The organism is Streptosporangium sp. NPDC051023, from assembly GCF_040689595.1.
In the GTDB taxonomy this organism is placed as follows: Bacteria; Actinomycetota; Actinomycetes; order Streptosporangiales; family Streptosporangiaceae; genus Streptosporangium.
The window spans coordinates 1-57,671 of record NZ_JBFBCE010000034.1; the positions used below are offsets into that span (position 1 = coordinate 1).

Consider the following 57,671-nt stretch of genomic DNA (forward strand, 5'->3'; position numbering starts at 1 on the left):
CGCCCTTCCGCCACTGCCCCTACCGCGGCCGCCCCCCGCGCTTAAACGCCTCCACCCCCCCATCCGAAACGGGGCGCGCCTCCCCCGCGCCGCGCCCCTTTCGGCCGCCCGGATCACGGCGGCCCCCTTCCCTCCGCCCGGGACACCCCTCCCGGGCTTTTCGGCCGTCGGACTCCTCGCACACCCTCGCCATATGGGAGCGCTCCCAGACAGACATATGCGTCTTTAGTCACCTATATGTCCATATATCCACCTACCGGCAGCCGGATGTAACGGTTGGGTTTCGGCATATTGACGTTCAGGTTGCCGATCGTCCACGCTTCGTGGGAGCGCTCCCAGAACATTGAGGAACCGCCCCATCACAGGATCGCGTCTGTCGGGGACCGATCCACGATGTCACCTCCCACCGATTCGGGCGACCAACCTGAGAGGGGTCCGGAATGTTGAACGACAAGCGGCGTGGCAGGCTCGCCGCGGTCACGGCGGTGGCGGCCGCGGCGCTGACCGTAGCCTCGTGCGGTTCGAGCGAACCCGCGAAGCCCGCGGCGAGTGGCAGCCCGGCGGCGGCCGAGCCGGTGACCGTCACCGTGCACACCTTCGGCGGCGGCGAGAACTTCGGCTACGACAAGGCCGTCGAAACGTGGAACGCCGCGCACCCGGGCATCCAGATCAAGTACCAGAACCTGACCGACCGCTTCGAGGACGTCTACCTGCCCCAGCTGCTCCAGCGGCTGCAGGCGGGCAGCGGCGCCGCCGACGTCATCGCCCTGGACGAGGGCGCGATGGGCCTGATGAAGGCCCGCCCGCAGTTCTTCACCGACCTCGGCCAGTACGGCCTGGACAGCCGCAAGGCCGACTTCCCCGCCGCCAAGTGGGACAACGGCATCAACGCCGACAGCAAGCTGTTCGCCCTCGGCACCGACATCGGCGGCATGACCATGTGTTACCGCACCGACCTGTTCAAGAAGGCCGGCCTGCCCACCGACCGCGAGGAGGTCGGCAAGCTCTGGCCCGACTGGAACGCCTTCATGGAGGTCGGCAAGAAGTTCCAGGCCGCCAACCCCGGCAAGGACGACCCGAAGTTCCTCGACGGCCCGAACACGCTCTACAACGTGATCCTGTCCCAGGAGGCGCCGAAGAACGGCAACATCTCCTACTTCGACAAGGACAACAAGCTCGTCATCGAAACCAACCCCGCCATCAAGACCGCCTTCGACACGGTCAAGAGCTTCAGCGAGGCGGGCCTGACCGCCAAGCTGGCCTCCTTCACCCCGCCGTGGAACGCCGCCATCAAGAAGGGCGGGTTCGCCACGATGGGCTGCCCGGCCTGGATGCTGGGCGTGGTCTCCGGCGCGGCGGGCGACTCGGGCAAGGGCAAGTGGGACGTCGCGGCGGTGCCGGGCGGCGCGGGCAACTGGGGCGGCTCCTACCTCGCGGTGCCCAAGCAGAGCAAGCACCCCAAGGAGGCCGCAGAGGTGGTGAACTACCTCACCGGCAAGGAGGGCCACGTCATGGCCTTCCAGGAGGCCGCGGCCTTCCCCAGCTCCATCCCGGCCCAGCAGGACCCGGCGGTCAGCGAGCTGAAGAACCCGTTCTTCAACGACGCGCCCACCGGCAAGATCTTCGGCGCCTCGGTCAAGGATCTGCTGCCCACCTTCCTCGGTGAGAAGCACGCCCAGGTCAAGACCTCCGTTGAGAAGATCCTCGAGGGCATGGACCAGGGCTCGGTGCCCTACGACCAGGCCTGGACAAGGTTCCTCGAGGCCGGAGTCAAGGCGGCGGGCTGATCCCCGGCCCCCACGCGCGCCGGCCCCGCGGCCATCCCGCCGCGGGGCCGGTCGCCCGCCTCTCGCTGAAAGGCTGACCGATGACCCTGCACGTCGAAACCCCCGCTCCGGCCAGGCCCGGCAAGCGCCCGTCCACGAGCGGGCGGGGACGGGGCGGCGCCCGGTTCGCCAGGTTCGATCTCCTGGTGACCCCCTACTTCCTCGTCTCGCCGTACTTCGTCCTCTTCGCCGTCTTCGGCGTCTTCCCGCTCGCCTACACCCTCTGGGTCTCGCTACACGACTGGGAGCTGGCCGGGGACAGGACCTTCGTCGGAATCGACAACTACGTCTCCCTGATCACCGACGAGGCCTTCTGGAACGCGGTGGTCAACACACTCGGGATGTTCGTCATCTCGACGATTCCGCAGCTCGTCCTCGCCCTGCTCCTGGCGAACGCCCTCAACAAGCGCATCCGGGGCAGGCTGGCGTTCCGCCTCGGCGTGCTGCTGCCGCTGATCACCTCCGTCGTCGCGGTCGCCGTCGTCTTCACCCAGCTCTACGGGCGCGACTACGGCATGGTGAACTGGTTCCTGAGCCTCTTCGGGGTCGACGCGATCAACTGGCAGAACGAGAAGTGGTCGGCCTGGATCGCGATCTCCACGATGATCGACTGGCGCTGGACCGGCTACAACGCGATCATCCTGCTCGCCGCCATGCAGACCATCCCCAAGGACCTGTACGAGGCCGCCGCCATAGACGGCGCGAGCGCCAGGCGGCAGTTCTGGCGGATCACCGTCCCGATGCTGCGCCCGACGATCGTCTTCACGGTGTTCGTCTCGACCATCGGCGGCCTGACGCTGTTCACCGAGCCGGTCATGTTCGACGGCAACCCGACGATGAGCGGCGGCGCGACCGGCCAGTACCAGACGGTGGCGATGTTCGTCGTCAAGGAGGCGTTCCGCGACTTCGACTTCGGCTACGCCGCGGCCGCCGCCTGGCTGCTGTTCGTGCTGATTCTCCTCGGCACGTTCGTCAACCACTCCCTCACCCGCCGCATCGGGGGCACGAAATGACCGTGGTCAACCCCGGAGGCCGGGCGGTCGCCGAGACCCGCAACCGCGTCTGGGACGCGGGCCCGCTGACGAAGGCCGTTCTCGCCCTCGCCCTCGTGATCTCCGCCTTCCCGATCTACTACATGTTCGTCATGGCCACCCGGACGAACGAGGAGGCGATCGACGTCCCTCCGCCGCTGCTGCCCGGCGGGCACCTGGGGGAGAACGTCGCGCGGCTGCTCGCGACCGAGGACGCCTACTTTCTCACCGGCCTGGTCAACTCGGCCATCGTCTCGGTCACCGTGACCCTGTCGGTCGTGCTCATCTCCACGCTGGCCGGCTTTGCCTTCGCCAAGCTGCGTTTCAGGGGCGGCAAGGCGCTGCTCGGCCTGATCCTGGTGACGATGATGGTCCCGCTCCAGCAAATGGGCGTGGTCCCGCTGTACGAGCTCATGGTCGCCCTTGGCTGGACCGGCCAGCTCAAAGCGGTGATCCTGCCCTTCCTGGTCAACGGGTTCGGGGTCTTCATGATGACCCAGTACGCCGGCCAGGCGGTGCCGGACGAGCTGGTCGAGGCCGCCCGCGTCGACGGCGCGTCGACCATGCGCGTCTACGCCAGTGTGATCCTGCCCGCGCTCAGGCCGGGCATGGCGGTGCTGGCCCTGCTCGTGTTCATGCAGACCTGGAACGAGTTCATGTGGCCGCTGATCGTGCTGAACCCGGACAACCCCGTGGTGCAGACCTCGATCGCCGCGCTCAACCAGGCCCACGGCACCGACTACGTCATGCTCTTCACCGGCACGGCGGCCTCGGTCCTGCCCCTCTTCGTGGTTTTCGTCGTGTTCGGCCGCCAGATCGTCGGCGGTCTCATGGAAGGTGCGGTCAAAGCATGACCACGCAGCAGACGCAGGTTCAGGCACCGGATCTGGTGTTCCCCACGGACTTCGTCTGGGGGGCGGCCACCTCCGCCTACCAGATCGAGGGCGCCGTCTCCGAGGACGGGCGAGGCAGGTCCATCTGGGACACCTTCACCCGGCAGCCGGGACGGGTGGTGAACGGCGAGAACGCCGACGTCGCCATCGACCACTACCACCGCTATCGCGACGACGTCCGGCTGATGGGCCGCCTCGGCCTGAGCGCCTACCGGTTCTCCGTCTCCTGGCCCCGCGTCCAGCCCGACGGCGCGGGGGCGATCAACGCACGGGGGCTCGACTTCTACCGCAGGCTGGTCGACGAGCTGCTCGAGCAGGGTGTCGACCCGTGGGTGACGCTCTACCACTGGGACCTGCCCCAGGCGCTGGAGGACGCGGGCGGCTGGCCCGCGCGCGACACCGCCCAGCGGTTCGCCGACTACACGGCGGCCGTACACGATGCGCTCGGCGACCGGGTGCGCGCCTGGAGCACGGTCAACGAGCCCTGGTGCGCGGCGTTCCTCGGCTACGCGTCCGGGGAGCACGCCCCGGGGCGGCGCGAGCCCGCGCGGGCGGTGCACGCCGCACACCACCTGCTCCTGGCCCACGGGCTGGCCACGGCGGCCATGCGTGCCCAGCGGGCGGACAGCAGGATCGGCGGTTGCGTCAACCTCTACGCCGTCTCCCCGCAGACCTCCTCGGCTGCCGACCTGGACGCCGCCCGCCGCATCGACGGCCTGCAGAACCGGTTCTTCCTGGACGCGCTGCTGAAGGGCGAGTATCCGGCGGACGTGCTGGAGGACCTGGGCGAGGTGACGGGGTTCGCCAGGGAGGGGGACCTCGAGATCATCTCGGCCCCGCTGGACATGTTGATGATCAACTACTACAGCCGTTTCACCGTCTCCGGCGTGCCGGGCGGCGCCGCGTCCGCGGCAGCCGCGCCGACGGACACCGGGTCGCCCTGGGTCGGCAGCGAGCACGTCTCGTTCGCGGAGGGCGGGCGTCCCGTCACCGCCATGGGCTGGGAGATCGACCACGCGGGCCTGCGGGAGGTCCTGCTGCGGGTGGCACGGGAGTATCCGCGGGTCCCGCTGGTCATCTCGGAGAACGGCGCCGCCTTCGACGACGTCCCGGACGCGGACGGCGTCGTGCGCGACCCGGAGCGCAGGGACTACATCGAGGCCCACCTGCGTGCCTGCCACGCCGCGATCCAGGAGGGGGTGCCCCTCGCGGGCTACTTCGCCTGGTCGCTGATGGACAACTTCGAGTGGGCCTGGGGCTACGGCAAGCGGTTTGGGCTGGTCCGCGTCGACTACCCGACACAGCGCAGGGTTCCGAAGGAAAGCGCTCTTTGGTACGCCGAGACAATCAGGCGTGGAGGCCTGACCGGTCCGGCAGAATAAGGCCAGGGAATCTTCCATGGGGGCGAGGAACATGAACGGCGACCGTCGTCCGACCCTTGAGGCGGTCGCGGCTCTGGCCGGGGTCGGGCGCGGCACGGTCTCACGGGTCATCAACGGCTCGCCGAAGGTGAGCGAGAAGGCCCGCGACGCCGTACAGCAGGCGATCAGGGAGCTGGGCTACGTCCCAAACAGGGCCGCACGCGCGCTGGTCACCCGGCGCACGGACACCGTCGCGCTGGTGGTCTCCGAGTCGGAGCTGCGGGTTTTCGACGAACCCTACTTCGCCGGGACCATCCGCGGCATCGGCTCCGCGCTGTCGGAGACAGGCCTGCAGCTGATCCTGGCGATGGCCCAGTCCCAGCAGGACCACGAGCGCCTCGAACACTACCTGACCGGCCAGCACGTCGACGGGGTGCTGTTGATCTCGCTGCACGGCGCTGACCCGCTTCCCGGCAGGCTCGAGGAGATGGGCGTGCCGACCGTCATCGGCGGCAGGCCCATCGGGTTCGCCCCCTACAGCTACGTCGACGTGGACAACAGGGCGGGGGCCAGGCAGGCGGTGAAGTACCTCCTGGGCAGGGGCCGCAGGCGGATCGCCACCATCGCGGGCCCGCAGGACATGGGGGTCGGCGTCGACCGGCTCGCGGGCTACCGTGACGCGCTGATCGCGACGGGCGTGCCGGAGCTCGTGGCCTACGGCGACTTCAGCGAGGGGAGCGGCGTTACGGCCATGCGCGGGCTCCTGGCGGACGATCCCGGCCTGGACGCGGTCTTCACCGCCTCCGACCCGATGGCGCTCGGCGCGATGCGGGTGCTGAGGGAGGAGGGCAGGGCCGTCCCCGGCGACGTCGCGGTGATCGGGTTCGATGACTCGCCCGCCGGGGCCCACTCCTCTCCCGCCCTGACCACCGTGCACCAGCCGACCGAGGCGATGGGCCGCCAGATGGCCCATCTCCTGGTCGCCCGCATCAACGGGGAGCACCTGGAGCAGCCCGTGGTGATACTGGACACGCATCTGGTCGAGCGGGCCTCCGCCTGAGCGGGCGCGTCCCGGCCAGCCGTACGCCTCCTCCCCTGTCATCCCCTGCGAAAGGACGACCGTGTCCCAACAGTTCACCCTCCGCGGCGGCGGCATGCGTGCCGAGATCAGCGAAAGGGCCGCGGCCGTGCGGGTGCTCAGGCACGGCGAGCGCGACCTGGTGGCCGACTGGCCGCAGGAGGGGCCGATCCCCTTCTACAGCGGCACCCTGCTGGCCCCGTGGCCCAACCGGGTTGGCGGCGGTCGCTACACCTTCGGCGGCGTGACCCACCGGCTTCCGGTGAACGAGGAGGCCAGGGGCAACGCCCTGCACGGGCTGGTCGCCGAGGTCGACTGGCAGGCGGTCGAGTGGCTGGCCGTCGAGGACGAGCACTCCTTCGTACGGCTGGCGCACACCGTCACCCCGACGCCCGGCTACCCGTTCACCCTGGCCCTGCAGGTGCGCCACAGCCTGACCTCCGACGGGCTGACCACCACGCTGACAGCGGAGAACACGGGTGACGAGGTCGCCCCCTACGGCTGCGGGCCACACCCGTGGCTGCTGGCGGGCGACAACGTCGAGGAGTACGAGCTGCTGGTGCCCGCGGAGAAGGTGCTGCTGCCCGACGACCGGATGCTGCCCGGCTCCCTCGAGGACGTCTCCGGCACCCCGTACGACTTCGGAAGCCCGAGGACGATCGGTGGCACGGCCGTTGACCACACCTTCACCGAGCTGGTGCCCGACGCCGATGGGCTGGTCAGGGTGCGGGTGCGCGGTCCCGAGGGCGGGGTCGAGGTGCGCTGGGACGCCTCCGTGCTGCCGTGGGTGCAGGTGTGCAGCGGCACCGGGTTCGGCTACCGGGGACTGGCCGTCGAACCGATGACATGCCCGCCGGACGCCTTCAACTCAGGCACCGACCTGATCGTGCTCCAGCCGGGCGGCAAGGTCGAGACTTCCTGGACGATCTCTCCTGTCTGACCTGCCGTCCGAGATGACCCGATAGACGGCAGGACCAAGCGCTCCCTGGCCTTTCCCGAACTCGACGCGCTGGTGCCGCCGGCCGGGGCGGAGCACTGGACGTGCTGGGCTCCGCGCGGTAGGCCAACGGGCGGGTGTCAGGCGGCCGGGAGGTCGGCGACCATGATGGGAGTGGTCGTCGGCTGGTCGGACCCGCCCGCGGGTTCAACGGTCAGGCCGAGCCTCAGGTCATCGCTGCGCGGGCTGGTCAGCAGGGGCGTGGTGACGCCGTCCTCCGCCCGTTCGAGCAGCCCGGCGGGACGGGCGCCGTCCGCGCTCATCAGCCACACCTCGTAGACCCGTGAGTCGGGCAGCGGCGGAAGCCCCCTGGCGGTGACCACCATCCGCCCCTGAGAGGGCGACATCACCATGATGCAGGTGCCGCCGGAGGAGACGGGGTACTTGACGGTCCTGGCGTCCGCGGCGGCGATCACGGTCACGGCCTGCTGGAGCCTGTCACGCTCCCGCACGGCGTCGACGGCGACGGCGCCGAGGCTCACGGCTGCGGCGCTCACGGCGGCCACCAGGCCGATCGCGGCGCGCCTGCGCCACGGGGAGCGGGACCTGAGCGGCACCACCTCCCCCGGCGTCCGTCCCTCGCGGTCGCCCTCCGCGCGGGAATCCCCTGCGTGGGAACCCTCGACACGGGAATCCCCTGCGCGGGAGCCCTCCGCGCGGGACGCCCCGGGGGCGCGGTCGCCCGCACGCCTGTCGAGGAGGGGCGGCTCCTGGCGGACCTCGGTGATCCGGGCCATGACGCGGGCGCGCAGTGCGGCGGGCGGCTGCTCGGCGGCGGCCATGGCCAGCCGGGCGGCCGTCTCCGACAGTCCCCTGACCTCGACGGCGCAGGCCTCGCATCTGGCCATGTGCTCTTCGAAGAGGAGCACATCCTGCTCTGGCAGCGCGTGCAGCGCGTAGGCGCCGGACAGGGTGTGGAGGTCCTCGTTCATCGTTCCACCCCCATGCAGTCGCGGAGCCTGACAAGCCCGTCGCGCATCCTGGTCTTGACGGTGCCCAGCGGCACCTTGAGCAGCCCGGCCACCTCCGGGTAGCTGTAGCCACCGTAGTAGGCGAGCGTCACGGCCTGCCGCTGCAGATCGGTCAGGCCGCCCAGGCAACGGCGCACCCGCTCGCCCTCGAGGCGGGTGGTCACCGTCTCCGAGACCTCGTCGTAGGGAACCTCGCCCGACATGCGGGAGACGCGTTCCTCCCTGGCGGTCGAGGCCTGGGCGGACCTGACCCGGTCGACGGAGCGGCGGTGGGCCATGGTCATCACCCAGGACAGGGCACTGCCGCGTGTCCTGTCGTATCTGGAGGCGGTGCGCCACACCTCCACCAGGACCTCCTGCGCCACCTCCTCGGCCTGCGCCCGGTCCCGCACGACCCGCCTCGCGAGTCCGAAGACCGGGCCGGCCAGCAGGTCGTAGACCCGGTTGAAGGCCTGCTCGTGTCCCAGCGCCACCTGTGACAGGAGCTCTTCGAGGCCGGGGCCCTCCCCGGGGACCGGCTCCCCCGCGGGCTCGCGTTCTGTCCTCACACCCGCCTATTCGACACCGGATGGCGCGCGGATTGCCGAGAACGTTGTTTTCTTCATGGCCAACCTGTGTCAAAATTTCATTAGGTGATGAATTATGAATCAGAACACATGTGTGATCGCCGGGGGCGGCCCCGCGGGGGCCGTGCTCGCGCTACTGCTGGCCAGAGCGGGCGTCCAGGTGACGCTGCTGGAGAAACACGCCGACTTCCTGCGCGACTTCAGGGGTGACACGATCCACCCCTCGACGCTGCAGGTCCTCAAGGAGATCGGCCTGGCCGAGGAGTTCCTACGGATTCCGCACCACAAGGCCCGCCGCATGACGATGCATACCGACGAGGGCGCGGTGCCGATCGCCGACCTGTCCAAGCTGGGCGGCGAGTACCCCTACATCGCCTTCGTGCCGCAGTGGGACTTCCTCAACCTGGTGACCACCGCCGCCGCGCGGTACCCCACCTTCCGTCTCGTCATGAACGCCGAGGTGCACGACGTGATCCGGGAGGGCGACGCGGTGCGCGGAGTCCGCTACCGGGACCCCGACGGCGAGCACGAGCTGCGGGCGACGCTCACCGTGGCCGCCGACGGCCGCCGCTCGGACGTACGGCGGGCCGCTGGGCTCGTCCCGGTCGAGCACGCCGCGCCGATGGACGTGGCCTGGTTCCGGCTGCCGCGCGAGCCTGCGGACCCGGACGAGACGTTCCTGCGCCTGTCCATGGGCAGGATCATGGTGGTGATCAACCGGGGGACCTACTGGCAGCTCGCCTACGTGATCCCCAAGGGCGGTTTCGACGCCCTGCGAGCCGGCGGCATCGAGGCGCTGCGCGAGCCGGTGGCCAGACTGCTGCCGTTCCTGAAGGATCGCGCCGGCCTGCTGAAGGACTTCGACGAGGTGAGCGTGCTCTCGGTCGCGCTCAACCGGCTGCGCCGCTGGCACAGGCCGGGCCTGCTGGTCATCGGGGACGCCGCGCACGCCATGTCGCCGATCTTCGGCGTCGGCATCAACCTGGCGGTGCAGGACGCGGTGGCCGCGGCCAACCTGCTGGCCGAGCCGCTGGCCTCCGGCGCCGAGATCCCCGAGTCCCTGCTCGCCGGGGTCCAGCGCCGCCGTACGCCGCCGACCGTGGTGACCCAGTTCGCCCAGCGCGTGGTGCAGGCCCGGCTGATCCGCCCCGCCCTGGCCGGGCGGGTGAAGCCGGTACGGCTGCCGCGTAACCTCTCCCACCTGCCGGTGATCGGCGCCCTGACCCGCCGTTTCATCGGCTTCGGCGTCCTTCCCGAACATGTCAGGAGCCCGTCGTGAACCTGTGATGTGGCCCACCTTCGAACCCGCGACGAGCCCGTCATTCGCGCGTGCCACCCGCATTGGCATAAAGACGTTCTCAATCCGTGGACATTGAGGTCGGTTCGCCCACCCTGTTGCAATAGCCTGGTATGTCGTGAGCAACAACCTCGATTCCTGGCGGGAGCTGCCCGCGGCGCAGCAGCCCGAGTGGCCCGACCGTGGCGAGCTGGACAAGGTCGTCGCCGAGCTTGCCGGACTGCCTCCCCTCGTGTTCGCGGGGGAATGTGACAACCTCAAGGCCGAGCTTGCGGCGGTGACACGGGGCGAGGCCTTCGTGTTGCAGGGCGGTGACTGCGCGGAGACCTTCTCCGGGGCCACCGCCGACGGCGTCCGCAACAAGCTGAAGACGCTGCTGCAGATGGCGATCGTGCTCACCTACGCGGCGAAGGTGCCGGTGGTGAAGATCGGCCGGATAGCCGGGCAGTTCGCCAAGCCCCGCTCCAAGAACACCGAGGACCGGGAGGGCGTCGAGCTGCCCGCCTACCGGGGCGACATGGTCAACGGCTTCGACTTCACCCCCGAGTCCCGCATACCCGATCCCGGGCGGCTGCTGCGCGCCTACCACTCCTCTGCGGTGACGCTGAACCTGGTCCGCGCCTTCACCAAGGGCGGCTACGCCGACCTGCGTCAGGTGCACGCCTGGAACCAGGACTTCGTGAGCGAGTCCCCCGCGGGCAAGCGCTACGAGCGGCTCGCCAGGGAGATCGACCAGGCGCTGGCGTTCATGCACGCGTGTGGAGCCGACCCTGAGGAGTTCCACAGCGTGGAGTTCTACTCCTCGCACGAGGCGCTCATCCTCGACTACGACAGGGCACTCACCAGGATCGACTCCAGGACCGGCGAGCCGTACGACGTGTCGGCGCACATGGTCTGGATCGGCGAGCGCACCCGCCAGCTCGACAGCGCGCACGTGGAGTTCTTCTCCCGCATCCGCAACCCGATCGGCGTCAAGCTCGGCCCGACGACCACGGCGGAGGAGGCCCTCGCGCTGGTTGAGAAGCTGAACCCGAACGACGAGCCCGGCCGTCTGACGTTCATCACCAGGATGGGCGCCTCCAAGATCCGCGAGCACCTGCCCTCGCTGGTGGAGAAGGTCACCGCGAACGGCGCCCGGGTCGCCTGGATCTGCGACCCGATGCACGGCAACACCTTCGAGGCTCCCAGCGGCCACAAGACCCGGCGCCTCGACGACGTGCTGAACGAGGTGGCGGGCTTCTTCGAGGTGCACCGCGCACTGGGCACCCACCCCGGCGGCATCCACATCGAGTTCACCGGTGACGACGTCACCGAGTGCGTCGGCGGCGGCACCGAGATCGTCGAGGACGACCTGGCACTGCGTTACGAGACGGCCTGCGACCCGCGGCTGAACCGGAGCCAGTCGCTGGACATGGCCTTCCGGGTCGCGGAGCTGTACCGCTCCGCCTGATCCCTCCCGTCCACGACGGGAAGACGCATACGAAAGCCCCGCGCCTGCACAAGGTCGCGGGGCTCTTCGATGCGGTTTTCAGTTGTTCTGGACGCCGATCTCGCTCGCCAGCTCCGTGCGGATCGCGTCCATGTCGAGCGCGCGGACCTGGCCGATGAGGTCTTCGAGGGCGGGCTCGGGCAGAGCTCCCGGCTGGGCGAAGACGACGATGCCGTCACGGATGGCCATGATCGTCGGGATCGATGTGATCTCGAAGCCCTGGGCCAGACCCTGCTCCGCCTCAGTGTCGATCTTGCCGAACTTGATGTCGCCATGCTTCTCCGACGACTTCTCGAAAATCGGCCCGAACATACGGCACGGCCCGCACCAGGCCGCCCAGAAGTCCAGCAGAACGATCCCCTCGTCGGCGATTTCGTTGAAGTTCTTCTCCGTTACCTCAATGGTCGCCACCGGTTGGCTCCTCTTGTCGTCATGTCTGTACGGCTGGCATAACCATTTCCCTCCCGCGAGCATTCCATCCCGCCGCCCGCGCGGGAACAGGCGAACGGTACCGCCAAGCGCCCGTGTTCCGGAAGGGCGGGCGCCTCTGCCCGCCCTTCCTTCCCCGTACGGCTACCGCCCGCCGGGCAGGGTGAGCCCGACGACCAGGGGGTCGTGGTCGGAGGAGCGGAACGCGTCGGGCCGGTAGAGCTCCGGCGGGTTGTACTCGGTGTTGTAGTCGAGGATCCGGCTCTCGTCCGAGTTGATGTGCCAGATGGTCGTGCTGGTCACCCGCCTGAGCAGGTCCCTGGCCGCGAGGGCGTGGTCCAGCTCGCCGCTGCGGCCGTCGAAGAGGTAGCTGTAGCGCAGCGGCGCGGGGATGAACCTCTTGGTCAGGCTGGTCAGCCCGCCCGCCTGCAGCGTGTCGATCGGGTCCTCCTCGCCGTAGGCGTTGAGGTCGCCCAGCACCAGCGCGTTCGGCAGCCTCAGGCTCTCGACGAGGGCGAGCGTCGCCTTGGCCTGGCGGACGCGCTCACCGTTGTAGCAGCTCTGGCCGTCGCCCTGGTCGGCGTCCGGCCCGGTGGCGGCGGCGTCGCAGCCCTTCGACTTGAAGTGGTTGACGACCATCGTGAACGGCTCGCCGCCCTGGACCCTGCGGAAGGTCTGGATCAGCGGAGGGCGCCGGAAGACGGGGTCGGTCGAGGAGCGGGCCTGGCCGACCGGCTGGAGCTTCGCGGGCTTGTAGATGATCGCCACGTGGATCAGGTCCGTGCCGGGGTAGGGGTGGCTCAGCGCCGCGTACGTGCCTGCGCCGACCTCGGCGTTGAGCGCGTCGACCAGCGCCTGGACCGCGGTCTGGCCGTTGTTCTGCACCTCCATGAGGCCGACCGCGTCGGCGTTCATGCCCTTGAGCGCGGCGACCAGCTTGGCGAGCTGCCGCCGCTGCTCCTCCGCGGTGCTCGCGCCGCGCGAGCCCAGGGTGGTGAACCAGTTGAGGGTGTTGAAGCTGGCCACCCTGACGTTGCCGACCACCGGGAACGGCACGGGCAGGCGCGGGTTGGTCCGCAGGAAGCCGATCGGCGTGGTCGGCTGGAGCCGGTACTCGCCGAAGCCGTACCCCAGCACGCCGGTGACGCCGAGCGCGGTGTCGCCGAGGCGGACGGCGCGCGGGTCGGTGTAGGGGATCTTCGCGGGGTTCTCCCTGGTCGAGCCGTCGTCGACGAGCAGGCTACGGCGCTCGTTCGCGGCCTCGCTCACGCCGGGCCTGTCGGTCGCCTGGAACAGGCGTCCCTCGGAGGAGAGGGTGACCTCGCCGTAGCGGCCCAGGTTGTAGTGGTCGGTGACGGTCAGCGGCTCGGGGAAGGTGACGAGCATGCTCTCGACCGGCTCGAAGGTCGAGCCCTCCGCGCGAGGCAGGCGCTGCCTGGCCGGGGCGACGGTGCCCGTGCCGCAGACGTCGACGGCGGTGACCGGCGACAGCTCGGTCCAGCCGTTGTACTCGACGACCTTGCCGGTGACCAGCACCCGGTCGCCCGGCTTGACGTCCTTGAACGAGGCGCGGGCGTAGGCGAACAGGCCCTCCGAGGTCGCCGGGTCGGCGTCGGGGGTCGCATCCTGCAGGAAGAACCCGCTGAGCTGGTCCGTCTCCTGGAAGTCACCGGTCACGACACCCTCGACGCGAACCGTCTGGCCCACCAGCGGGCTGGTGTCACCGCTGCCCTGCACCTGGGCGATCTGGTGGGTGGCCGGGGTGTCGCACGGCTGCTCTGTCGGGGTCGGAGTCGGGGTCGGAGTCGGCGTCGGCGTCGCGGTGGGTTCCCCGGTCGGGGTCGGGGTCGGGGTGACGGTCGGCGTCGGGGACGGCGTCGGCGTCGGCTCGCCGGTGGGCGTCGGGGACGGCGTCGGCTCGGCGCCACACGGTGCCGGGGCCGTGGCCCCGTTACGTGGTGCGGGAGCCGCGCTCTGCAGGTCGGTGCCGTTGACGTCGGTGTCGGCGCAACCGTGGTCCGCGCGCAGCGCGGCGGTGCTCGCGGAGAGGGCGGGGGCGGCGGTGCCCTCGAAGTAGTTCGCCGTGCCGTACCCGACGAGGTCGGCGATCAGTGCCGTCTGCTCCGGCGTGCAGGGGGTCGAGCCGCCGTTGCAGGCCAGGCCCTGCGCCGAGCGGACCAGGACGACCTTGCCCGCGGTCGCGCTCATGTTGGTCGCGCCGGTGCTGTCGGGAGCGGGCAGCGGGGCACCGTTGGCTCCCCCGCCGAGCTGGACGAGGTGGTACTGGCCCGGGGCCAGCGTGCCGGACAGCGGCACGACCGGGTTGGCGCCGAAGGTGCCGGTGCCGGTCGCGCTGCCGTACTGGACGGACCAGCCGTCCAGCGCGACCGGTGCGGCGCTGCGGTTGAACAGTTCGACGAAGTCGTTGGTGAGCGGTGCGCCGGTGTTGCCGCCTCCGCCGTAGACCTGGCTGATGACGACGGTGCCCGGCTCCGCCAGGGCGGGGGCAGAAGTGAGGGCCGTGACTCCGGCGGCGGCGACGCCGAGGGCCGCGAGGGCGGCGAACGCCCGGGATAAAGCACGCATGACCGGGAGCGTAGAGCTCGCTTGATCAGTCGACACTTACTTGAAAATGGATAGAGGATGAAATCAGGGAATCTTGACACTTTGTGTTGACTAAAGGCATCAGTTATAGCTTGCCTTGACGTAGATCTCGCTTAACGCTTCGTCTGGGGTATCACTGATTTATGAGAACTCTGGACGTGGGTTGGGTGACCTGCGCCGCCTCCCCTGAGTGCGCGGGATCGGCCCGGCAGCCCTACGGACGCTGCCTGGCCCATCTGGAGCATCACGAGCTTGACGAGGTCGTCCGCGGCCTGTCACCAGGCTCCGCGGTCGATCTGCGGGGCACCGTCGTCGGCAAGGACCTGCTTGAGCTGGTCCTGGCCGCAACCCATGGCCATCTTGGCAGGGCCAGGTTCGATCTGGCGGCCTTCCCCGAGGACGTCAGGTTCTGCGACGTCGTGTTCGGCGCGGACGCCTCCTTCGACCAGGCCCGTTTCGATCGTCTTGCCTCGTTCGTCGGTGCGCGCTTCGCGGGGAACGCCTCCTTCAGGGAGGTCAGGTTCGCCAGGGAGGTGTCACTGCACGGCATCGCCGTCACCGGGCACGCCGCCTTCGACCGGGTTTCCGTCGGCAGGGACGCGCTCTTCAGCGCGGCGAGCTTCGCGCGGACCGCGTCCTTCGAGAGCGCCGAGTTCCACGATTTCGCCACCTTCGACGGCACCCGGTTCCGCGGTGACGCGACCTTCCGCGGCTGCCGGTTCGGCAGGGCGGTCTCGTTCAGGAAGGCGGAGTTCGGCGGCCTGGCCGGGTTCGAGGCGACGCGCTTTTGGGCCGGCGGCTACCTGACCCCCGTGACGGTCGGCCGCCGCCTCAGCCTGGCGGGGGCGTGGGCGGGCAACGGTCTCGACCTGGCCACCCGCGACTGCGCGGTCGACCTGCGGCGGATTTCGGTGACCGGGCGCCTGGTCGTCCGCCTGGACGGCGCGGTCGCCGACCTGGAGGGCGCGACGCTGCGTGGCCAGGCGACGGTCAGCGGGCAGGGCGCGGCCGCGGTGACCTCCCTGCGCGGGGTCGAGGCCGAGGCGCTCGAGCTGAGCTCCGTCGACCTGAGCACCTGCCGCTTCACCGGGATCCGCACTCCGGAGCGGCTCAGGCTGACCGGCTGCGCGTTCGCGAACACCCCGCGCGGTGTGCGGTTCGCGCCGCGCTGGCCGCCGCTGCGCTGGTGGACCCCGCGGCGCACCCTGGCCGACGAGCACGCCTGGCGCGGGTGGTCCGGCGCTGAGGCGGAGGCGCCCACCCCGCACCGGCTCGCCGTCCTCTACTCCCGGCTGCGCGCCGGGGTCGACGACAAGGCGACCGCGGCCGACTTCGCCTTCGGCGCCATGGAGATGCGCCGTGCCACCAGTCGATCCTCAGGGCGCTGGCTGCTGTCGCTCCACTGGATCCTCAGCGGGTACGGCCTGCGGATGGGACGCGTCCTCGGATGGTTCGCCCTGCTCGCGGCGATCATGGCGGGCAGCATCCTGATGAGCTCGGCCTCCCACGCGGCACGCCGCGCGACCGCCCCCAGAGCGCCGCTGCCCTCGATCCAGCTCTCGCCGTAGCGGGCGACCCGATTCCCGGGAACCGGTCGGCTTCCCGAGAGGCGATTCCTGGAAAAAGGCGCTCGCGGGGGCGCGAGGCGGCGGGTTCCGGGGCTTCTCAGGGTTGTTCCCGATGCGCCGGACCCACCTCGACCACGACGATGTACGGTAAAGGCCGTACAAGGCCACGCGGGTGGAGGTGGGTATGGCCGAAGCCGGAGTCATCGACGACTACGTGACCGGGCTCAGCCGTACGCTCAAGGGACCGAGAAGACCGAAACTCGACCTGGTCACCGAGGCGCGCGACAGCCTGCTCGACGCCGCGGAGGCGCTCGAGCACGACGGGCTGGGCAGGGCCGAGGCCGAGCTGGCCGCCGTCGAAGAGTTCGGCTCGCTCGAGGAGATCGCACCCGGCTACCAGGAGGCGCTGTCGATCTCCGCCGGGCGGAGGCTGGCCGCCGTGGTGTTCGTCAGCGTGCCGCTGACCACCCTCGCCTGGAGCGTGGTCTGGCGTTTCTACCCCGAGGCCCCGGCGGCGTACGCCCAGTGGCCCGGCTGGTACCGTCCGGTCTCCTGCGGCCTGGACGTCCTCCAGCTGTTCGTCGGCCTGCTCGGCGGGGCCGCGCTGTTCGCGCTCGGCCGGGGGCTGCGCAGGATCCGGCGGCCCCGGCTCGTCACCCGGGCGCTGGCGGTGCTGGTCTGGACCATGCTGCCGATCACGATCGGGCTCGGCCTGATGCTGATGTACGGCTATCACCATCCGGCGGGCCTGTCCGCCTATCCGCTGAGCCTTGGCGCCGAAGCGCTGAGCTTCGTCTTCACGTTCACGCAGCTGTACTGCGCGACCCGCTGCCTGACGGGCACCCGCAGGCGCCCCGTCCCGGCACAGGCGTAGCCCGGAGGGCTCAGGCGCGCTGTCCCGGTGCGGGCCGGGGCTCGAGCACGCTGCCGATCACCCCGCTGAACTCCCGCCACGCCGCGCGCTCACCGGCCAGGGCCTTGTGGCCCGACGAGGTCAGCCGGTAGGTGCGCCGCTTGCGCCCGCCGACCGTCGCCCACTCGCTGGCCAGGTATCCCGCCTGTTCCAGGCGGCGCAGCGCTGGGTAGACGGTGCCGGTCGGCACGCTCAGCGTGCCGCCGCTACGGGCCTGCAACGCCTCGATGATCGCGTAGCCGTGCAGAGGCTCGTGCTCAAGCACGGATAGCAGCAGGGCGTCCATGTGCCCGCGGAGCGCGTCGGTGTTCACACCGCACCCCCCGCCCGCCGCGGGACGGCGGAACCCGCGCGATCGCTGTGGTTGTCGGCTCGGTCGCTCACGCCCTCACCTTACCTCTCTATAGACAGCCTACATGTAGGCGTTCTACATGTAGAGTGCCTATAGGTAGACAGACACAACAACGGAGGTGAACCCGTGGACGTGCTCGACCTGGCCCGGACACAGTTCGCGGTGACGGGAAGCCTTCACTTCCTGTTCGTCGTGCTGACCCTGGGCCTGGCCCCCCTTGTCGCGATAATGCACACCCGCCACACCGTGACCGGCAGGCAGGACCACGAGCGGGCGACCCGCTTCTGGGGCCAGATCTACGTGATCAACTACGCGCTCGGCATCTTCACCGGCCTGGTGATGGAGTTCCAGTTCGGCCTGAGCTGGAGCGGCCTGTCGGAGTACGCCGGGGACGTCTTCGGCGCCCCCCTCGCGATCGAGACGCTCGGCGCGTTCTTCCTGGAGTCCACGTTCCTGGGACTGTGGATCTTCGGCTGGCGCAGGCTGCCCGCCTGGCTCCACCTGGCGTGCATCTGGCTGGTGACCCTGACCGCGTACGCCTCCGCCTTCTGGATCATGGTCGCCAACTCGTTCCTGCAGAATCCGGCGGGAGCCGTCGAGCGAGGCGGCCACCTGGTCCTGACCGACTTCGGCGCGCTGCTCACCAACCCGACGCTGACCATGGCGCTCCCCCACGTGATCGGCGCGGGCCTGTGGGCCGGCGGTTTCACGGTGATGGGGGCCAGCGCGTACCAGCTGTTCAGGCGGACCTCCGAGCGGGAGTTCTTCACCTCCTCGCTCCGCACCGGCGTGCTCGTCGCGTTCGTGGGCTCGCTGATCACGGTCGGCGTCGGCTACGCGCAGTTCGGCGTGGTCGCCACGTTCCAGCCGGACAAGTTCAGCCAGCCGATGGTCGGGCCGGCGCTCGGGATCATGATCGGGATCGGGCAGACGCTCCAGCTCTTCATCATGTTCGTACTGATGCCCGTGCTGTACTGGCTGCCCCGCTGGCGCTGGGCGCAGCCGATCCTGATGGTCATCACCCCGCTGCCGTTCGCCGCCGCGACCGCCGGTTGGCTGGTCCGCGAGCACGGCCGCCAGCCCTGGCTGATCAACGGCAGGCTCACCGTCGCCGACGCCATGTCCCCCGGCCTCACCTCGGGGATGGTCACCGTCTCGTTCGTCGGCTTCGTCGGGGTGCTCGGCCTGCTCGCGTTCGCCGACTACTTCCTGATCGCCAGGACGGTACGGCGCGGCCCCGCCGCGGCCACGCTCGGCGTCGACGCCCCCACCGGCCCCACCGAGCGCGCGCACGCGCTCAGCCTCTAGGAGAAGACCTCGTGGACATCCTCTGGCTCGGCGTGCTCGCCCTGCTGCTGCTCGGCTACTTCGCCCTGGAAGGCTTCGACATCGGCCTGGGCATGCTGCTGCCCATACTAGGCAGGACCCAGCGGGACCGGGACAGGATCGTCTCCGCCATGGCACCGTTCGTGCTGGCCAACGAGGTGTGGCTGGTCGCCGTCGCGGGCGTGCTGTTCGGCGCCTTCCCCTCGCTCGAGGGGCAGGTGCTGTTCGGCCTCTACCCGGTGGTCGTCGCCCTGCTGCTCTCGTGGATCCTGCGCGACGCGGGCCTGTGGTTCCGCCGCCGTCTCGAGGGGCCCGTGTGGCGGGCGGCCTGGGACTGGATGATCTGCGCGGGCTCGTACGGCCTGGCGCTGAGCTGGGGCATGGCCCTGGCCGCGATCGCCGGAGGCCTGTCGGGGCCGCCGATCGGCCTGGACGGGCTCGGCTTCGGGGTCGTGGTCGCCGCGGCCTTCGGCTTCCACGGCTGGACCTTCGCCTCCTGGCTGCTCCCCGGGCAGGTGACCGGTGCGAGCCGCGACGGCAGGGCGCTGCTGGTCTCGGCGTGCGCCGCCGCCCTCCCCGCCGCGGTGCCGCTGGCCCTGCTCTCCCCGTGGGTGCTGGAGCACGCCGCGCCCGCCGGGACACTCGGTGTGCTCAGTCTCATAATCGTGCCGTTCACACCGGTCATGGTGGGTGCGCAAGTATGGACATGGCGCACGTTCGGTCGCAGGCGTGCAGCCGACCGGATGCCGTCGTTCTTCTAGGGTTCGCATGCACAAGGATCTTCTACGGCTTGCCCGCGGCGAGCGGGCCGTCCGCCGCCACCTGGCGCTCTGCCTGGCCGCCGCGGTCCTGGCCGGGCTGCTCGTGCTGGTCCAGGCGGAGGTGCTGGCCGGGGTGCTGTCCGGCCGGTTCGCCACCTCGGCGCTGGTCGTGCTCGCGCTCGTCGTCGGCGCCCGCGCCCTGCTCGGCCTGGTGCAGGGCGTGGCGGCGGGAAGCACGAGCACCGGGGTGAAGTCGGCGCTGCGCCACCGGCTGCTGTCGCGGCTGCGGGAGCTGGGTCCCGCCCGACTCGCCACGCACCGCTCGGGAGAACTGGTGACGCTGGCGGGCCGCGGCCTGGACGCCCTCGACCCCTACCTGTCCGGCTATCTCCCCGCGGTCGCGGTCGCGGCGGTCGTGCCGATCGCCGTGCTCGTCCGGCTGTTCGCGGCCGACCTGGCCAGCGCGGTGATCGTGCTCGTCACACTGCCGCTCATCCCCCTGTTCGGCGCGCTGGTCGGCATGCGCACCAAGGAGGTCACCGAGCGGCAGTGGCGAGCGCTGTCCCAGCTGGGCGGGCACTTCCTGGACGTGGTCAGGGGCCTGCCCACGCTGCGCGCCTTCGGCAGGGCACGCCACCAGGCCGAGGTGATCGGGCGGGTGGCCGAGGCCCATCGCGAGGCCACGATGCGCACGCTACGGGTGGCCTTCCTGTCATCGCTGGTGCTGGAGCTGGCGGCGTCGCTGTCGCTGGCGCTGGTCGCGGTGCCCGTCGGCCTGCGGCTGCTGTCCGGGTCTCTGGAGCTGCCGGCCGCGCTGCTCGTGCTGCTGCTCGCGCCCGAGGCGTACCTGCCGCTGCGCAACATGGGCAACAAGTTCCACGCGGCGATGGAGGGGGTCACGGCGGCCGACGAGGCGTTCGCCGTCCTGGAGGGACGGGCGGAGTCCCTCGCGACGGACGCCGTGACCAAGGGCGCGCCCGAGACCGAGGACGCGCCCGGAAACGGGGCCGGAACCGGGAACGGGGCCGGAACCGGAAACCTAGCCGGAACCGGAGGCACGACCGCCCGGCCGGCGACCGGCTCTCCCGTGCCGGACAGAACCAACGCGAACAGCACGGACGAGGACCGGCGGACCGGCGAGGCAGGACAGGCCCGGGCCCCGGGTGGCGCGCCGGAGATCCGGCTGGAGAACGTCACCGTACGCTATCCGGGACGCGAGGAGGCGGCACTCGATGACGTCTCCCTGGTGATCTCACCGGGTGAGCGGGTCGCGCTGGTCGGCGAGAGCGGTGCGGGCAAGAGCACCCTGCTGCACCTGCTGCTCGGCTTCGTCACCCCGGACAGCGGCCGGATCCTCATCGACGGCGCCGAGTTCACCGGCGACGACTCCTGGCGGGAACGGCTGGCGTTCGTGCCGCAGCGGCCGCACCTGTTCGCCGTCTCGGTCGCGGACAACATCCGCCTCGGCTCCCCCGCCGCGACGATCGAGGAAGTACAGCGGGCGGCACGGGCGGCGCACGCCGACGAGTTCGTGCCGGCGCTGCCGGAGGGCTACGAGACGGTGCTCGGCGAGCGCGGCGCGAACCTGTCCGCCGGGCAGCGGCAGCGGGTCGCGCTCGCCCGCGCCTTCTGCCGCCCGTCCGCCGACCTGCTGCTCCTCGACGAGCCGACCGCGCGGCTCGACGGCCGGAGCGAGGCGGCGATCGTGGCCGCGACCCGTGAGCTGTCCGAGGGCCGTACCGCCGTGATCGTGGCCCACCGGCCCGCGATGATCGACCTGGCGGACCGGGTGATCCGGATCGCCGAAGGGCGCGTGGTGTCCGCCGAGCTGATCGGAGAGTCTCGATGACGAGCATGAGAGGGCGGACGGCTCTGGCCATGGCGGCGGGGGCGGCGGCCGAGCTCGCCGGGCTCGGGCTGATCGGGTCGGCGGCGTGGCTGATCACCAGGGCCGCCGAGCAGCCTCCACTGGCCGCGCTCAGCGTGGCGATCGTCGGCGTCAGGGCCTTCGCGACGAGCAAGGGCGTCCTCAGGTACGGCGAGCGCCTGGCCGGGCACGATGTCGCACTGCGGGCCCAGGCGACGACCAGGAAGCGGCTCTACCGGGCGCTCATCCCGGCGGGGCCGCTGAACCATCGGGGAGCCGACCTGCTCAGCCGGATGGTCGACGACACGGACGCGGCGCAGGACCTGCTCGTGCGCTGCCTGCTCCCCGCGGTCGCGGCGCTGGTGACCGGGGTCGCCGCGGTCGTGCTCGGCCTGTTCCTGCAGCCCTCGGCCGCGCTGGCGCTGCTGGCCGGGCTGCTGGTCGCCGGGGTGGTGATCCCCGCGGGAACGGCGACGGCCGCGCGGCGCTGGTCCGCCAGGATCGCGCCCGCGAGGGCGGAGCTGGCGGCCGGGGCCGCCGATCTGGTGCACGGCTCCGCCGACCTGGCCGCCTACGGCGCGGGTGGCCGCGCGCTGGCCGCCTGCGCCGAGGCCGACGCCCGCCTCGCGGCGCTGGAACGCCGCCAGGCCAGGTCGAACGCGGTGGCCACCGCACTGGGAATGCTCACCCAGGGCCTGACCGTGCTGGCGGTCGTCTGGATCGCCGCGGGCTCGGGAACAAGCCGGGTCGCCACGGCGGTGCTCGCGCTGACCTCGCTCGTCTCGTTCGAGCCCGTCCTGCCGATGGCCGCGGCGGCGGAACGGCTGACCGGCGTGCTCGCCGCCCTCCGCCGTCTGAAGGAGGTCCGCGCGACCCCGTCGGCGGTGACCGAGCCCGCGCGACCCGTCCCCGTCCCCGAGGGGCCGCCGACCGTCGAGATCGACGACCTGGTGATCCGGCACGGCCACGGCCGTCCCGCCGCGCTCGACGGCGTCAGCCTGACCCTCACCCCGGGCAGGCGCGTCGCCCTGGTCGGCCCGAGCGGCGCGGGCAAGAGCACCCTGCTGTCGGCCATGATGCGCCTGGTCGAACCCGAGTCCGGCACGATCAGGCTGAACGGGGTCGAGCTCGGGGAGCTTTCCTCAGACGACGCCAGGCGGGTGATGACCGGGCTGACCCAGGACCCCTACGTGTTCCGGGCGTCGCTGAGGGACAACCTGCGCCTCGCCGGGCCGGACGCCGATCAGGAGGAGCTCGCGGAGGCCGTACGGCGGGCCCGGCTCGACCGGTGGGCCGAGCGGACCGGATGGGACACCGTACTCGGAGAGGACGGACGGACGGTCTCGGGCGGGCAGCTGCAGCGGCTGGCGCTGGCCAGAGCGCTGCTGAACGCCCCTCCCGTGCTGCTGCTGGACGAGCCCGCCGAGTCCCTGGACGAGGCGACCGCGGACGCGCTCATGGCCGATCTGCTGGACGCGACGCGCGGCCACACGACGTTGCTGGTCACGCATCGCCTGCGCGGGCTCGAAGGGGTGGACGAGATCGTCGTGCTGGAGAACGGCTCGGTCGTGCAGCGGGGCACCCACGAGGAGCTGGTGGGCGTCCCTGGCTACTACAGCGACCTGTGGCGCTCCGAGGCACTGACCGCCGGGCGCTGACCGCCTTTCCGGCACCTCACCGCCGTATCCACTGACCATCCAGGTCAACGCCGAAATGGCGGCCGGTGAGAGCGGCGTTGACGGCACCCGGGCATGGATGGTGTGACGGGTGCGCCTGTCAATCCAGCCTGACGGCCTCCTTGAGGAAGACGATGCCGTCGATCGTGTCGAGCTGGGCTGGGTCCAGCGGGATATAGGCGAAATCGCGGGAGATGCGCGAGGCTGGTTTCGTGACGGCCTCGGCCAGGCGGCGGGCGTCGATGAGAGAGTGGTCCCACGGGAGCGTGGACAGGATGCCCTCGACGGTGTCCGGGGGCGGGGTGTCGTCGCCGACCGTGCCGAAGGCGGAGACCAGGAAGGCGTACCGGTCGCCCAGGTGCGCTTCGGTGATCGCCCCCGCGCTCCACCACTGCAGCGTCTGGTCGCCGAAGCGCATGGAGCTCTTGTTCCGCTGCAGGTGGAGATTGTGGGTGAAGACCAGTGCCGGGCCGTGCTGGGCGACGGCATGGAGGTTGGCGGCCATCATCGCGTCCCGCAGTCCCGACAGCCGCGCCACCCGTGCCGGGGACGTGTCGGCCATCCAGTGGTGGTAGCGGAGCAGGCCGGTGGCGGTGCGCCCGTACAGTGCCGCCCGCTCCCTGTCCTGCGCGCTCAGCTGCGGTGTCTGCGTATCGAGCAGCGCCACCAGGTCGTCGGCGATCAGTCGCAGCCGCTGGGCGTCGGCGGACTGGCCGATCGACTGGGACGGGTCCATGACCGTGGCCTCGTTCGTCCACCGGTCGTCCGGGCCGAGCAGCGTGTCGAGGGTCTCCCTGGTGCAGGGGAGCGGGCCGTCGAGGAGGTCGCAGAGGGCGGTGAGCGCCTGGCGCGGGCTCTCGGCCCAATACTCCAGCGGGCCGTCGAAGCCGAAGAACCGGAGCTTTTCATCATGTTCCTCGTTGTACGCGCGCATCCAGCGTACGAGCTCGCGGTTGGCCGGAGGCAGGCCGAAGCGGTGACTGAAGCCGCGTTCCATGACATCGTCGAGCGTGCCCGCGCCCGTCGTGATGTGGTCGTCCACCACGAGGCCCCTGAGGCAGTCGCTCTCGATGGCGAACGACCGGTAGCCCTCGTGCTCGACCAGATACCGGAAGATCTCGTTGCGCAGCTCGCCCAGTTCCTCCACGAAGTGCCTGGCTTCGCCCAGGCCGAGCAGCAGGGGCTTGGCGGGAAGCGACCGGAGGAACGCCGAGACGCCCACGCCGTCGAACGGCCGGGCCGTGTCCTTGATATCCATGCCCTCAACGGTATCGTTGAACTTTCGGTGTAAACTTTGCCGCGAAAATTCCCGCTCTCATCGTGACGAACCTTCAATCAGTGATGCATCCATGAGGCCGGTGGACCCAGCGTGCGAGCACGGCTTGTCCAGCCCGGGCGATGACGCCGCCGACCCGGACACCCACCTCCGCGCCCGCGATCAACCGGGTGACGGCTCGCCGTAGCCGTAGAAGGTCTGGGCCATGAGGGGGCGCCCTGGCTGTGAAACAGGGAAAACAGCTGAAAACAGATGCGCCGCCGGGGTCCGCAGCGTCCCCGGCGGCGCATCGGCTCCGATGGGACTACTGGTCGGTCTTCTCGACGAGGGTCGCGGTCACGGTCTGGGACTTCCCGTCGCGGACGTAGGTGATGGTCACCTTCTCCCCCGGTTTGAAGCCCCTGACAGCGCCGATCACGGTGGCGGCGTCGTCGACCTGGGTCTCGTTGATCTTGGTGATCAGGTCCCCCTGCCTGATCCCGGCCTGGGAGGCCGGGCTGCCCTCGGTGACCTGGCCGACCAGGGCGCCGCTCGTGTCACCGGTGGCATCGGCGAGGCTGACACCCAGGAAGGCGTGGGTGACCTTGCCGGTGTCGATGAGCTGCTTGGCGACCTGCTTGGCGGTGTTGATCGGGATGGCGAAGCCGACGCCGATGCTGCCCTCTCCGCCGTTGGTGGCGATGGCGCTGTTGATGCCGATCACCTCTCCGGACGCGTTGACCAGAGCACCGCCCGAGTTCCCCGGGTTGATCGCCGCGTCGGTCTGGATGGCGCCGCCGATGGTGGTCGGCCCGCTGCCCTGTTGCTGCTGCTGCATGCCGCCGCCCCAGCCCGGCGGGAGCTGCTGCCGCTGCTCGCCGCCGACGGTCAGCGTGCGGTTCAACGCGCTGACGATCCCGGCGGTGACCGAACCGGACAGGCCGAGCGGGCTGCCGATGGCGAGCACCGAGTCGCCCACCTTGATCTTGTCGCTGTCGCCGATCGTAGCCTTGGTCAGGTCGGAGACGTTCTCCGCCCGGATGACGGCGAGGTCGGTCGCCGGGTCGGTGCCGACGACCTTCGCGGTGGCGGTCTTGCCGTCGCTGAACTTGACGGTCATCTGACTGTCCCCGCCCGCCTGGCCTCCCAGCGTGACCACGTGGTTGTTGGTCAGGATGAGGCCGTCGGCCGACAGCACGACGCCGGATCCGTCACCGCTGCCGTTGGCGGTCTTGACCTCGATGGAGACCACCGCGGGCTGAACGGCCTTGGCGACGTCGGCGACCGTGGTCAGGTTGCCGACCGGCCGTACCGCGGGCGCCGAGGAGGAGGCGGAGGAGGCCGCGACCGTGCTCGCCCCGCCGAACGAGGTCGCGACGAGGGCCCCTGTCACTCCGCCGCCGACGGCCATCGCGGCCAGCGCCAGCCCGACGCCCAGCTTCTGCCCGGCGCTGAGCGAGCTTCGCTGGGCGGGCACCTGGACGGGTGCCGCGGGCGCGTCCGGAACCGGGTTGATCAGTGTCGGCTGCGGCCCGGTCTCCTTGTCCGACGCGTAGCCGCCGACACGCGGCGGCACCTTGCCGAACTGGCTCCAGCCTTCGTTCCCGTGGGTCGCCTCGGCCGCGGTGTTTTCCTGCTCATTCTTGTTCGGGTCCATGTCTTCCCCCACGTCCTGCATCCGCTCGTGGACTGTCGGAGCGGCGACCGGCGGTTCCGGTACACCAGAACCATGCCTGACCGGGTGTAAGAGCAGGTTAAGAGGATGATCGGGGTCGGCCGATTCCCCTCACGGGGCCTTTATCAGCCGTGCTCAGAGACGGTCAGCAGGAGGCGAAAACACAAAAAAACCACCTCTCGCCGGGTCTCCCGCAGGTGACCGCCGAGATCGAAGCGCCGACGCGTGACCGTCGGAGATCATCGGACTCGGCTGACCGAGGGGAGCCGGCGGGATGGCGCGCGCTCAGAAGGTGAAGCCCTCCTCGGACCTCCCCGTCCCGCGTGTCCTGTCCAGTTCGGCCTTCAGGCCGGGCAGCAGGCGCTCCAGGGCCTTGTGCCATTCACGGTGACGCCCCGGGTGTTCGACTGCGGCTCCGCACGTCCTGCACATGGGGGGCTGGGTCTGCGTCATCGAAACTCCTTAAGTGTGGAGACCCGGTCCTTCAAGGCCGGGAGGAAACGCGGCACGACGCCGCAGGTTTCGGTAATCCCGTTCGGCGACGCGGAACCGTCACCTGCCCCGGCAGACGAATCCAGAACCATATTCTGCGAATTGCCGGAGACGGGTACGGCGGCGGCCCCGCCCACGTGCGGCAGCCGTACGGCCACGGCGAGGAGCGAGGTCATAGGGCCACGTCCCGGGAGGCGAGGGCTCCAGGAGGGACCTCGCCCACCGGGGTCACCACGATCCGCCTGCCCGGCTCCTCATACCCGTGCTCCGTCAGCCACATCAGGATGCCCGGCCCCAGGTCGTCGAAGGTGACGGGAGAGCCCGGCGAGAAGATGTCCCTGCCCGCGGCCTGTCCGGCGTCCCCCTCGACGATCGACAGGGTGTAGGTGGTCATGGCGGCCCCCGCGCTGTAGTCGTTCCCCGCCGGATCCATACCCAGGTCAGGGAGCGTCCGACCCACCCGCCCGGGCACGCGCGCCGCAACCGCTTGCTCCCTGGCGCACGGAACCGGGCGGCGCCAGGCTCGGCCGGGCGGCGAGAAGCGGGCGGCGTGAAGGGGGTGGGAGACGACCGAAGGCCGTGACCCGGGGCAGGGTCACGGCCTTCGGATCGCGCGGGCCAGGGTTCAGTTGGCGGGGATGACCGCACCCTTGTAGGTCTGCTCGATGAACTGCTTCACCTCGGGCCCGGCGAGCAGCTTGGCGAGCTTGACCACCTGCGGGTCCTGCTCGTGGCCTGCGGCGACCACCAGGCCGTTCACGTAAGGGTTGCCCTCCGCCTTCTCCAGGATCAGCGCGTTCTCCGCGGGCTTGAGGCCCGCCTCGAGCGCGTAGTTGCCGTTGATGACGGCGGCGTCCACGTCCTCGAGGGACCGGGGCAGCTGCGCGGCCTCGAGCGGCTGGAACTTCAGCCCCTTGGGGTTGGCGGTGACGTCGCGCTCGGTAGCCGAGGTGCCGACGCCCGCCTTGAGGGTGATCAGGCCGTTGTCGGCCAGCAACTTCAGCGCCCTGCCCAGGTTCGTGGCGTCGTTCGGCACGGCCACGGTGGCGTTCTGCGCCAGTTTGCCGATGTCGGTGATCTTCTTGGAGTAGAGCCCGAGGGGCTCCAGGTGGACCGGCTGCAGGAAGGTCAGCTTGGTGCCCTTCGAGGCGTTGAAGTCGTCGAGGTAGGGCTTGTGCTGGAAGAAGTTGGCACCGAGCCTGCCCTCGCTGAGCTGCACGTTCGGCTGGACGTAGTCGGTGAACTCGACGATCTCCAGGTTCAGGCCCTCCTTCGCGGCGAGCTTGTCCTTGACGAACTTCAGGATCTGCGCATGCGGGACGGGGCTGGCGCCGACCTTGAGCACCTCGGCGGCGGGGCTCTTGGCCGCCGCTCCGGTGGTCGTCTCGGTCCCGGGCGAGCCGCAGGCGACCAGCGAGACAGCCAGGGCGGTGACCGCGGACGCGATTCCTATGAATTTACGCATGGTGCGCTCCTTGTGGGTGTGAAAAACCAGGGCCCCCGCTTGTGGCGGGGTCCCGGGGGGAGGGGGAAAGATCAGTTACGTGTGAGACGGCGGGCGACGGTGTCACCCAGGGTCTGCACGAGCTGGACGATGACGATCAGTACGACGACGGTGATCACCATGAGCGTGGTCTCGAAGCGCTGGTAGCCGTACCGGATGGCCAGGTCGCCGAGCCCGCCGCCGCCGATCGCCCCGGCCATCGCCGAGTAGGAGATCAGCGCGACCACGGTCACCGTGAGCCCCGCGACCAGACCGGGCATCGCCTCGGGGAGCAGGACCTTGCCGACGATGGTTGTACGGCTCGCGCCCATCGCATGGGCCGCCTGCACCTTGTCAGCTCCGACCTCGCGCAGTGCGGTCTCGACCAGCCTGGCGAAGAACGGCGCGGCGCCGAGGGTCAGCGGGACGATGGTCGCGACGGTGCCGATGGTGGTGCCCACGATCAGGCGGGTCAGCGGAATCACCGCGATCATCAGGATGATGAACGGCAGGGAACGGCCGATGTTGACGACCAGCGCGAGCAACCGGTTCAGCGCCAGGGAGGGGAACAGGCCGCCTCGGTCGGTGACGACCAGGGCGACGCCGAGCGGCAGGCCGAGCAGCACGGTGAACAGGGTCGACCAGACGACCATCTGGGCGGTCTGCCAGGTGTTCTCCCACAGCAGCGGGGCCATCTCGTCCCAGGTCATGTGATCTCCTTCGTCGGCGCGGGCGAGGCGGGACGGGTGCGGGACGGCCCGGTCACCGGCTCTCCTCGACCAGCAGGCCGCGCTCGGCCAGGTAGGTGAGGGCGGCGGCGCGTTCGGCGCCGGTGAGGCGCAGGCGCAGCCGTCCCGCGGAGACGCCCGCGACCTCCTCAAGCGCGCCGCCGAGGATGTTGACGTCCACGTCGAACTTGCGGACCACCTGCGAGACCACGGGCTCGTCCGCCTGCCCGGTGAAGGTGATCGTGACGTTGCCCGGCTCGGGAGCGGGGAGCGGGAAGAGCTCGGCGGCGAGCCGGGAGCCCGGCCTGGCCAGCAGCTCGGGAATGGTCCCCGACTCCTCGATCCGGCCGCCGCGCATGATGGCGACCGAGTCGCAGATCGTCTTGACGACGTTCATCTCGTGGGTGATCAGCAGGATGGTCAGGCCGAGCTCCCGGTTGAGGCGCTTGAGCAGGGCCAGGATCGACTGCGTCGTGCCCGGGTCGAGCGCCGAGGTCGCCTCGTCGGACAGCAGCACGGAGGGGTTGCCCGCCAGCGCGCGGGCGATGCCGACCCGCTGTTTCTGACCGCCGGACAGCTGCGCGGGGACGGCCTTGGCCTTGTCCGCCAGCCCGACCAGCTCGAGCAGCTCGGTGACCCGCCTCGCGCGTTCCGCCTTACCGACGCCCATGACCTCGAGCGGGAAGGCCACGTTGCCCGCGACCGTACGGGAGGACAGCAGCGCGAAGTGCTGGTGGATCATCCCGATCCGCTGCCTGGCCCCGCGCAGCTGGGCCTCCCCCAGCGCGGTCAGCTCCTGTCCCGCCACGGTGACCGTACCCTCCGTTGGGCGTTCGAGGAGGTTCACGCAGCGCAGCAGCGTGCTCTTGCCCGCACCGCTCTGCCCGAGCACACCGAAGATCTCGCCCTCGCGGACGTGGAGGTCGACGCGCTCGACGGCGGTCACCTCGCGGCCTCGGTCTCGGTAGACCTTCCGCAGGCCTGACACATCAATCACAGCTGTTCCCCAACATGAACGGATCGAAAGAAAGGGTTCGGGCGGGGAGGAGCTAGCGCGTGCCGGGGTCGAAAGGGAGATGGCTCAGGCGGCGCAGGACGAGGTGGTCCGCGGGGCAGATCATGGTTTCTGGGCCTTCGTGAGGAGAACGGGCGGGGGCGAAGCTCAGCGCGTTGAGCACATACAGCTCATGGCGCACATGCCGGGCATCTGGCACATGCGCTCGCCAAGAGACACGACCCGGCCCTGCGGGGTCGCGCCGACCTGGTTCACCACGTTCACGTCTGCGTTCAACACGAGCCCGGCCTACCCGCATTCCCGGTATTTCATGTGATCCCTATCACGCCGATAGGAGATTCTCGCCTCCGTGGGACCGGGCACGACCGTCCGGAGAGCGGCCACCTCCGGCGAACGGCGAACGGCGAACGGCCCGCCCTCCCAGAAAAGGGAGAGCGGGCCGTTCTGAGGGACGGTCAGGCCGCGGCGTGCTCGGCGACCTTGGCCGGGGTGAGCGCGATCTCCAGGACCTCCCGCACGTCGCTGACCGTGTGGACGGTGAGCTCGTCGCGGACCGCCTGGGGGACGTCGTCCAGGTCGGGCTCGTTGCGCGCCGGGATCAGCACGGTGGTGATCCCCGCCCGGTGGGCGGCCAGCAGCTTCTGCTTGACCCCGCCGATCGGGAGCACCCTGCCGGTGAGGGAGATCTCGCCGGTCATGGCCACGTCGTTCCTGACCGTACGGCCCGACAGCAGCGAGGCCAGGGCGGTGGTCAGGGTGACGCCCGCGGAGGGGCCGTCCTTGGGAACCGCTCCCGCGGGGAAGTGGATGTGCACCGAGCGGTCCTTGAGGGACGCGACGGACAGCTCCAGCTCCGCGCCCCGCGAGCGCAGGTAGGACAGCGCGATCCTGGCCGACTCCTTCATGACGTCGCCGAGCTGGCCGGTCAGGGTCAGCCCCGTGTCTCCGGTCTCCGGGTCGGCGAGCGACGCCTCGACGTACAGGACGTCGCCGCCCGCTCCGGTGACCGCCAGGCCGGTGGCCACGCCGGGCACCGCCGTACGCTGGCTGGACTCGGGGAGCGACGACTCCGGCACGTGGCGCGGGCGGCCGAGGTAGGGGACCAGGTCCCCGACCGTCACGGGCAGCTCCGCCTCGCCGAGGGCGACGTTCGCGGTCACCTTGCGCAGGATCCTGGCGATCGAGCGCTCAAGGGACCGGACACCGGCCTCACGGGTGTACTCACCCGCGAGCCTGCGCAGGGCGTCCTCGTCGACGGTGACGTCCTGCGCGGTGAGGCCCGCCTTGTCGAGCTGGCGCGGGAGCAGGTGGTCACGGGCGATCGCGACCTTCTCGTCCTCGGTGTAGCCGTCGAGCGTCACGATCTCCATGCGGTCCAGCAGCGGCCCGGGGATGGCCTCGAGCACGTTGGCGGTCGCCAGGAACAGCACGTCGGACAGGTCGAGCTCGACCTCCAGGTAGTGGTCACGGAAGGTGTGGTTCTGCGCCGGGTCGAGCACCTCGAGCAGCGCGGCGGTCGGGTCGCCCCGGTAGTCGGAGCCGACCTTGTCCACCTCGTCGAGCAGCACGACGGGGTTCATCGACCCCGCCTCGCGGATCGCGCGGACGATCCGGCCCGACTGGGCGCCGACGTAGGTGCGCCGGTGGCCGCGGATCTCGGCCTCGTCGCGGACACCGCCGAGGGCGACGCGGACGAACTTGCGGCCCATCGCGCGGGCGACGGACTCGCCAAGGGAGGTCTTGCCGACCCCGGGAGGACCGGCAAGCGCGAGCACGGCGCCGCTGCGGCGCCCGCCGACCACGCCCAGGCCCTTCTCCGCCCTGCGCCCGCGCACCGCGAGGTACTCGATGATGCGGTCCTTGACGTCGTCGAGGCCGGTGTGGTCGGCGTCGAGGACGGCGCGGGCCGCGGTGATGTCGTAGGAGTCCTCGGTCCGCTCGTTCCACGGGATGTCGAGGACGGTGTCGAGCCAGGTGCGGATCCAGCCGGTCTCGGGGGACTGGTCGGAGGTCCGCTCCAGCTTGTCGACCTCCTTGAGCGCGGCCTCACGCACCTTCTCCGGCAGGTCGGCCGCCTCAACGCGGGCGCGGTAGTCCTCCTCCTCGGTCTCCGGGGAGGAGCCGTTAAGCTCGGCCAGCTCCTTGCGGACCGCGGCGAGCTGCTGACGGAGCAGGAACTCGCGCTGCTGCTTCTCCATGCCCTCCTGGACGTCCTTGCGGATCGTCTCGGCCACGTCGAGCTCGGCGAGGTGCTCGCGCGACCACTCGACCAGCTTCTCCAGGCGGTCGGCCGGGTCCGCGGTCTGCAGGATCTCGGCCTTGCGCTGGGTGTTCAGCCAGGGGGCGTAACCGGAGTTGTCGGCCAGGATCGACGGGTCGTCCATCTTGTTGACCGCGTCGACGACCTGCCACGCGCCCCGCTTCTGCAGGATGGTCGTGGCCAGCGCCTTGTACTCCTTGGCCAGTTCCTCGGCGCGCTCCCCCGCCCTGGGGACGTCCATCACGGTCGCCTGCACCCACAGGGCCGCGCCCGGCCCGGTGGTGCCGGAACCGACCCGGACACGGCTGACGCCGCGCACCACGGCCGCGGGCTCGCCGCCCGGCAGCCTGCCGACCTGCTCGACCACGGCCCTGACGCCCACGGGACCGTATTTTCCGTCGATCCGGGGAACGAGCAGCACCTCGGGCTTGTTGTCGGCGAGTGCCTGAGCGGCGTCGATCGCGGCCCGGACCTCGCTCTCTGACAGGTCCAGCGGGACGACCATGCCCGGCAGCACGACCTCGTCGTCGAGGGGCAGGACCGGGAGGATCAAGCTCTCACTCATCTGCACTCCAAAGGTTGAGTTATACCGACTCAATTAATGAGAGCCCTCGATTGTTCCCGGACTTGAGCGTGTTCGCTGTGAGCGATCGTAATTGTGTAATCGAGCAAGCTGGCGACTGTACCTCCCAGGTGTGAGGCCGGGGATCACCCCTGGGTACGACGCCGGCCGGGGCGCGGCTGCCTAGGCTGGGCGGGTGGAACTGCCCGCCGGTCTCGTACGGCTCGCCCAGCCGCTGGCCCTGGCGGTGGTCACCGGGCGGGCCGATCCCCCCTTCCCCCGCTCCCGCCGCCTGCGGATACCGATCCCCGCATCCCTGCGGCTGTTGCCGTTCCACGCCGTCGACCTGATCGTGGTGGCCAATCTGCTGGCCTTCTGGCTCGTGTACAGCGGAGGCATGGGCCCGCTCCTGGGTGATGGGAGGCTCACGCCCTTCTATCCCGGGTGGTGGCTCTCCCTCGCCACCATGGCGTCCTCCGTCCCTGTCCTGCTGCGCGAGCACTGGCCGCTGACCGCCTGGCGGATCGCGCTGGCGGGCGTGTTCGTCACCGCCCCGATCCAGGACACCCTGGACGGCATGGGCGGCCTGCCCGTGCCGCTCCCCGCGGTCGTGACCTACCTGCTCGTGGTGTACTCCGTCGCGGTCCGCTGCGAGCGGAGGATCACCGTGGGCGTGTGGATCGTCTCGATGCTCGTCATGGCGCTCCTCTCCTCCGGATTCGACGAGATCGCCATGGCCGCGATCCTGCTGAGCGTCACCGCGCTTCTCGGCTACAACGTCCGGACCAGACGGCTGGCCGCGAGCCTCCTGGCCGAGGAGGAGCGGCGCAGCAAGGGGGCCCTGACCGCGCAGGCCGCGCTGGAGGAGCGGGCCAGGATCGCCAGGGAGCTGCACGACGTCGTGGCCCACCACATGTCGGTGATCGCCATCCAGGCGGAGGCCGTACCGCTGCAGGCGGCCGGGGACGCCGAGCGCCTCGAGGAGGGCCTGCGGGAGATCCGCGCGCTGTCGCTGTCGGCCATGACCGAGATGCGCCGGGTGCTGGGCGTGCTCAGGGACGAGGACGGGCACACGGACACCGCGCCGCAGCCGGGCCTCGGCCGTCTGGAGGAGCTCGTCGGCACCGCGCGCTCCGCCGGGCTCACCGTGACGCTCAGCCTGGGCGGCGACCTGACCGGGCTGCCGACCGCGGCGAGCCTGTCCGCCTACCGGATCGCGCAGGAGTCGCTGAGCAACGCCATGCGGCACGCGCCCGGTTCGAACGTCTCGATGAGGATCGACCGGTCCATCGCCGAGTTGCGCATCCACGTGGCGAACGACGCCGGAGACGCCCTGCGCCACTCCCCCACGAAACCTGGACACACCGGGCACGGGCTGATCGGGATGCGGGAGCGGGTCTCCATGCTCGGCGGGAGGTTGTGGGCCGGGCCCGTCGGGACGGGCTTTGCGATCACTGTCATACTGCCGATCATGGAGGAGGCGTGACGATCCGGGTGCTCATCGCCGACGACCAGGGGATGGTCAGGACCGGGTTCACCGTGTTCCTCGGCTCGCAGCAGGACATCGAGGTCGTGGGCGAAGCGGCCGACGGCCGCGAGGCCGTGGCCAGAACGGCCGAGCTGCGGCCGGACGTGGTGCTGATGGACGTGCGGATGCCGGTCATGGACGGCCTGGCCGCGACCCGGGAGATCATGGCGTCCGGGGACCCCGCGCCGAAGGTCCTGATCCTGACCACGTTCGACCTCGACGACTACGTCTACGAGGCGCTGCGGGCCGGGGCCAGCGGTTTCCTGCTCAAGGACGCCTCCGCGCAGCAGCTCGCCGAGGCGGTCAGGGTGGTCGCGGCCGGGGAGGCACTGCTGGCCCCCTCGGTGACCAGGCGGCTGATCGCGGAGTTCGCCCGCTTCGGGCCGCGCCGCCCGCGCGGCAGGCTGGACCACATCACCGAGCGCGAGACCGAGGTGCTCGTTCTCGTCGCCCAGGGCCGCTCGAACCAGGAGATCGCCGCCGAACTGCTGCTGTCGGAGCAGACGGTGAAGACCCACGTGGGCCGGATCCTGGCGAAGCTGAACCTGCGCGACCGCGCGCAGGCGATCGTGCACGCCTACGAGACGGGCCTGGTCAGGCCGGGCGAGTGAGCGCCGGGGGGCGTCTCCCCCGCCTCTGAACGCCGGGAGGCGTCTCTCCCCGCCTCGTTCGCGTCCCGGCGCCCCACACCGCCCGGCAGCCCGCGCCGCCCGGCGGCCCGTCCCGGTCTCCGGCGCCCGGTCTCCCCCCTGGGGTTGACGCGGGAAGTGCGCGCTCCGGGGTGACGTGAACGACGGACCCCGCTTCCTAGCCTCTTGCCCGGTTCCCCGACCGTCCAGGAGGCCCGCATGTTGCGTCACGTGTCCGCGGTTGCCGTCGCCGCCGCGCTCTCCTATCTGATCGTCCCCGCTCCCCACGGCGACCGGATCGTCAGGGTCTACGGCGACCTGCGTACAGCCGAGAACGTCGCGGTCATCGTGCCGGGCTCCGACACCACGGCGGCCACCTTCGACGGCGGCAGAGCCAAGCCGTACAGCACCCCGGGGGGCGGCGCCAGGGCGGTGCTGGCCGAGGCGCGGGCGCTGGATCCCGGAGCCGGGCTGGCGGTGGTCGCGTGGCTCGGGTACGACAGCCCGGCGACCGTCAGCCTCGGGGTGCTGACCGAGGAGGCCGCGGAGGCCGGAGCCGCAGGCCTGCGGCGGTACGTCGCGGAGAGGCTCGGCGGGAAACGGGTCACCCTGCTCTGTCACAGCTACGGGTCGGTCGTGTGCGCCAGAGCCGCGCCGGGGTCGGGCGTCGCGGGCGTGGCGGTCTTCGGCAGCCCGGGGCTCGGTGTCTCCTCCGCCGCCGGGCTGGGCGGCGTCCCGCTGTGGGCGGGCAGCGGCAGCCAGGACTGGATGCGCCGGGTGCCCAAGCTCAGGCTCGGGCCGTTCGGCTTCGGCCCCGACCCGGCCGCCCCCTCCTTCGGCGCCCGCCTGTTCGCGACGGGCGCCGCCGGGCACAGCGACTACCTGAGGCCCGGTGGCGAGTCCCTGCGCAACCTCACCCTCATCGCCCTGGGCAGGACGGGTGAGGTGTCCCGTGGCTAGTCCGGGAGCCGGGGCCGCGCACCGGCCAGGCGTCGCCGCCAGGATCGAGGCCGCCACCCCCGAGGGCAGGGACCGGGGGGTGGACGCGCTGCGCGCGCTGGCGATCCTCGGGGTGGTCGCGGGGCACTGGCTGGTCACGGCCTGGGAGCGCGGCCCCGGCGGGACGGTGCACATCACCAGCCCGCTCGTCTATCTGGGGGCGCTCTCGCCGCTGTCGTGGGTGTTCCAGACACTGGCGGTCTTCTTCCTCGTCGGGGGCTACGCGGCGGCCAGGAGCCTGCGCTCGGCGGGCGAGGGCCGGGGCGGGGGCGCGGCCTGGGCGCGGGCCAGGCTGGGGCGGCTGCTGCGTCCCGTCGGGGCGCCCGCGCTGGTCTGGACGGGGATCGCCGTGGGCATGGCGCTGCACGGCATGCCGGGCGGGACGATCAGGGCGCTGCTGCTCCCCGCGGTCGCGCCGCTGTGGTTCCTGGCGGTGTTCGCCGCGCTCAACGCGGCCACTCCCCTGTTGCTGGCACGGCCGGGCACCGTGGCCGCCTGCGCGGTCGTGGTCGTGCTCTGCGTCGACCTGCTCAGGTTCTCGCAGACCGGGCCCGAGTGGCTGGGGTGGGTGAACGTCGCGGCCGGGTGGCTGGTGCCGTACACGCTCGGGGTCCGCTGGGCGAACGGCGCGCTCGCCTCGCGCCGGACCGCGGCCGGTCTGCTGGCGGCGGGCGCGGCCGGGGCCGTGCTGCTGGTGGCCCGGTTCGGGTATCCGGTGAGCATGGTGGGCGTGACGGGCGCGAAGGTCTCCAACCTCAGCCCGCCAACGCTCGCCGCGGTCTGCTTCGGCGTCGCCCAGGTCGGGGCCGCGCTGCTGGCGCGCGGGCCGCTGGCCCGGCTGATGCGGCGGCCCCGGCTGTGGGCGATGGTCGCGACGGCCAACCTGGGCGCGATGACGATCTTCCTGTGGCACCAGACCGCGCTGCTCGTGACCGTCATGGCCGCGCTGCGTTTCGGCGACGTTCCCGGGCTGCTGGGGGCGCCTGCGGACCCCGTGTGGCCGCTGTACCGGCTGGCCTGGTTTCCGGTTCTCGCCTTGATCCTCTGCGCGGCGATCGCCGCGGCGACGGCGGTTGCCCGCCTCACCAGGGGGCACTTTAATGACATGGTGTCATCATCAGCTTGACGAGGGCGCCCGATCTTTGTGACACTGTGTCATTAAAGGCCCCTTCAACGCGGAGTGAACATGAGTGAGCCGCCGTTCTCCGAAGTGCTCAGGAACGCCACCTGGAGCAGCCACGAGTCCGCTGAGGACGAGAGCTACCTCAAGGCTCTGATGGAGGGACGGCTCAGCGCCGAGGCCTACGGCGAGATGGTCGCGCAGCACTATTTCGCCTACGTCGCCCTCGACAATGCCTCGAAGGCGCTCGCCGACGACCCGGTCGCGGGGCCTTTCGTCTTCCCCGCGCTCTACCGCGAGGAGGCTCTGGTCCGCGATCTGGAGACGATCTATGGCTCGGGCTGGAGGTCGAGGATCGAGCCCTCCATGCCGACCAGGACGCTGGTCGCCAGGATCGAGCAGGTCGCCTCGTGGCCGGGCGGCCACATCGCGCACCACTACACCCGCTACATGGGCGACCTTTCCGGCGGGCAGTTCATCCGGATGGAGCTGCAGAAGATCTACGGCTACCAGCGGGACGGCGGCGTCGACTTCTACCGCTTCGACGAGGTCGGCAGCCTGCCCCGGTTCAAGAACGACTACCGCGCCCGGCTCGACGCGCTCCCGGTCGACGAGGCGGAGAAGCAGCGGATCATCGGCGAGACCAGGCTCGCCTACCAGCTCAACACCGAGGTGCTCGCCGACCTCGGGCGGGTGATGCGGGCCGAGCTCGCCGCCTGATCGGCTCGCGGCCGAACCGCGGCGCCGTTGCTGTGCGACGATGGGGACATGCCCCGGATTTCGGCCGCGACGATCGGCGAGCACCGCGCCCAGACGCAGGACCGGATCCTGCAGGCGGTCTCACGCCTCTCCCGCGACCAGGGCATCGACACGATCTCGATGACCGACGTGGCGAGCGAGGCCGGGATCACCCGGACCGTCCTGTACAACTACTTCCCCGACAAGGCGGCGTTGCTGCTGGCCTTCACCGAGCGGGTCACGGGTTACTTCATCGAGAGCTACGAGCGGGAACTCCCGCAGGACGCCTCCCCCGCGGAGCGCCTGCGGGTCTTCGTCCGCCTCCAGCTCGCCGGACTGCTCGCCCATCCCCATCCGGGCCCCGCGGACCTGTCGGCGGCGCTGGGCCCGGACGCCTACCAGCGCCTGGCCGACCATGTGGAGCCGATGCAGCGCATCCTGACGGGGATCATCGAAGGCGGTGTGGCGTCCGGCGACTTCCGCACCCCGGACGTGACCGCCGCGGCCCGCATCATCCTCGCCGTCATCGGCGCCGAGCGGGTGCCGCTGCTCAGCGGTGAGATGACGCCGGAGGACGCCGAGACGATCGTCTGCGAGTTCGTGCTGCGCGCGCTGGGCGCCTGAACACCCCGGCGTCGCTCACCGCGACGAGCCCGGCCATCAGGATCGCGATCAGCGGCAGCGGCACCGGCGTCAGCGGGGTGAGCAGGACGGCGAGCGCAACGACGGGGAAGCCCGCGTCCGCCCGGCGGCCCCGATGGTGCGGCCTGAGGTGCACCAGCCACACGCTGAGCACGAAAACGGCCACGGGGACCGCGACCGCGGCCCCGGCGGCGAGATCGCCGATGTGTGCCCGGCCCGTGTCGTGGTCGACCACGACGCCCAGCCCCGCGCCGACGGCCGCGGCCGAGGAGAAGATCAGGTAGTGGCCGTACCCCCATGGGAACGAGACGCGGTTGGAGGTGAGGATGCGCTCGGCGGGCCGGGCGAAGTACACCCACCACATCGCGAAAACGATCACTATCCCGCTGAGGGCGACCGACAGCAGCGCCGTCGTGACGATCCCCCGTTCCAGCCCGGTCTGGATCGCCGTGGTGGCCGCCAGAACCGACTCGCCCAGCACGATCAGCGTGAACAGCCCGTAGCGTTCGGCGATGTGGCCCGGGTGCCACGCGGTCTGCTGGAAGCGCTCCGCCCACAGCGGCACCGCGAGCTCGGCCAGGACCAGAACCAGGAAACCGGCGAGCCCCGCCTCTCCGGGCAGCGCCAGCCTGGCGATCCATCCCGCCTGCACCACCGTGATGCCGATCGCGTAGCGCGATGTGCAGGCGCGCCCGCCGGGATGCTCGCGGGCGGCCCGCGCCCACAGCCCGACCATCGCCAGGCGCATCACCGCGTAGCCCAGCGTGACCAGCCCGAAGTCCTGTTCCCCGAACGCCCGCGGCACCCCGGCCGCCAGGATGAGCACCCCGGCGATCTGCGTCAGGACCAGCAGCCGGTACAGCACGTCGTCGGTGTCGTAGGCGGAGGCGAACCAGGTGAAGTTCATCCAGGCCCACCAGATGGCGAAGAACACCATCGCGTAGCCGAGGACCCCGCTCCCCGCGTGCCCCTCCGACAGGGCGTGGTGCAGGCTCGCAGCCGCCTGCGCGACGCCGACGACGAAGCACAGGTCGAACAACAGCTCCAGCGGGGTCGAGGCACGGTGTCCCTGCAGCGGGTCACGGCCGGCCATGACGCTGCGCCAGACGGGCCTGCCGGCGTCGGATTCGCTCATCGATGCTCCTGAGAGAGGTCGCTGCAGGTCTAGCACGTCATCGCCGAAAGCGGCAAAGAGGGGTCCGGAAGCAGAGGCGGCGACCGTGGACCCCGCATTGGGCCCCGCATGCTCGACGGTCCCCCCTCCCAACATCCCAGGTCCAGGCACCGGATTCCATCGGGACCGGGTCCTGGCGGAAAGGGATGAAGGAATGTCGGTGGCGGCCGCTAGTTTTCGATCACCCCCGATTCGAGGAGCTGTGAGATGTACCGCCAGGGAGACATCCTGATCGTGCCCGTCGGCGAGGAGACCGTCCCCGCCTCGGTCGTGACCTCGCCGTCCGTGCCACGCGACGCGCGGGGCCGCCTGGTGCTGGCCCTGGGCGAGGCCACGGGACACGCCCACGCGGTGGTCGGCCAGGGCAGCCTGGTCCGCGGGCCGCGGCCGATGGACCCCGCTTTCCTTCATCTTCCCTCGGGCGGGCGCGTGGTCCACGAGGAGCACGCCGCGATCTCCCTGCCCAAGGGGTGGTACCACGTGCTGCGCCAGCGCGAATACGTCCCGGGCGCCTTCCGCGTCGTCGCCGACTGACATCCGACTCCCTCCCCGCCGCTCTCCCGAGGACGCCTCGGGACAGCGGGCCCCTTCACCCCAGGAGCACCCGAGCATGACCGTCACCAACGAACTCGCAGAAACGCTGAGCGCGGCCACGCTCCGCTGGCAGGAGGTGGCCTTCCAGGCAGGCCCCGCCGACCGCGACCGCGCCGAGGAGGGAGTACGGCTCGCCTACCGGATCGGCGGCCTGGCCGAACCCAGGCAGATCGTCTGGGTCCGTTCCCCGGCGGAGGGCGCGAGGATCGCCGCCGCGCTCGGCGCGGTCCAGGACGGCACCGGGCCCGGCACGGAACAGCCCGGGCGGCGGGACGGCGGGGCCGGGACACTCGACACGGACCCGCACGAGGCCGGGGCGCTCGAGGCCGGGGCGCTCGACGCGGGCAGGCCGGTCCGCGCCGAGGTGCGGACCGGGCCGTGGGAGCGGGCCAGGGCCGACGTGCACGCCTGGCTCGGCCCGGAGGGCTGGCCGCTGGCCTGGTCCCTGACCGGAGGGGCACTGTGGGAGCCGGTGAACAGGCTGGTCACCCGCGTTCGCGGGGGCGTCGCCGCGGCAGGGGAGTCGGAGGCCGCCGGGGCCAGGATGCGCGCCTCGACCCTCGACGCGGTGCTGGGCCAGCACGACGCCCCCTGGCTGTCGCTGTTCGACGCGCTGGGCAGGCCCGAGGTCGAGGGGCTCGTCCAGGTCGCCGAGTCCGCCGGATGGTGGTGGCCGTTCGAGCGGGTCGCACTGGTCTGCGAGCGCCCGGCCGAGCTGCACCGCGACGGATCGGACCGCCTGCACGGCACAGAAGGGCCCGCGCTCTCCTTCCCCGACGGCTTCGCCCTGCACGCCTGGCACGGCATGCCGGTGCCCGCGGATTTCAGCGCCTCCATGGCGGGCCTGACCCCTCATCGCATCCGCGCCGAGGAGAACGCCGAGCTGCGCAGGGTCATGCTGGAGCATTTCGGCTACGACCGCTACCTCGCCGAGTCGGGCGCGACCCCGCTGCACCGCGACGAGACCGGCGTCCTGTGGCGCATCGACCTGTCAGAGGACGAACCGGTGGTGATGGTCGAGGTGGTCAACTCGACCGCCGAGCCCGACGGCACGTTCCGCACCTACTGGCTGCGCGTCCCGCCGTCGACCCGCACCGCCCGCGAGGGGGTCGCCTGGACCTTCGGCTTCTCCGAGGCCGACTACCACCCGGTCAAGGAGACCTGAGGGATCCTCTCCAGGATGCCCCCGGCGAACACGTCGTAGAGGCCGGTCGGCTCCAGATGGACATAACCGATGTGACAGTCGCACAGCGCCGCCGGGCAGGCCCGGGGGCGCAGGGCCGCGCGGAAAGAGCCGTCGTAGAGGTTGCCGAGGACGGCCGGGACGAAGTGACAGCGCCGTACGGTGCCGTCACCGGCCACCGAGATCACGCTCTCCCCGGTACGGCACGGCTGCCCGGCGCTGCGGTGCGGTGTCCGGCTGTAGCTGAACAGCGGGTCCACCTCCGACCAGCGGGCCGCCTCCACGTCGGAGTAGAGGTGTCCCTCGGCGGCGTTCACCCACAGATACACCTCGGCGGGCAGATCCGCGCGGAGCCTGAGGGAGTGCTCCAGGTGCTCCGGCAGCCCGACGACGCCGACACTGAAGCGCACTCCGCGGTCGAGAAGGTCCCGGCACCTGCCGAGGAAGCGCTCATAGCCGACCTGCCCGGGGTGATAGGTCACCCAGAGGGCGAGCGTGTCCAGGTCCGCCTCGGCCAGCCAGTCGGGGCGGCAGCTGAAGTTGGTCTGGATGGCGACCTTCCTGACGTGCGGAAGGTGGCTGAGCTCCACCATCGCCCTGCGGTACCACGAGCGGGCCAGTCCCTCGCCCCACGGCGTGAACAGCACGGAGACCGGGTGACCGCATTCGCTCACCCACGCCGTGAACCGCTCGAGCGCCGCCCGGTCCTGGCGTAGCTGCGAGGGGGTGTCGCGGCGCTTGGCGAACGGGCAGTAGGGGCAGTCGTAGTCGCAGCTGGACAGCGGCCCCCGGTACAGGATCGTCAGATGTCCGGGGTCGTGGCCGCCCAAGGGAGGGGATCGGCGGGCGAGAACGGGGTCGTGCTCCTCCCCGGCAGGAGACGGACGGGTGTCGTGGTCTCCCCCGGCATGGGGCCTACGGGCGAGGCCGGGATCGCCCGCGGGAAGGTGCCACGGCCCTGCGTTCACCGCGTTTCTCCAGCATGGATGCCCCGTCCTTCAGGGCGGGGAGGAAATGTGGAACGGTCCCTCATGGTGTTCTCCGGATTTTCTCGGCGGGGCTTGCTACGGTGATGGAGCTGGCGATAACCAAGCTGGCGTTGCGTGTTGCGTGACCGCCCCAGGGCATGGGGTGGCAGCGCGGGGAGCCCTCCAGCCGCTGGGCGGGGCTGTGAACCGCGAACCACCCGGCTTCGGCCGGGAATCCCGGTCCCTTGGGGCCGGGAGGATGTCAAATTCACCACATTCCTCCAGCATGGATGTCAACGCTGCTCGTATCCGGCCATCAGCTCGCGCACCCGCGCCGAGAACAGCCAGGGGCCGATCGCGTCGGAGTGGGCGAGTCCCTCCGGGGTGAGCCGAAGACGGGGCTCGCCACCGGGCGGGAGGCCGGGGAGGCGGGCCGTACCCGCGGACGGCTCCCGGCTCTCCGGTTCGAGCCAACCCCTGGCGGCCAGGAGCTCCAGCTCCCGGCCGAAGTCGGCCGACACCTCGGCGCCGAAACGCTCACGGTAACCGCCCTGGTCCAGCCCCTCCGCCTGGAGCAGCGACTGGATCAGATGGCGGCGGCGCCGTTCCGCGTCGTCAAGATGGAACCCCACGTTCGCGAACGCGAACTCCTCCGGGGCGAGCCGTACGTAGTCGTCGATGATCCCGCGCACCTGGCGAGCCCCGACCGCGTACTCGTAGGAGTAGTGCAGGCCCGAGGTGTAGGAGCGGGCGCCGCAGCCGAGACCGACCATGCCGTCGCTCTGGCAGCGGTACTCGGTCGGGCCGGAGGATCCCGGCAGCCGGAACATCCGCATCGACACCTGTTCGTACCCCGCGGCGAGCAGGTGGTCGCGGCCCTGACGGTAGAGGCCGAGCCGGTGGTCGTCCCAGTCGTGCGCGCGACGGCCGAGACCGGTCAGCGGACGGACGTACAGCGGGTAGAGGTAGATCTCCTCCGGCCGCCAGGCGAGGGCCGCGTCCAGCGAGTGGCGCCAGGACCGCTCGGTCTGTCCGTCGATCCCGTAGATCAGGTCGATGTTGAGCGCCTCGAACCCCGCGTCCCTGATCCGGCCGAGCGCCGCCTCGACCTCCCGCCGCCGCTGCGGCCTGACGGCGGCGCGGGCCTCGGCGTCGATGAAGCTCTGCACGCCGATCGAGATCCGGGTCGTGCCCCGCTCGGCCAGGACCGCGAGCCGGTCGGCCGTCGCGGTCGCGGGCGAGGTCTCCACCGACAGTGGTACGGCGCGCAGGTCGGCGCCCATGACCCGCTCGGTGAGGTCGAACATCCGGCTGAGCTCCGCCGCGCTCAGGTAGGTCGGCGTGCCGCCCCCGACGGCCGCGATCACGAACTCGGGCCCGTCCAGAGCCTCCCGTACGGCACGCGCCTGGTGCTCCAGCGCGTTGAGGTAGGCGGCCACGAGCTCCTCGGGAGCGCCGGTCCTGGTGAACAGGTTGCAGAACCCGCAGCGCATCTCGCAGAACGGGATGTGCAGGTAGAGGAAGAGGCCGCCGAGCGGCTCCCCCGCCCACACCTCCCGGAGCGGGGGCCGGGGATCCAGCGGCCGGTAGGCGGTCTTGTGCGGGTAGGCGTACACATATCCCTGGTAGGGCCCCGTGTCCAGGCTCGTCTCTCCCGCAGGCCCGACATCGGAACCGGAATCCCTGCTCGTCTCTCCCGCCGACCCGGCGCCGGAGCCGGAATCCCTGCTCGTCACCACTGCCCCCGTTCCATCGTGAACTCCCCGTAGGGCACGGTCCAGACGACCTCGTGACCGATCCGGTGCCCGACATGTCCGTCCTCACCGTAGGCGGTGCCGTGATCGGAGCAGACGACGGCGAACCCGGGACGCCGTGCGCTCATCAGGGCGAAGAGCCTGCCGATGTGCCGGTCGACGTACTCGAGCGCGGCGGCGTGGCTGCGCCTGTCGTCGCCGTGCTCGCGGGTGGCCCCCGGCAGGTGGAACCAGTTCGGCTGGTGCAGCGCCGACACGTTGACGAACAGGAAAACCGGCCCGTCCGCCCCGGCGACCGCCTGCTCCGCGCACGCGATCTGCGCCTCGAACGAGGTCGGCGAGGTCACCCCGAACGCCGGGTCCCAGTGACTCTCGGCGAACAGCCCCGGCAGCACGGACCCGAGCGGGGTCAGCTTGTTGAAGAACCCCACCCCGCCGACGCAGACCGTGTGATAGCCCGCCCTGGCCAGCCCGGCGGGCAGGTCGGGGGCGTCGAACACCCACGTGCCCCCGGCCGTCGTCTCGCTGCCGGGGAACGTCGCGGCGAACAGCCGGGGATGCGGCCCGGGGGCGGCCGGGGTCGGCAGGAACCCGGCGAGCATCGCGGCGTGCGCGGCGTAGGTGAAGCTTCCCGGGCTGTGCCGCCGTTCCCACCGGCCGCCGGGCAACGCCCGCTCCAGGGTGGGCAGGCGTCCCGCGGCCAGCGTCTCCTGCGCCACGTCGTAGCGGAGCGTGTCGAGCGTCACCAGCAGCAGGTCGTGGCTGCCCACGATCTCGTTCATGTCCCGCACGGCGCCCACCGCTCCGTCGTCCACCGGTTCCCGTCCATCCGTCTCGTCCCCGCCTCTCATCGCCGCCCCAACGTCTCAGCCGCCCGATCCTCCCCCGACCGGCACCGGTACGGCCGGGCGGAGCCCGGCGGCGCCGGGCCCGGGCGCGTGGCGGCCGAGGATGGCGGCGACCTGGGCCTCGTAGGTGTCCAGGCCCTCTGCGGCGCCGCCGGGCAGGCCGGTGAGCCGGGGCAGCAGGTCTCCGAAGGCGTTGACCTCGGCGATCGCGACGCCGTGCCAGTCGACACCGATCATGAGATCCACCCCGGCGGAAAGACTGCCGGGGAAGCACGCCGCCGCCCGCGCGCAGGCGTCGAGGCCTTTCGCCCATCCTTCGGGCCCGAGCCCGGCGACGACCGCCCCGAGGTCGCCGCGCTCCCCGCCGAGGTGCAGGTTCGTCATGGGGGTACGGCTCGCGCGCACCACCGCGTGGGTCGGTGTGCCGCCGACCACGACCACCCGCAGGTCGATCGTCCTCCCGCCGACGGAGGCCTTGGGGAACCAGCGCTCCACGTGGAGCCCGTCGGGGGCCAGCAGGTCGACGATCGCCGCCACGTCACGCTCGTTCTCGTACGAGCGCACCCGCAGCGAGTTGTACAGCCCGCCGCCGGTCAGCTCGGCGGACGTCACCGCCTTGACCCGGCCCGCCGCGGCCTGCAGGGCGACGACGCCGGAGGCGGAGGAGCCGTGGGCGGGCTTGACGAAGACCCGGTTCCATCCGGTCTCGGCCATCCGCTCGCGCAGCTCGGCGTAGCCGCCGACCGGGCCGGACAGGGCGGGCGGCACCGGCACCCCGGCCGCCGACAGCCTCGCGTGGCACAGCCGCTTGTCGAACATCACCGCGATCTCACCGGGGTCGGCCAGCAACGTCGCACCGGGCGTGCGTTCCACGGCCCGGCGGACGCGCTCCACACCGGCGGTGAAGGCGGTGTGCCAGGCGGCCCCTCCCCCGGTCCTGGCCGGCTCTCCGGGGCCGCGCAGCAGCGCGTCCGCCTCCGCGTCCTCGCCGGGGGACTCGATCCGCACGAGCGTCCCCGGCTCGAGCCGGATGTCCTGCCCTCGCAGCACCGTGCTCCACGGGACGATTCGGGGTTCGCGCAGGCCGTACGAGACGCAGGCCCGCGCGAACATGGTCACCCTGCGTTCTCCGGGGGTGCCGACGACCGTCAGCAGGGTCACTCGGTGACCGCCACGTAGCGCCACTCGTCGTCCGGCCCCAGTTGTCCGGAGAGGTCGACCTTCACACCCGCCAGGACCGCCCCGACCCTGTCGACCATGGAGTCGGTGAGGTGATGGTGGTGCAGGTCGAGGCGCTTCAGGTGGGTCAGCGGCTGCCCGGACAGCAGGGCCTCCGCCCCCTCGTCACCCAGGGCGCCCATCGACAGCGACAACGACTCCAGCCGGGCCACGACCGGCGCGGACGCCACCGCGGCGGCCACCTCGTCCTGGATCTCGCTGTCCTGCAGGCCCAGGTGCCGCAGCGCGGGCAGCCGCTCGCCGGACAGGATCGCCTCGAGGTCCGCCACGGTCGCGTCGCCGCCGTAGTTGCTCACGCCGAGCCAGAGCTCCAGGTATTCGAGCGCGGGCAGGTCGCTGTCGCCGATCCCGCGGACCACGGACGCGGGCAGCCCGCCCGTCTCGCACCTGAGCACCCTGAGGTTGTCGTGCCGGACCAGCGGGAACAGCAGTCCCTCACCGCCGCGCACCTCCAGCCGTTCCAGCAGCGGGAAGGCGGCCAGCAGCGGGGTGACGTCGCTCTGCTGGATCCAGGAGATCTCGCACTCCTCACACGACATGGCCCCGAGGAACAGCGAGCGCAGGGCGGGGAAGCGGTCGGCGTGCTCCGTCAGCAGGCCGACGACCTTGGAGGAGTCGTCTTCGTAGGGCTCTCCCCAGCCGCCGACGATGAGCGCGGACACCTTGGTCGTGTCGACCGTACCGACGAAGTGCCGGAAGCCGGATTCGAAGTCGCCTTCGTCCCAGTCTGCGCCTATCCGCCAAGCCGCCGCCTCCGGAGCGGGCAGCCCCTGCGGATCCTCGTCGTCGCTCTCGGGCGCGTGCACGATGGGCAGGCCGGCGTAAACGCCGTCCCTGAGCGCGTCGACGGCGTCGTCGAACTCGGCGTAGTCCATTCCAGGGGCTCCTGTCAGGCGAAATATGGCAGACCATTTCCTACCAGAGATCACCGACACTTCACGGATCGTCCCTCCGGTCCAGAGTGGATCTCCCTGCCGTGCGGGACCCGAGCTCGCGGCACGATCAGGGGTTCACGCAGGCCGTACCTGACGCGGGCCCACGCGAACATGGTCACCCCGCGCTCCCCGGAGTGCCGACGACCGTCGGCAGGATCACTCGGAGACCGCCACGTAGCGCCAGTCGTCGTCCTCGTCCTCGTCCGGCTCCTCCTGCTCGGACAGGTCGACCTCGACGCCGGAGCCGGCGAAGGCGGCCCTGACCTTGTCGACCATGGGATCGGTGAGGTAGTGGTGGTGCAGGTCCAGGCGCTTCAGATGGGTCAGCGGCTGCCCGGACAGCAGCGCCTCCGCCCCCTCGTCGCCCAGGACCCCCATCGACAGCGACAACGACTCCAGCCGGGCCACGACCGGCGCGGACGCCACCGCCGCCGCGACCTCGTCCTGGATCTCGCTGTCCTGCAAGCCCAGATGCCGCAGAACGGGCAGCCGTTCCCCGCTCAGGATGGTCTCCAGATCCGCCACGGCCGAGTCACCGCCGTACTCGCTCGTGCCGAGCCACAGCGCCAGGTATTCGAGCGCGGGGAACTCGCTGTCGCCGACCGCGCGGACCACGGAGGCGGGCAGCCCGCCGGTCTCGAACCTGAGCACCCTGAGGTTGTCATGACGGACCGGACGCAACAGCAGCCCGGAGCCGCCGCGCACCTCCAGCCGCTCCAACAGCGGGAAGGCGGTGAGCAGCGGGGTGACGTCGCTCTGCTGGATCCAGGAGATCTCACACTCCTCGCTCGCCATGGCCCCGAAGAACAGCGAGCGCAGCGCGGGGAAGCGGTCCGCGTGCTCGGTCAGCAACCCGATGGCCTTGGCCGAGCTGTTGTTGTAAGCACCTCCCCAGTTGCCGACGATGAGCGCGGCGACCTTCGCCGTGTCGAGCGTGGCGACGAAGTGCCGGAAGGCGGCCTCGAACTCCTGCCCGTCGTCGTCCTCCCAGTGGCCGATCCGCCAGGCCGCCGCCTCGGGGGCGGGCAGGTCCTGCGGAAGGGGCTCGCCCCTCTTCGGCACGGGCGTGATGGGAAGGCCGGCGTAAGTACCGTTCCGGAGCGCGCCGTCGGCGTCGCTGAACTCGCTGAGGTTCATTTCAGGGGCTCCTGTCAGGCAGAACATGGCGGAACACGTCCTACCAGAGATCGCCGACATTCAAGGAATCATCGGTTCCTACCGGTAAAGCACAGCTGGTCAGCCATCATGGGGATTATGGACAACGGCCACATCCGGCTCAGCTCGGCCAAGGGCCGCTGGGTCCTGCTCACCACCGTGCTCGGCTCGGGGATGGCCATGCTGGACGGCACGGTCGTCAACGTGGCGCTGCCCGCCCTCGGCGCCGACCTCAAGGCCGACATGGCGGGCCTGCAGTGGACGGTCAACGCCTACACCCTGACCCTGGCGGGACTGATCCTGCTGGGCGGCTCGCTCGGCGACCGCTACGGCAGACGCAAGGTCTTCATGATCGGCGTCGTCTGGTTCGCGGCCGCCTCCGCCCTGTGCGGGCTGGCCCCGAACGTCGAGACGCTGATCGCGTCCCGGGCCCTCCAGGGCGTGGGCGGAGCGCTGCTCACCCCGGGATCGCTGGCCATCATCCAGGCGTCCTTCGTCCGCGACGACCGGCCGAGGGCGATCGGGACCTGGTCCGGGCTCGGCGGGGTCGCGGCGGCCGTCGGGCCGCTGCTCGGCGGCTGGCTGGTCGAGACGGCGGGCTGGCGGTGGGTCTTCCTGCTCAACCTGCCGCTGGCCGCGCTCGTGGTCGCGGTCGCCGTACGGCACGTGCCGGAGAGCAGGGATGTGGAGGCGACCGGCCGTTTCGACGTGGTCGGCGCGGTGCTGGCCGCGCTGACACTGGCCGGGATCACCTACGGGCTGATCGGCCTGCAGCCGGTCCCGCTGGTGGGGGGCGTGCTGCTGGGCGCGGCGTTCGTCTGGCTGGAGATCAAGCGCTCGCCCAACGCGCTCGTGCCGGTCGGGGTCTTCGCCTCGAAGGTGTTCACCGCGGTCAACGTCGTCACACTGATCATGTACGCCGCGATGGGCGTGGTGTTCTTCCTGCTGGTCGTCCAGTTGCAGGTCTCTGCGGGCTTCTCCCCGCTGCTGGCCGGGTCGGCGATGATCCCGGTGACGATCCTGATGCTGCTGCTGTCGGCCAGGTCGGGCGAGCTGGCCAAGCGGGTCGGTCCCAGGATCCCGATGACGGTGGGCATCCTGCTCTGCGCCGCCGCGCTGCTGCTGATGTCCGGGATCGGCAAAGGCTCGCCCTACGTGACGGGTGTGCTGCTCCCGGCCGCGCTGTTCGGCCTGGGCCTGTCGGCGGCGGTCGCGCCGCTCACCGCCACGGTGCTGGCCACCGCGGACGAGCGTTACGCGGGCGTGGCCAGCGGCGTCAACAACGCCGTCGCCAGGACGGGCGGCCTGCTGGCGGTCGCCGCGATCCCGCCGCTGGTCGGCCTGACCGGAGAGGCCTTCCACTCCCCCTCGGTCTTCACCGCCGGGTTCCACATGGCGATGCTGATCGCCGCGGCGATGATGGTGGCCGCCGCCGCGATCACCTTCCTCACCATCAGGGAGAACGTCCTGGCCGACTCCCGTCCGCAGATGTGCTGCCCGGTCACGGCCCCCCAGCTCGGCAGCAAGGAGGCGACGAGCGGGCGGGGTTGAGACAGGCGATCAGTTCGCGACGGCCACCACGGTCTTGACGGTGCCGGGGTCGGCCAGGCATGCCAGGACGCAGTCGGCCAGGTTCTCCCTGGACAGGAAGAACCCTCCCGTGACATTGCGGCCGCGCGCCGTACGGTAGCGGCCGGTGCGGGGCTTGTCGGTCAGCCTCGGCGGGCGGACGATCGTCCAGTCGAGGCCTGAGGCGCGGACCTCCTCCTCCATGGCCCGCATGTCGGCGAACGCGTGCCGCAGGACGCGCTGCAGGAGGGGCTTGACGACCGCCCTGGTCACCGGATCATCGCCCTCGTCGGCGAACGCCCCCGACGCGCTGACCACCACCAGCCGCCGGGCCCCGGCCTCCGCCATGGCCCGCGTGATGCTCCTGGCGGACGTGGCGCACACGTCGGTCGGCCCCCGCCCGCTGTTGGAGCCGAGCGCCGACAGGACCGCGTCCCTGCCCGCCACTGCGGGCCCGATGGCCTCGGAGGACCGTACGTCGGTGCGGACGACGGACAACCGGGGATGGTCGGCGAAGGAGAGCCGCGACGACTCACGGGCCACCGCGGTCACCTCGTGCCCGGCCTCGAGCGCCTGCCGTACCAGACAGGTCCCCGTCCCCCCGCTCGCCCCGAAGATCGTCAGTTTCATCCGTGGGACTTCCTCTCCACGAGGTGTGTGAGCATTTACTCACCACCATGGTGAGTGAGCACTCACTGACATGTCAAATCAACGAAAGTATGGACCTGCATGGAAGTCGTGCGCGACCGATCACCCATGGTCACAATGGTCGATGACGGCGGATACGGGGAGCGTCGCCAACGACACGGAGGGCGAGGAGAGATGGCCGGAGACAACAGGGGAACGCCTCCCGCGTGGGCGGTGCGGGTGCGCGCCGAGCGCAAGGCGAGGGGCTGGGACGTCGGCACCATGGCGCGGTCGCTGCGCCAGGCGGCCGGTGAGCACGGCCGCGACCTGCCCAGCCACGGGGACATCGTGCGGTCGATCCGCCACTGGGAGTCGGGCGCGACCCTGATGCCCAGCGAGCGCTACCGCCTGCTGTACGGCCGGGCCATGGGCATCCCCGAGGCCATCCTGTTCGCACCCGAGCGCACATTGAGCCCGTTCGACGGCACGGCGGACAATGAGGGCCGATCCGCCGAGGAAGCAGGTGATCCTACGAACCGCCGCGACGTGTTCAGAGTGGGACTGGCCGCCGCCCTGGGGCGAGTGCTGGGCGAGGCCGCCGACGAGGCCATGGAGTTCACCCGCAGGGCCGGGCAGTCCGCCGTGGGACGGAGCACCCTCGACCACCTCGAAGTCGTGATCACCGACATCGTCGTGAACTCGCGCCGGAGCTCACCCACAGACGTGTTCACGGTGGCCCGCGCCTACCGCCACCGCGTGGACCAGCTCATCCGCAGCCCGCACACGCTGAGGGAGGGCCGCGAGCTGTATGTCTACGCCGGATGGCTCTCCCAGGAGCTCGCCTGGCTGGCCCACGCGACGGGCGATCCGGTCGCCGCCAACGCCTATGCCGTCGACGCCCTGGAACACGCCCATCAAGCCGGGCATGACGAGTTGTACGCCCACGCGGCCAATGCCCTGATCTCCATCTCGATCCAGGCCGATCGGCCGGACCGCGCCCTGTCCGCCGCGCGCAGAGGACTGGCCAGGGTGCCCGAGGGCCACGCACTGGCCGTATGGCTGAACGCCCAGGCCGCCAGAGCCCATGCCCAGCTCGGACAGCGCGCCGAATGCGAGTCGTCGCTCCGCACGGCCGAGAGTGTCTACGAACGGCTGCCCAGCCGCTCAGCGGGACGTTTCGGCAGCGACAACGACGCCTCGGCCGCCGCCCCCGCGATCCCCAGATGCGCGGCGGCGGCATGGCTCACCCTCGGAGACTTCGACCGGGCACGGAGAAACGCGGAGAACGCGGTCGCCGTCTACGAGGCGAGACCGGCCGGTAAGAGCATGCCCGGCGCCGAAGCCAGCACACGCCTCTACCTCGGCATCGCCCTGGCCTATCTCGGCTCCCCCGAGGAGGCCCTCGCCCTGGGCACGCGCGGTCTCGACTCCCCCCGGATCACCGCCCCCATCCGCTCCCGCGCCACACAGCTCGACCAGGTCCTCACCAAGCGCTACCCCGGGGTGAGCGGCGTTTCGGACTTCCACGAACGCCGCCTGGCCCTCGCGAAGTGAGTGGCATCCACGGCACCGAATCCTCCCATGGGACCGGCATCCTGTGATTACCTTTCCATGACCATGGCGAGCCGGATCCCCGGGGGCCAGTGTGCGCACGCGTGTCCAGATCCTGGTTACGGCATTGACCGGCCTCGCGCTGGCGGTGACCGGAAACCAGGTGATCAACAACGGGCAGCTGAACTGGAACTGGCTGTACCTCTCGCTGGGACTCGCCGTGATCGTGGCGTTCTACGGAATCAGTGCGCCGCCCCCTTCCGCCCCGCGGAGTGTCGATGCGCCGTCCCCGTCCGCCCCGCGGAGTTCCGCCACCGGTCGCCGGTTGAGGGGGACACGCCGGCTCTACCTGCGTCAGCTGCGCGAGGCGGTCTCCGAGATGGAGACGATCGGTGTGAAGACACAGGGCACGTTCGCGCTGTCGATGCGACAGGTCTACGTGGACCTGCTCCTGCGCCCCTTCCCCCCGCACAACGCCTGGAGGCCCGACACCTACAAGCCGGACCCCGAATCCCGGCCGTTGGCCACCTTCCTCGGCGAGGGCCGGGTCCTCACCGTCCTGGGCGGCCCCGGCTCGGGCAAGACCACACTGGTACGGCACGCCGCGCTGAGCCTGTGCGAGCAGGTGTGGTACCGGCGGCGAAAGCGGGTGCCGGTCATGCTCTACCTTCGCGATCACGCCGCCTCGATACTGGGTGACGACCCGCCGGGACTGCCGGAGACCGCGACGGCCGCCGACTGGCTCAAGGGGCGGATATCCGGGAAATGGGTCGAGGAGCAACTGGACCGGCGTCGCTGCGTCGTGTTCCTCGACGGCCTCGACGAGGTCGCGGACGAGCACGACCGTAAACTCGCGGTGGCGTGGATCCGCTCGCAGATCGCCCGTTACCCGGGCAACGACTGGGTCGTGACCTCCCGGCCGCACGGCTATCTGAGCAATCCGATGCCGAACGCCGACGTCCTGGGAGTCCAGCAGTTCTCCAGGAGGCAGATCTCGCTGTTCCTGCGCGGCTGGTACGAGGCGAATGAGCGCCGCGCGCGTGACAAGCCCGAGGCGGCGGTGCGGGCGCTGGCCGGGCGGAACGCCGACGACCTGATCGCACGGGTGCTGGGCCTGCCCGCCCTGGCCGAGCTGGCCGCCAATCCGCTCCTGCTCACCATGATCGCCAATGTCCACCTGTACCGCGGAGCGCTGCCGCACAGCCGCGCCGAGCTGTACCGCGAGATGTGCGACGTGCTCCTCCACCTCCGCCAGGACGCCAAGAACCTGAAGGACGGAACCGGCCTCGACGGACCGAAGAAAGAGGTCGTGATGCAACACCTCGCGGCGCACATGATGCGTCATCGGTTCCGGGACATCACGCTCGACCAGGCCCGCGAGATCGTGGCGGAACCGCTCCGGCTGGTCGCGGAGGAGGGGCACGTCTCCCCTGAGCTGTTCCTGGCGGAGGCGGGCAAGAGCGGCCTGTTCGTCGAATGGGAACGCGGCGTCCACGGGTTCGCCCACCTCACCCTCCAGGAATACCTCTGCGCCGCGCACATCAGGCTGCATCCCGCCAACCACACGTCCGTGCTGACCGAGAACGTGGACGACCCCTGGTGGCGTGAGACCTCCCTGCTGTGGGCGGCGCTCGGCGACGCCACCCCGCTCGTCGAGGCGTGCCTGGACTCGGGAACGGTCCGGACCCTCGCCCTCGCCTTCGACGGCATGGACGAGGCCCGCCTTCTCCAGACGGAAACCCGCGCCCGGCTCAACCGGCTTCTCACTCCGCCAGCCGGCTCAGACGGTGAGCGCACCCGGGAACACCGAAGACTCATCGCCGCGGTGACCGCGTCTCGCGCCTTACGACGGATGATCTGGCTCGACGGCACGACCTCCGTGTGCGCCCAGCCGGTCACCCGGGATCTGTACGCCCTGTTCGCCGAGGACGAGAAAGCCGCGGGACGGCACACGCCGGCGCAGCCGGAACCAACCGGCACCGCTCCCGCCAGAGGCCTGTGGCCCGTCGACGTGACCCGCTTCCTGGCCTGGCTCGACGGGCTCTTCGACGACGGCACCCACTACCGTCTTCCCACCCTCGCGGAACTCGCCCACCCCGGCAGCGAGCTGATCCCGGCGCTTTCCGGCAACACCGTCTGGGCAGGGCCTCAGCCGGTCCTCCACCGGCCCGACGGTGTCGCCTGGCCGTTCCTCCTCGGCGAGGAGCAGCTCTCCCGCTACCCCTCCGTCGTGCTCAGCTACGTGGAGCTGGCCCTGCGCCTGGCACGGGCCACCACGGTACGGACGGCTCTCGAACCCTCCCAGGTCCTGGCCTACACCCACGCCTTCAGGACCGTGCGCACCGAAGATCCGCCGTATCCCCCGCACGTCAGACTGGTCGTGGCCCTCAACCTCGCCCAGGAGCTGGCCCAGGACCTGGTGCTCGGCCTCACCCTGTCCCGTAACGACGTGGGCCGGAGCCTGGAGAGAGCCCGCGACCTCACACGCGACCTCGACCGCGCGCTGGACCTCACCCTCGCACTGACGCCCACCCTCGATCACCTCCAGGACATCGCGCTCGTCCTCGACGAGGTCCGTACTCTCTCCAGAGACCTGGCCGCAGCGAGCGAACAGATGCCCCTGGACCTCGACCAGGCGCTCGGGATCGCGAAGTCCCTCCGTGACGTCCTGACCCGTGCCCTCGTCCGGGCGCTCAACCGCGTGGAGGCCGACGCGCTCACCACGACCAACGACCTCGCCGTGGATCTCGACCGGGCGCTGACACTGTCCCGGGCCCGTGATTTCGACCCCGGCCACGACCGTGACCTCGTGCGGAGTCTCATCCGTGATCTGGTGATCATTCGCGCCGACACCGATCCCGATCCGGGGCTGGCGCTCGCCCGCGACCTGGCCCGCTCGATCGGCCCCTATCACCGGGACCTGCTGGCCACCGCCGCGACCGTCTTCGGCTGCCTGTACCGATGCTGGGCCACGAATCCGGCCCGGCGAGGATCGGGCCCCCGCTGGCCGGGAACGTCCTTCGAGGAATTCCTGACCGGTTTGGTGAACGGCATAGCGGACGAGATGGCACGCCCATCGGTGGATCCGGCGGCCACCTTGCGGCAGGCGCTGGCCGAACTCCAGCGCGCCGTGGACGCCGACGCCCTCCAGGTACGGCGTCTCGTCGAACACGCCTTTGGCCTGGCCGCCCCCATCCTGGACCGAACCGCTCCGCTCCAGCCACGTGTCCTCACCACTGCAGGGGTTGAGATCCTCTCCGCGATCGGTCTGCTCCGTCTTGACGACGACAGACGGACACCCGTGGTGCCCCTGCTGGCGCAGGCGCTCGGCGCGCTCATCGTGGCGGCGGACCCCGAGCCGGCACCGCCGCGGAACGACATCCTGCTGCTGGTCCACACCTGACGACCCCGCCGAGAGGAAGAGAGGAGGAGCATCCGATGATCACATACGCGTTGATCGCGCTGGCGGCGGCCGGGGCGCTGTTGGTCTGCCTTGCCTGGCGTTGGCGCGTCTTGGTGCCGGAGGATCACGTAGGCATCGTTCACCGGCGGGTAGGGCACGTCGATCCGGAGTTCCCGGGCATCTCCGTCGGCACCGCCAACCGGATACGTGGACTCCAGGCACGGACCCTGGCGCCCGGACGGGTGCACTGGGTACTGCCCTTTCTACAGCAGGTGGAGCTGGCCCCCTGCGTCCGGATTCCTGCCGGGCAGATCGGACTGGTGACCGCGCGCGCGGGCCGAAAACGGCCGCCCGGCCGACCTCTCGGAAGGTCCGTCGACTGTGACGACTTCCAGGACGGCCAGGCCTTCCTGGCGCGGGGCGGCGAACAGGGGCCTCAGGTGGCCGTCCTGCCCGATGACATGACGTACTTCATCAACACGAGGCTCTTCGACGTCGTCACCGTTCCGCGCACTCACGTGCCCCTGGGCACGGTAGGACTCGTGACGGCGGTCGCCGGCCGGGTCCGGCCGACCGACCGCCCGTTCGCACGGCATGTTCAGTGCGACGACTTTCAGGACGGCGACGCGTTCCTCGTCAACGGAGGCGAACAGGGCAGGCAGTTGTCCGTCGTACTCGCCGGCGGCACGTCCTACGCCATCAACCCCTTGCTGTTCAAGGTGACGACCGTGAACAATCTTGAGGACTCCGGCGACGGCCTGACCTCCGACGATCTGAGAGAGGTCGCCGTACCGATCGGCTACGCGGGAGTCGTGGTCACCCTCGACGGCGACATACCCAACCGCTCCGACGGGGACATGATCGGACCGATCATCCCGGGGCATCGCAGTTTCCAGCTTCCCTGGGTGTTCCTGGAGCAAGGAGGCGTCCGCGGTGTTCAGGAGGAGGTGCTTTCCGAAGGGGAGACATACGCGCTCAATCCATGGTTCGTCAGGGTCGTGTTGGTTCCCACCCGATATCTGATCTTGGAATGGCGCACCTCGGAGAATTGGGAATCGCTGAACCACGACGCCCATCTCGACGAGATCACATTCTCGGTGCAGGGCCACAGGCTCCGCCTGCCCCTGACCCAGACGTTGCGAATCCCAGCGTCGGCCGCGCCCAGGCTCGTCAGCGCGTTCGGAAGCCCCTCCGGGCTCGGTGGTGTGATCAGTTATCGGGTGACCATGCAGCGCTTCGCCGACAGGGTCCTGGGCACCACCGTCGCCAACTTCCTGCATGGGCTCGCAGCCACCTCGACCGTCGATGATCTCATCGGGCGATACCACCAGATAAAGGTTGAGCTCTCCGACCAGATCCGTGCGAGCTTGGATGAATGGGGTGTCGTGGCCCTCGAAACCGTCATGGGTCCCTTCGAGGTCGAAGACCCGCGGCTGAACGAAACACTCCGTCGCATCGTCGAGACACGAACAACCGAAACCACGAAGTCCCAGTTACTGATGCACGAGAATCAGATCGACGAGATGCGGGTCCGGGCCGAGAGGCGCAGGGCCGCGCTCGAACTCGAAAGAGAGGTGGAGTTACTGGGCTACGACAACGTTGAGATGAGACGCATCATCGGGAAGATCTCCAAAATGCAGGTCCCGATGGCCGTCTCCGCGGACATCAGCGGCCTCCTGGACTACCTGCCCATGACAATCGCGTCCAGTCTGCTCCGGCAGTTGCGCGAACTACGAACCGCCCAGGGGAAGAAAACAGAAGGTTCCCCCGAAAACCCCTCCCAGCTCTGACCGGCGAAACATTCTGCACGGACCACCAGAGCCGGGAAAGGCCTTGGAAACGTCTAGAAGGTGAAGGCCTGGGCGCGGACGCTGTTGTCGAAGTTGGAGACCAGGAGTTCGGGTTCGCCGACCGCGCGGACCTCGGGCAGACGGGTGAACAGCTCGCGGAACATGGTCCTGATCTCCTGGCGGGCCAGGTTGGCGCCCAGGCAGAAGTGCGGCCCGGGGCCGCCGAAGCCCACGTGCCCCTTGGTCTCGCGGGTGATGTCGAAGCGGTCGGGCTCCGGAAAGACGTCCTCGTCGCGGTTGGCCGAGCCGTAGAACAGCACCACCTTGTCGCCCGCCTTCAGGTGCAGGCCACGCAGGTCGTAGTCCTGGGTGACGGTACGGCGGAACTGCATGATGGGCGAGACGTAGCGAACCATCTCCTCGATCGCCCCGCCGATGTGCGCGTCGAAGTCCTCGACCAGGAGGCGGCGCTGTTCGGGGTTGTCGGTGAGCAGCTTGATGCCGTGGGCCATGGTGTTGCGGGCGGTCTCGTTGCCCGCGACGAGCAGCAGCGCGAAGAACGAGCCCAGCTCGCGGTCGGTGAGCTTCTCGCCGTCGACGTTGGCGGTGACCAGGGCCGAGACCAGGTCGCCTCCCGGCGCTTGCGCGCGCTGCTTGCCCAGGTCGATGACCATGCGCTGCAGGGCGAGCAGCGCCAGCATGTTCTGCCCCGCCATCCTGACGGTCTGCGCCAGGCTGGGCCGTACGCCG

The 57,671-nt window shown here is 70.7% G+C and carries 49 protein-coding genes (1 of these 49 running past the window's edge); 26 read left to right on the top strand and 23 right to left on the bottom strand.

Annotation, left to right across the window (positions count from 1 at the left end):
* Positions 1-440: 440 nt before the first annotated feature.
* The 6 genes from AB0395_RS22800 to AB0395_RS22825 all read left to right on the top strand — a co-directional run bounded on the left by AB0395_RS22800 (position 441) and on the right by AB0395_RS22825 (position 7,129).
* Positions 441-1,787, top strand: coding sequence for an extracellular solute-binding protein (locus tag AB0395_RS22800; RefSeq protein WP_366283429.1), 1,347 nt, complete (start codon positions 441-443; stop codon positions 1,785-1,787).
* A gap of 80 nt (positions 1,788-1,867) precedes the next feature.
* A complete protein-coding gene (locus tag AB0395_RS22805) occupies positions 1,868-2,839 on the top strand; it encodes a sugar ABC transporter permease (protein WP_366283431.1) in 972 nt (323 codons plus the stop codon).
* Positions 2,836-3,711, top strand: a complete 876-nt coding sequence (locus tag AB0395_RS22810; protein ID WP_366283433.1) for a carbohydrate ABC transporter permease — start codon at positions 2,836-2,838, stop codon at positions 3,709-3,711. The genes AB0395_RS22805 and AB0395_RS22810 overlap by 4 nt, the downstream gene beginning before the upstream one ends.
* Positions 3,708-5,132, top strand: a complete 1,425-nt coding sequence (locus tag AB0395_RS22815) for a GH1 family beta-glucosidase (protein WP_366283434.1) — start codon at positions 3,708-3,710, stop codon at positions 5,130-5,132. Before AB0395_RS22810 ends, AB0395_RS22815 begins: the two co-directional genes overlap by 4 nt.
* A gap of 31 nt (positions 5,133-5,163) precedes the next feature.
* Positions 5,164-6,171, top strand: a complete 1,008-nt coding sequence (locus AB0395_RS22820) for a LacI family DNA-binding transcriptional regulator (protein ID WP_366283558.1) — start codon at positions 5,164-5,166, stop codon at positions 6,169-6,171.
* A 61-nt stretch (positions 6,172-6,232) separates the two neighbouring features.
* Entirely contained in the window at positions 6,233-7,129 is an 897-nt protein-coding gene (locus AB0395_RS22825) for an aldose 1-epimerase family protein (RefSeq protein WP_366283436.1), read from the top strand.
* Positions 7,130-7,266: 137 nt separating this feature from the next.
* On the opposite strand, the gene AB0395_RS22830 is transcribed toward AB0395_RS22825, so the two are convergent.
* Positions 7,267-8,118 (bottom strand): anti-sigma factor, encoded by an 852-nt coding sequence (locus AB0395_RS22830; protein WP_366283438.1) that lies wholly within the window; start codon positions 8,116-8,118, stop codon positions 7,267-7,269.
* Positions 8,115-8,705, bottom strand: coding sequence for an ECF RNA polymerase sigma factor SigK (gene sigK / locus AB0395_RS22835; RefSeq protein ID WP_366283439.1), 591 nt, complete (start codon positions 8,703-8,705; stop codon positions 8,115-8,117). The genes AB0395_RS22830 and sigK overlap by 4 nt, the downstream gene beginning before the upstream one ends.
* A 94-nt stretch (positions 8,706-8,799) precedes the next feature.
* Here sigK and AB0395_RS22840 point away from each other — a divergent pair, with 94 nt between their 5' ends.
* Together AB0395_RS22840 and AB0395_RS22845 are read left to right on the top strand one after the other, a co-directional pair.
* On the top strand, positions 8,800-10,002 hold the full coding sequence (locus AB0395_RS22840) for an FAD-dependent oxidoreductase (protein ID WP_366283441.1): 1,203 nt from the start codon (positions 8,800-8,802) through the stop codon (positions 10,000-10,002).
* Positions 10,003-10,138: 136 nt separating this feature from the next.
* The gene (locus tag AB0395_RS22845; protein ID WP_366283443.1) at positions 10,139-11,470 is read left to right on the top strand and encodes a class II 3-deoxy-7-phosphoheptulonate synthase; all 1,332 of its coding nucleotides are present in this window, start codon (positions 10,139-10,141) and stop codon (positions 11,468-11,470) included.
* A gap of 78 nt (positions 11,471-11,548) precedes the next feature.
* Here AB0395_RS22845 and trxA read toward each other — a convergent pair whose 3' ends face one another.
* Positions 11,549-11,920 (bottom strand): thioredoxin, encoded by a 372-nt coding sequence (gene trxA, locus AB0395_RS22850; protein ID WP_366283444.1) that lies wholly within the window; start codon positions 11,918-11,920, stop codon positions 11,549-11,551.
* A 162-nt stretch (positions 11,921-12,082) separates the two neighbouring features.
* A complete protein-coding gene (locus AB0395_RS22855) occupies positions 12,083-14,524 on the bottom strand; it encodes an ExeM/NucH family extracellular endonuclease (protein ID WP_366283446.1) in 2,442 nt (813 codons plus the stop codon).
* Positions 14,525-14,685: 161 nt separating this feature from the next.
* Between AB0395_RS22855 and AB0395_RS22860 the strand changes: the two genes are divergently transcribed.
* Both AB0395_RS22860 and AB0395_RS22865 read left to right on the top strand, forming a co-directional pair.
* The gene (locus AB0395_RS22860) at positions 14,686-16,110 is read left to right on the top strand and encodes a pentapeptide repeat-containing protein (RefSeq protein WP_366283448.1); all 1,425 of its coding nucleotides are present in this window, start codon (positions 14,686-14,688) and stop codon (positions 16,108-16,110) included.
* A gap of 184 nt (positions 16,111-16,294) precedes the next feature.
* Positions 16,295-16,984, top strand: a complete 690-nt coding sequence (locus tag AB0395_RS22865; protein ID WP_366283450.1) for a permease prefix domain 1-containing protein — start codon at positions 16,295-16,297, stop codon at positions 16,982-16,984.
* Positions 16,985-16,994: 10 nt separating this feature from the next.
* Here the strand turns inward: AB0395_RS22865 and AB0395_RS22870 are convergent, their stop codons facing one another.
* Positions 16,995-17,336 carry a helix-turn-helix transcriptional regulator gene (locus AB0395_RS22870; RefSeq protein WP_366283452.1) on the bottom strand — a complete coding sequence of 114 codons (342 nt, stop codon included), beginning with the start codon at positions 17,334-17,336 and terminating at the stop codon, positions 16,995-16,997.
* Between the two features lie 165 nt (positions 17,337-17,501).
* Between AB0395_RS22870 and AB0395_RS22875 the strand changes: the two genes are divergently transcribed.
* From AB0395_RS22875 to cydC, 4 genes are read left to right on the top strand one after another with little or no spacing between them, the layout of a single operon-like run.
* Positions 17,502-18,683 carry a cytochrome ubiquinol oxidase subunit I gene (locus AB0395_RS22875; RefSeq protein WP_366283454.1) on the top strand — a complete coding sequence of 394 codons (1,182 nt, stop codon included), beginning with the start codon at positions 17,502-17,504 and terminating at the stop codon, positions 18,681-18,683.
* An 11-nt stretch (positions 18,684-18,694) separates the two neighbouring features.
* Positions 18,695-19,462, top strand: a complete 768-nt coding sequence (locus tag AB0395_RS22880) for a cytochrome d ubiquinol oxidase subunit II (protein WP_366283455.1) — start codon at positions 18,695-18,697, stop codon at positions 19,460-19,462.
* Positions 19,463-19,469: 7 nt separating this feature from the next.
* Entirely contained in the window at positions 19,470-21,311 is a 1,842-nt protein-coding gene (gene cydD, locus AB0395_RS22885) for a thiol reductant ABC exporter subunit CydD (protein ID WP_366283457.1), read from the top strand.
* Positions 21,308-22,987, top strand: coding sequence for a thiol reductant ABC exporter subunit CydC (cydC, locus tag AB0395_RS22890; RefSeq protein WP_366283459.1), 1,680 nt, complete (start codon positions 21,308-21,310; stop codon positions 22,985-22,987). The genes cydD and cydC overlap by 4 nt, the downstream gene beginning before the upstream one ends.
* Before the next feature lie 118 nt (positions 22,988-23,105).
* On the opposite strand, the gene AB0395_RS22895 is transcribed toward cydC, so the two are convergent.
* From AB0395_RS22895 to lon, 9 genes are all read right to left on the bottom strand, one after another.
* On the bottom strand, positions 23,106-24,263 hold the full coding sequence (locus AB0395_RS22895) for an erythromycin esterase family protein (RefSeq protein ID WP_366283461.1): 1,158 nt from the start codon (positions 24,261-24,263) through the stop codon (positions 23,106-23,108).
* A 322-nt stretch (positions 24,264-24,585) separates the two neighbouring features.
* Positions 24,586-25,917, bottom strand: a complete 1,332-nt coding sequence (locus AB0395_RS22900) for a trypsin-like peptidase domain-containing protein (RefSeq protein WP_366283462.1) — start codon at positions 25,915-25,917, stop codon at positions 24,586-24,588.
* 303 nt (positions 25,918-26,220) lie between these two features.
* On the bottom strand, positions 26,221-26,388 hold the full coding sequence (locus AB0395_RS22905; RefSeq protein ID WP_366283464.1) for a hypothetical protein: 168 nt from the start codon (positions 26,386-26,388) through the stop codon (positions 26,221-26,223).
* A gap of 211 nt (positions 26,389-26,599) precedes the next feature.
* Complete coding sequence (locus AB0395_RS22910; protein ID WP_366283466.1) at positions 26,600-26,860, bottom strand: hypothetical protein; 261 nt, start codon at positions 26,858-26,860, stop codon at positions 26,600-26,602.
* 192 nt (positions 26,861-27,052) lie between these two features.
* Complete coding sequence (locus AB0395_RS22915) at positions 27,053-27,892, bottom strand: MetQ/NlpA family ABC transporter substrate-binding protein (protein WP_366283468.1); 840 nt, start codon at positions 27,890-27,892, stop codon at positions 27,053-27,055.
* Positions 27,893-27,963: 71 nt separating this feature from the next.
* Complete coding sequence (locus AB0395_RS22920; protein ID WP_366283470.1) at positions 27,964-28,620, bottom strand: methionine ABC transporter permease; 657 nt, start codon at positions 28,618-28,620, stop codon at positions 27,964-27,966.
* A 52-nt stretch (positions 28,621-28,672) separates the two neighbouring features.
* A complete protein-coding gene (locus AB0395_RS22925) occupies positions 28,673-29,635 on the bottom strand; it encodes an ATP-binding cassette domain-containing protein (RefSeq protein WP_366283471.1) in 963 nt (320 codons plus the stop codon).
* A gap of 165 nt (positions 29,636-29,800) precedes the next feature.
* The gene (locus AB0395_RS22930; protein ID WP_366283472.1) at positions 29,801-29,932 is read right to left on the bottom strand and encodes a hypothetical protein; all 132 of its coding nucleotides are present in this window, start codon (positions 29,930-29,932) and stop codon (positions 29,801-29,803) included.
* Positions 29,933-30,108: 176 nt separating this feature from the next.
* Complete coding sequence (gene lon, locus AB0395_RS22935; protein ID WP_366283474.1) at positions 30,109-32,478, bottom strand: endopeptidase La; 2,370 nt, start codon at positions 32,476-32,478, stop codon at positions 30,109-30,111.
* A 193-nt stretch (positions 32,479-32,671) separates the two neighbouring features.
* On the opposite strand from lon, the gene AB0395_RS22940 reads away from it, so the two are divergent.
* From AB0395_RS22940 to AB0395_RS22965, 6 genes are all read left to right on the top strand, one after another.
* Positions 32,672-33,961 carry a sensor histidine kinase gene (locus tag AB0395_RS22940; RefSeq protein WP_366283476.1) on the top strand — a complete coding sequence of 430 codons (1,290 nt, stop codon included), beginning with the start codon at positions 32,672-32,674 and terminating at the stop codon, positions 33,959-33,961.
* On the top strand, positions 33,958-34,614 hold the full coding sequence (locus AB0395_RS22945; protein ID WP_366283478.1) for a response regulator transcription factor: 657 nt from the start codon (positions 33,958-33,960) through the stop codon (positions 34,612-34,614). The genes AB0395_RS22940 and AB0395_RS22945 overlap by 4 nt, the downstream gene beginning before the upstream one ends.
* A gap of 237 nt (positions 34,615-34,851) precedes the next feature.
* Positions 34,852-35,592, top strand: coding sequence for an alpha/beta hydrolase (locus AB0395_RS22950; RefSeq protein WP_366283480.1), 741 nt, complete (start codon positions 34,852-34,854; stop codon positions 35,590-35,592).
* A complete protein-coding gene (locus AB0395_RS22955) occupies positions 35,585-36,757 on the top strand; it encodes an acyltransferase family protein (protein WP_366283482.1) in 1,173 nt (390 codons plus the stop codon). Before AB0395_RS22950 ends, AB0395_RS22955 begins: the two co-directional genes overlap by 8 nt.
* Before the next feature lie 60 nt (positions 36,758-36,817).
* Positions 36,818-37,471, top strand: coding sequence for a biliverdin-producing heme oxygenase (locus AB0395_RS22960; RefSeq protein ID WP_366283484.1), 654 nt, complete (start codon positions 36,818-36,820; stop codon positions 37,469-37,471).
* A gap of 48 nt (positions 37,472-37,519) precedes the next feature.
* Positions 37,520-38,113, top strand: a complete 594-nt coding sequence (locus AB0395_RS22965; protein WP_366283485.1) for a TetR/AcrR family transcriptional regulator — start codon at positions 37,520-37,522, stop codon at positions 38,111-38,113.
* Here the strand turns inward: AB0395_RS22965 and AB0395_RS22970 are convergent.
* Positions 38,040-39,266 (bottom strand): low temperature requirement protein A, encoded by a 1,227-nt coding sequence (locus AB0395_RS22970; RefSeq protein ID WP_366283487.1) that lies wholly within the window; start codon positions 39,264-39,266, stop codon positions 38,040-38,042. The two genes, AB0395_RS22965 and AB0395_RS22970, sit on opposite strands and share 74 nt — an antisense overlap.
* Positions 39,267-39,512: 246 nt before the next feature.
* Between AB0395_RS22970 and AB0395_RS22975 the strand changes: the two genes are divergently transcribed.
* Positions 39,513-39,839: a hypothetical protein gene (locus tag AB0395_RS22975; RefSeq protein ID WP_366283489.1), complete on the top strand. Its 327-nt coding sequence runs from the start codon at positions 39,513-39,515 to the stop codon at positions 39,837-39,839.
* Between the two features lie 76 nt (positions 39,840-39,915).
* Positions 39,916-41,064: a DUF6745 domain-containing protein gene (locus AB0395_RS22980; protein WP_366283490.1), complete on the top strand. Its 1,149-nt coding sequence runs from the start codon at positions 39,916-39,918 to the stop codon at positions 41,062-41,064.
* On the opposite strand, the gene AB0395_RS22985 is transcribed toward AB0395_RS22980, so the two are convergent.
* From AB0395_RS22985 to AB0395_RS23010, 6 genes are all read right to left on the bottom strand, one after another.
* Positions 41,040-41,912, bottom strand: a complete 873-nt coding sequence (locus tag AB0395_RS22985) for an STM4011 family radical SAM protein (protein ID WP_366283560.1) — start codon at positions 41,910-41,912, stop codon at positions 41,040-41,042. The two genes, AB0395_RS22980 and AB0395_RS22985, sit on opposite strands and share 25 nt — an antisense overlap.
* Positions 41,913-42,343: 431 nt before the next feature.
* On the bottom strand, positions 42,344-43,693 hold the full coding sequence (locus tag AB0395_RS22990; protein WP_366283561.1) for an STM4012 family radical SAM protein: 1,350 nt from the start codon (positions 43,691-43,693) through the stop codon (positions 42,344-42,346).
* 89 nt (positions 43,694-43,782) lie between these two features.
* On the bottom strand, positions 43,783-44,586 hold the full coding sequence (locus AB0395_RS22995) for an STM4013/SEN3800 family hydrolase (protein WP_366283562.1): 804 nt from the start codon (positions 44,584-44,586) through the stop codon (positions 43,783-43,785).
* A gap of 84 nt (positions 44,587-44,670) precedes the next feature.
* Entirely contained in the window at positions 44,671-45,813 is a 1,143-nt protein-coding gene (locus AB0395_RS23000) for an STM4014 family protein (protein ID WP_366283492.1), read from the bottom strand.
* On the bottom strand, positions 45,810-46,766 hold the full coding sequence (locus AB0395_RS23005; protein WP_366283494.1) for an STM4015 family protein: 957 nt from the start codon (positions 46,764-46,766) through the stop codon (positions 45,810-45,812). The genes AB0395_RS23000 and AB0395_RS23005 overlap by 4 nt, the downstream gene beginning before the upstream one ends.
* Before the next feature lie 216 nt (positions 46,767-46,982).
* The gene (locus tag AB0395_RS23010; RefSeq protein ID WP_366283495.1) at positions 46,983-47,963 is read right to left on the bottom strand and encodes an STM4015 family protein; all 981 of its coding nucleotides are present in this window, start codon (positions 47,961-47,963) and stop codon (positions 46,983-46,985) included.
* Positions 47,964-48,080: 117 nt separating this feature from the next.
* Between AB0395_RS23010 and AB0395_RS23015 the strand changes: the two genes are divergently transcribed.
* Positions 48,081-49,532 (top strand): MFS transporter, encoded by a 1,452-nt coding sequence (locus tag AB0395_RS23015; RefSeq protein ID WP_366283497.1) that lies wholly within the window; start codon positions 48,081-48,083, stop codon positions 49,530-49,532.
* A gap of 9 nt (positions 49,533-49,541) precedes the next feature.
* Here AB0395_RS23015 and AB0395_RS23020 read toward each other — a convergent pair whose 3' ends face one another.
* Positions 49,542-50,180: an SDR family oxidoreductase gene (locus AB0395_RS23020; RefSeq protein WP_366283498.1), complete on the bottom strand. Its 639-nt coding sequence runs from the start codon at positions 50,178-50,180 to the stop codon at positions 49,542-49,544.
* A gap of 192 nt (positions 50,181-50,372) precedes the next feature.
* Between AB0395_RS23020 and AB0395_RS23025 the strand changes: the two genes are divergently transcribed.
* The 3 genes from AB0395_RS23025 (at position 50,373) to AB0395_RS23035 (ending at position 56,921) form a co-directional block, all read left to right on the top strand.
* A complete protein-coding gene (locus tag AB0395_RS23025) occupies positions 50,373-51,731 on the top strand; it encodes a hypothetical protein (RefSeq protein ID WP_366283499.1) in 1,359 nt (452 codons plus the stop codon).
* Positions 51,732-51,822: 91 nt separating this feature from the next.
* The gene (locus AB0395_RS23030) at positions 51,823-55,131 is read left to right on the top strand and encodes an NACHT domain-containing protein (RefSeq protein ID WP_366283501.1); all 3,309 of its coding nucleotides are present in this window, start codon (positions 51,823-51,825) and stop codon (positions 55,129-55,131) included.
* Between the two features lie 440 nt (positions 55,132-55,571).
* Positions 55,572-56,921, top strand: coding sequence for an SPFH domain-containing protein (locus tag AB0395_RS23035; RefSeq protein WP_366283502.1), 1,350 nt, complete (start codon positions 55,572-55,574; stop codon positions 56,919-56,921).
* Between the two features lie 53 nt (positions 56,922-56,974).
* Here AB0395_RS23035 and AB0395_RS23040 read toward each other — a convergent pair whose 3' ends face one another.
* Positions 56,975-57,671, bottom strand: partial view of a cytochrome P450 gene (locus tag AB0395_RS23040; RefSeq protein ID WP_366283504.1) — the 3' portion only. It continues 533 nt past the right edge of the window; the window shows 697 of its 1,230 coding nt (coding positions 534-1,230); its start codon lies beyond the right edge, outside the window — the gene reads right to left on this strand; its stop codon occupies positions 56,975-56,977.

Bases quoted from the DNA above. Each gene is read 5' to 3' on its own strand.
- AB0395_RS22800 (WP_366283429.1), top strand. From the start codon at position 441: ATGTTGAACGACAAGCGGCGTGGCAGGCTCGCCGCGGTCACGGCGGTG.
- AB0395_RS22805 (WP_366283431.1), top strand. From the start codon at position 1,868: ATGACCCTGCACGTCGAAACCCCCGCTCCGGCCAGGCCCGGCAAGCGC.
- AB0395_RS22810 (WP_366283433.1), top strand. From the start codon at position 2,836: ATGACCGTGGTCAACCCCGGAGGCCGGGCGGTCGCCGAGACCCGCAAC.
- AB0395_RS22815 (WP_366283434.1), top strand. From the start codon at position 3,708: ATGACCACGCAGCAGACGCAGGTTCAGGCACCGGATCTGGTGTTCCCC.
- AB0395_RS22820 (WP_366283558.1), top strand. From the start codon at position 5,164: ATGAACGGCGACCGTCGTCCGACCCTTGAGGCGGTCGCGGCTCTGGCC.
- AB0395_RS22830 (WP_366283438.1), bottom strand. From the start codon at position 8,118: ATGAACGAGGACCTCCACACCCTGTCCGGCGCCTACGCGCTGCACGCG.
- AB0395_RS22840 (WP_366283441.1), top strand. From the start codon at position 8,800: ATGAATCAGAACACATGTGTGATCGCCGGGGGCGGCCCCGCGGGGGCC.
- AB0395_RS22855 (WP_366283446.1), bottom strand. From the start codon at position 14,524: ATGCGTGCTTTATCCCGGGCGTTCGCCGCCCTCGCGGCCCTCGGCGTC.
- AB0395_RS22860 (WP_366283448.1), top strand. From the start codon at position 14,686: ATGAGAACTCTGGACGTGGGTTGGGTGACCTGCGCCGCCTCCCCTGAG.
- AB0395_RS22865 (WP_366283450.1), top strand. From the start codon at position 16,295: ATGGCCGAAGCCGGAGTCATCGACGACTACGTGACCGGGCTCAGCCGT.
- cydD (WP_366283457.1), top strand. From the start codon at position 19,470: ATGCACAAGGATCTTCTACGGCTTGCCCGCGGCGAGCGGGCCGTCCGC.
- cydC (WP_366283459.1), top strand. From the start codon at position 21,308: ATGACGAGCATGAGAGGGCGGACGGCTCTGGCCATGGCGGCGGGGGCG.
- AB0395_RS22895 (WP_366283461.1), bottom strand. From the start codon at position 24,263: ATGGATATCAAGGACACGGCCCGGCCGTTCGACGGCGTGGGCGTCTCG.
- AB0395_RS22900 (WP_366283462.1), bottom strand. From the start codon at position 25,917: ATGGACCCGAACAAGAATGAGCAGGAAAACACCGCGGCCGAGGCGACC.
- AB0395_RS22905 (WP_366283464.1), bottom strand. From the start codon at position 26,388: ATGACGCAGACCCAGCCCCCCATGTGCAGGACGTGCGGAGCCGCAGTC.
- AB0395_RS22910 (WP_366283466.1), bottom strand. From the start codon at position 26,860: ATGGATCCGGCGGGGAACGACTACAGCGCGGGGGCCGCCATGACCACC.
- AB0395_RS22915 (WP_366283468.1), bottom strand. From the start codon at position 27,892: ATGCGTAAATTCATAGGAATCGCGTCCGCGGTCACCGCCCTGGCTGTC.
- AB0395_RS22920 (WP_366283470.1), bottom strand. From the start codon at position 28,620: ATGACCTGGGACGAGATGGCCCCGCTGCTGTGGGAGAACACCTGGCAG.
- lon (WP_366283474.1), bottom strand. From the start codon at position 32,478: ATGAGTGAGAGCTTGATCCTCCCGGTCCTGCCCCTCGACGACGAGGTC.
- AB0395_RS22950 (WP_366283480.1), top strand. From the start codon at position 34,852: ATGTTGCGTCACGTGTCCGCGGTTGCCGTCGCCGCCGCGCTCTCCTAT.
- AB0395_RS22960 (WP_366283484.1), top strand. From the start codon at position 36,818: ATGAGTGAGCCGCCGTTCTCCGAAGTGCTCAGGAACGCCACCTGGAGC.
- AB0395_RS22965 (WP_366283485.1), top strand. From the start codon at position 37,520: ATGCCCCGGATTTCGGCCGCGACGATCGGCGAGCACCGCGCCCAGACG.
- AB0395_RS22970 (WP_366283487.1), bottom strand. From the start codon at position 39,266: ATGAGCGAATCCGACGCCGGCAGGCCCGTCTGGCGCAGCGTCATGGCC.
- AB0395_RS22975 (WP_366283489.1), top strand. From the start codon at position 39,513: ATGTACCGCCAGGGAGACATCCTGATCGTGCCCGTCGGCGAGGAGACC.
- AB0395_RS22980 (WP_366283490.1), top strand. From the start codon at position 39,916: ATGACCGTCACCAACGAACTCGCAGAAACGCTGAGCGCGGCCACGCTC.
- AB0395_RS22995 (WP_366283562.1), bottom strand. From the start codon at position 44,586: ATGAACGAGATCGTGGGCAGCCACGACCTGCTGCTGGTGACGCTCGAC.
- AB0395_RS23005 (WP_366283494.1), bottom strand. From the start codon at position 46,766: ATGGACTACGCCGAGTTCGACGACGCCGTCGACGCGCTCAGGGACGGC.
- AB0395_RS23010 (WP_366283495.1), bottom strand. From the start codon at position 47,963: ATGAACCTCAGCGAGTTCAGCGACGCCGACGGCGCGCTCCGGAACGGT.
- AB0395_RS23015 (WP_366283497.1), top strand. From the start codon at position 48,081: ATGGACAACGGCCACATCCGGCTCAGCTCGGCCAAGGGCCGCTGGGTC.
- AB0395_RS23020 (WP_366283498.1), bottom strand. From the start codon at position 50,180: ATGAAACTGACGATCTTCGGGGCGAGCGGGGGGACGGGGACCTGTCTG.
- AB0395_RS23025 (WP_366283499.1), top strand. From the start codon at position 50,373: ATGGCCGGAGACAACAGGGGAACGCCTCCCGCGTGGGCGGTGCGGGTG.